The sequence below is a fragment of the Moorena sp. SIO3B2 genome, from assembly GCF_010692525.1.
GTDB classification, from domain to species: domain Bacteria; phylum Cyanobacteriota; class Cyanobacteriia; order Cyanobacteriales; family Coleofasciculaceae; genus Moorena; species Moorena producens.
Map to the genome: position 1 here is coordinate 1 of NZ_JAAHHE010000019.1, position 57671 is coordinate 57671.

43 protein-coding genes, 4 tRNA genes, 4 pseudogenes and 1 other annotated feature (1 of these 52 running past the window's edge) are annotated in these 57671 nt (G+C 44.5%); of the genes and pseudogenes, 18 read left to right on the forward strand and 33 right to left on the reverse strand.

Annotated features, from left to right (window positions below):
* From F6K38_RS06600 to F6K38_RS06625, 6 genes are all read left to right on the forward strand, one after another.
* Nucleotides 1–1005: Rieske 2Fe-2S domain-containing protein (locus tag F6K38_RS06600; protein WP_287356323.1), on the forward strand; the 1005-nt coding region annotated here is incomplete at its 5' end.
* Entirely contained in the window at nt 1002–1562 is a 561-nt protein-coding gene (locus F6K38_RS06605) for a 2Fe-2S iron-sulfur cluster-binding protein (RefSeq protein WP_287248092.1), read from the forward strand. The genes F6K38_RS06600 and F6K38_RS06605, both read left to right, overlap by 4 nt.
* Nucleotides 1563–1567: 5 nt before the next feature.
* Nucleotides 1568–2563: an FAD binding domain-containing protein gene (locus F6K38_RS06610; RefSeq protein WP_287356325.1), complete on the forward strand. Its 996-nt coding sequence runs from the start codon at nt 1568–1570 to the stop codon at nt 2561–2563.
* Nucleotides 2560–4689 (forward strand): xanthine dehydrogenase family protein molybdopterin-binding subunit, encoded by a 2130-nt coding sequence (locus F6K38_RS06615; RefSeq protein WP_287356327.1) that lies wholly within the window; start codon nt 2560–2562, stop codon nt 4687–4689. Before F6K38_RS06610 ends, F6K38_RS06615 begins: the two co-directional genes overlap by 4 nt.
* Nucleotides 4690–4872: 183 nt before the next feature.
* Nucleotides 4873–7161 carry an NERD domain-containing protein gene (locus F6K38_RS06620; RefSeq protein ID WP_008184837.1) on the forward strand — a complete coding sequence of 763 codons (2289 nt, stop codon included), beginning with the start codon at nt 4873–4875 and terminating at the stop codon, nt 7159–7161.
* Nucleotides 7162–8071: 910 nt separating this feature from the next.
* Nucleotides 8072–8953, forward strand: coding sequence for a mechanosensitive ion channel family protein (locus F6K38_RS06625; protein WP_287311770.1), 882 nt, complete (start codon nt 8072–8074; stop codon nt 8951–8953).
* Between the two features lie 156 nt (nt 8954–9109).
* On the opposite strand, the gene F6K38_RS06630 is transcribed toward F6K38_RS06625, so the two are convergent.
* The 15 genes and pseudogenes from F6K38_RS06630 to F6K38_RS06700 all read right to left on the reverse strand — a co-directional run bounded on the left by F6K38_RS06630 (nt 9110) and on the right by F6K38_RS06700 (nt 22352).
* The gene (locus tag F6K38_RS06630; RefSeq protein WP_008185910.1) at nt 9110–10810 is read right to left on the reverse strand and encodes a nucleoside recognition domain-containing protein; all 1701 of its coding nucleotides are present in this window, start codon (nt 10808–10810) and stop codon (nt 9110–9112) included.
* The gene (locus tag F6K38_RS06635; protein ID WP_044493687.1) at nt 10773–11921 is read right to left on the reverse strand and encodes an NAD(P)/FAD-dependent oxidoreductase; all 1149 of its coding nucleotides are present in this window, start codon (nt 11919–11921) and stop codon (nt 10773–10775) included. Before F6K38_RS06635 ends, F6K38_RS06630 begins: the two co-directional genes overlap by 38 nt.
* A 433-nt stretch (nt 11922–12354) precedes the next feature.
* Nucleotides 12355–13215, reverse strand: a complete 861-nt coding sequence (locus tag F6K38_RS06640) for a Uma2 family endonuclease (RefSeq protein WP_008185905.1) — start codon at nt 13213–13215, stop codon at nt 12355–12357.
* Between the two features lie 224 nt (nt 13216–13439).
* Entirely contained in the window at nt 13440–14687 is a 1248-nt protein-coding gene (locus F6K38_RS06645; protein WP_287356329.1) for an NAD-dependent epimerase/dehydratase family protein, read from the reverse strand.
* Nucleotides 14688–14878: 191 nt separating this feature from the next.
* Entirely contained in the window at nt 14879–15214 is a 336-nt protein-coding gene (locus F6K38_RS06650; RefSeq protein ID WP_008185901.1) for a hypothetical protein, read from the reverse strand.
* 177 nt (nt 15215–15391) lie between these two features.
* Nucleotides 15392–16147: a phosphoadenylyl-sulfate reductase gene (locus F6K38_RS06655; protein WP_008185900.1), complete on the reverse strand. Its 756-nt coding sequence runs from the start codon at nt 16145–16147 to the stop codon at nt 15392–15394.
* A 714-nt stretch (nt 16148–16861) separates the two neighbouring features.
* Nucleotides 16862–17131, reverse strand: a pseudogene (locus F6K38_RS06660) (squalene/phytoene synthase family protein); the annotation flags it as partial.
* Nucleotides 17127–17579, reverse strand: a pseudogene (locus F6K38_RS06665) (ThiF family adenylyltransferase); the annotation flags it as partial. The pseudogenes F6K38_RS06665 and F6K38_RS06660, both read right to left, overlap by 5 nt.
* A gap of 4 nt (nt 17580–17583) precedes the next feature.
* Nucleotides 17584–18429 (reverse strand): hypothetical protein, encoded by an 846-nt coding sequence (locus F6K38_RS06670; protein ID WP_008177519.1) that lies wholly within the window; start codon nt 18427–18429, stop codon nt 17584–17586.
* 60 nt (nt 18430–18489) lie between these two features.
* Nucleotides 18490–18572, reverse strand: a sequence feature (23S ribosomal RNA rRNA prediction is too short).
* 530 nt (nt 18573–19102) lie between these two features.
* Complete coding sequence (locus F6K38_RS06675; RefSeq protein ID WP_287356331.1) at nt 19103–20536, reverse strand: vWA domain-containing protein; 1434 nt, start codon at nt 20534–20536, stop codon at nt 19103–19105.
* Nucleotides 20537–20881: 345 nt separating this feature from the next.
* A tRNA-Arg gene (locus F6K38_RS06680) sits at nt 20882–20958 on the reverse strand.
* A 156-nt stretch (nt 20959–21114) separates the two neighbouring features.
* A tRNA-Ile gene (locus tag F6K38_RS06685) sits at nt 21115–21186 on the reverse strand.
* Between the two features lie 161 nt (nt 21187–21347).
* Nucleotides 21348–21413, reverse strand: a tRNA-OTHER gene (locus F6K38_RS06690).
* 165 nt (nt 21414–21578) lie between these two features.
* Nucleotides 21579–21650: transfer RNA gene (locus F6K38_RS06695), tRNA-Met, on the reverse strand.
* 501 nt (nt 21651–22151) lie between these two features.
* Nucleotides 22152–22352, reverse strand: a complete 201-nt coding sequence (locus F6K38_RS06700) for a hypothetical protein (protein WP_008177509.1) — start codon at nt 22350–22352, stop codon at nt 22152–22154.
* Nucleotides 22353–22683: 331 nt separating this feature from the next.
* Here F6K38_RS06700 and F6K38_RS06705 point away from each other — a divergent pair, with 331 nt between their 5' ends.
* Nucleotides 22684–23508 carry an SDR family oxidoreductase gene (locus tag F6K38_RS06705; protein WP_071104569.1) on the forward strand — a complete coding sequence of 275 codons (825 nt, stop codon included), beginning with the start codon at nt 22684–22686 and terminating at the stop codon, nt 23506–23508.
* A gap of 93 nt (nt 23509–23601) precedes the next feature.
* Here the strand turns inward: F6K38_RS06705 and F6K38_RS06710 are convergent, their stop codons facing one another.
* From F6K38_RS06710 to hslO, 10 genes and pseudogenes are all read right to left on the reverse strand, one after another.
* Nucleotides 23602–24324 carry a metallophosphoesterase family protein gene (locus tag F6K38_RS06710; RefSeq protein ID WP_071104568.1) on the reverse strand — a complete coding sequence of 241 codons (723 nt, stop codon included), beginning with the start codon at nt 24322–24324 and terminating at the stop codon, nt 23602–23604.
* A gap of 33 nt (nt 24325–24357) precedes the next feature.
* Nucleotides 24358–25173: a metallophosphoesterase family protein gene (locus F6K38_RS06715; protein ID WP_071104567.1), complete on the reverse strand. Its 816-nt coding sequence runs from the start codon at nt 25171–25173 to the stop codon at nt 24358–24360.
* Complete coding sequence (locus tag F6K38_RS06720; protein WP_008177495.1) at nt 25170–25922, reverse strand: CobW family GTP-binding protein; 753 nt, start codon at nt 25920–25922, stop codon at nt 25170–25172. The genes F6K38_RS06715 and F6K38_RS06720 overlap by 4 nt, the downstream gene beginning before the upstream one ends.
* Before the next feature lie 85 nt (nt 25923–26007).
* Nucleotides 26008–26664, reverse strand: coding sequence for a GTP cyclohydrolase I FolE (gene folE / locus F6K38_RS06725; protein WP_071104566.1), 657 nt, complete (start codon nt 26662–26664; stop codon nt 26008–26010).
* Between the two features lie 358 nt (nt 26665–27022).
* Nucleotides 27023–27785 (reverse strand): annotated as a pseudogene (locus F6K38_RS44085) (IS1634 family transposase); the annotation flags it as partial.
* Between the two features lie 191 nt (nt 27786–27976).
* Nucleotides 27977–28156 carry a hypothetical protein gene (locus F6K38_RS06745; protein WP_287356336.1) on the reverse strand — a complete coding sequence of 60 codons (180 nt, stop codon included), beginning with the start codon at nt 28154–28156 and terminating at the stop codon, nt 27977–27979.
* Nucleotides 28157–28464: 308 nt separating this feature from the next.
* On the reverse strand, nt 28465–29892 hold the full coding sequence (locus F6K38_RS06750; protein ID WP_287356338.1) for an ion transporter: 1428 nt from the start codon (nt 29890–29892) through the stop codon (nt 28465–28467).
* A gap of 230 nt (nt 29893–30122) precedes the next feature.
* Nucleotides 30123–30257 carry a hypothetical protein gene (locus F6K38_RS06755; RefSeq protein WP_267871959.1) on the reverse strand — a complete coding sequence of 45 codons (135 nt, stop codon included), beginning with the start codon at nt 30255–30257 and terminating at the stop codon, nt 30123–30125.
* A 253-nt stretch (nt 30258–30510) separates the two neighbouring features.
* On the reverse strand, nt 30511–32814 hold the full coding sequence (locus F6K38_RS06760) for an AAA family ATPase (protein WP_008177481.1): 2304 nt from the start codon (nt 32812–32814) through the stop codon (nt 30511–30513).
* Between the two features lie 224 nt (nt 32815–33038).
* Nucleotides 33039–33923 (reverse strand): Hsp33 family molecular chaperone HslO, encoded by an 885-nt coding sequence (gene hslO, locus F6K38_RS06765; protein ID WP_287248125.1) that lies wholly within the window; start codon nt 33921–33923, stop codon nt 33039–33041.
* A 182-nt stretch (nt 33924–34105) separates the two neighbouring features.
* On the opposite strand from hslO, the gene F6K38_RS06770 reads away from it, so the two are divergent.
* The gene (locus F6K38_RS06770; RefSeq protein ID WP_008177476.1) at nt 34106–34501 is read left to right on the forward strand and encodes a hypothetical protein; all 396 of its coding nucleotides are present in this window, start codon (nt 34106–34108) and stop codon (nt 34499–34501) included.
* Here F6K38_RS06770 and F6K38_RS06775 read toward each other — a convergent pair.
* Nucleotides 34498–34842: a metal-sensing transcriptional repressor gene (locus F6K38_RS06775; RefSeq protein WP_008177474.1), complete on the reverse strand. Its 345-nt coding sequence runs from the start codon at nt 34840–34842 to the stop codon at nt 34498–34500. The genes F6K38_RS06770 and F6K38_RS06775 overlap by 4 nt on opposite strands.
* Before the next feature lie 449 nt (nt 34843–35291).
* Between F6K38_RS06775 and F6K38_RS06780 the strand changes: the two genes are divergently transcribed.
* The 5 genes and pseudogenes from F6K38_RS06780 to F6K38_RS06800 form a co-directional block, all read left to right on the forward strand.
* On the forward strand, nt 35292–36500 hold the full coding sequence (locus tag F6K38_RS06780) for an HhoA/HhoB/HtrA family serine endopeptidase (RefSeq protein WP_287248130.1): 1209 nt from the start codon (nt 35292–35294) through the stop codon (nt 36498–36500).
* Nucleotides 36501–37265: 765 nt separating this feature from the next.
* Entirely contained in the window at nt 37266–38285 is a 1020-nt protein-coding gene (locus F6K38_RS06785; protein WP_287248132.1) for a LicD family protein, read from the forward strand.
* 304 nt (nt 38286–38589) lie between these two features.
* Nucleotides 38590–40281, forward strand: a complete 1692-nt coding sequence (gene aepX / locus F6K38_RS06790; RefSeq protein ID WP_287248133.1) for a phosphoenolpyruvate mutase — start codon at nt 38590–38592, stop codon at nt 40279–40281.
* Nucleotides 40282–41427, forward strand: coding sequence for a phosphonopyruvate decarboxylase (gene aepY, locus F6K38_RS06795; RefSeq protein WP_287248135.1), 1146 nt, complete (start codon nt 40282–40284; stop codon nt 41425–41427). It begins immediately after the preceding gene.
* A gap of 782 nt (nt 41428–42209) precedes the next feature.
* Nucleotides 42210–42899, forward strand: a pseudogene (locus tag F6K38_RS06800) (HAD family hydrolase); the annotation flags it as partial.
* A 45-nt stretch (nt 42900–42944) separates the two neighbouring features.
* Here the strand turns inward: F6K38_RS06800 and F6K38_RS06805 are convergent.
* From F6K38_RS06805 to F6K38_RS06825, 5 genes are all read right to left on the reverse strand, one after another.
* The gene (locus F6K38_RS06805; RefSeq protein WP_287248152.1) at nt 42945–44357 is read right to left on the reverse strand and encodes an RNA-guided endonuclease InsQ/TnpB family protein; all 1413 of its coding nucleotides are present in this window, start codon (nt 44355–44357) and stop codon (nt 42945–42947) included.
* 334 nt (nt 44358–44691) lie between these two features.
* Nucleotides 44692–45489, reverse strand: coding sequence for a tryptophan synthase subunit alpha (trpA, locus tag F6K38_RS06810; protein ID WP_008182188.1), 798 nt, complete (start codon nt 45487–45489; stop codon nt 44692–44694).
* Nucleotides 45490–45503: 14 nt separating this feature from the next.
* The gene (locus F6K38_RS06815; RefSeq protein ID WP_008182190.1) at nt 45504–45869 is read right to left on the reverse strand and encodes a DUF3007 family protein; all 366 of its coding nucleotides are present in this window, start codon (nt 45867–45869) and stop codon (nt 45504–45506) included.
* 30 nt (nt 45870–45899) lie between these two features.
* Complete coding sequence (gene ndhL, locus F6K38_RS06820) at nt 45900–46085, reverse strand: NAD(P)H-quinone oxidoreductase subunit L (RefSeq protein WP_229414425.1); 186 nt, start codon at nt 46083–46085, stop codon at nt 45900–45902.
* The gene (locus tag F6K38_RS06825; protein ID WP_229414427.1) at nt 46012–46173 is read right to left on the reverse strand and encodes a hypothetical protein; all 162 of its coding nucleotides are present in this window, start codon (nt 46171–46173) and stop codon (nt 46012–46014) included. The genes ndhL and F6K38_RS06825 overlap by 74 nt, the downstream gene beginning before the upstream one ends.
* A 1168-nt stretch (nt 46174–47341) precedes the next feature.
* Between F6K38_RS06825 and F6K38_RS06830 the strand changes: the two genes are divergently transcribed.
* Nucleotides 47342–47683 carry a DUF4351 domain-containing protein gene (locus F6K38_RS06830; protein WP_287356340.1) on the forward strand — a complete coding sequence of 114 codons (342 nt, stop codon included), beginning with the start codon at nt 47342–47344 and terminating at the stop codon, nt 47681–47683.
* Nucleotides 47684–47744: 61 nt separating this feature from the next.
* Here the strand turns inward: F6K38_RS06830 and F6K38_RS06835 are convergent, their stop codons facing one another.
* Together F6K38_RS06835 and F6K38_RS06840 are read right to left on the reverse strand one after the other, a co-directional pair.
* Nucleotides 47745–48221 (reverse strand): CYTH domain-containing protein, encoded by a 477-nt coding sequence (locus tag F6K38_RS06835; RefSeq protein WP_287356342.1) that lies wholly within the window; start codon nt 48219–48221, stop codon nt 47745–47747.
* Nucleotides 48222–49099: 878 nt separating this feature from the next.
* Nucleotides 49100–53242: a cobaltochelatase subunit CobN gene (locus F6K38_RS06840; RefSeq protein WP_287356344.1), complete on the reverse strand. Its 4143-nt coding sequence runs from the start codon at nt 53240–53242 to the stop codon at nt 49100–49102.
* A 453-nt stretch (nt 53243–53695) separates the two neighbouring features.
* Between F6K38_RS06840 and F6K38_RS06845 the strand changes: the two genes are divergently transcribed.
* The 4 genes from F6K38_RS06845 to F6K38_RS06860 all read left to right on the forward strand — a co-directional run.
* Complete coding sequence (locus tag F6K38_RS06845) at nt 53696–54373, forward strand: response regulator transcription factor (protein WP_008181320.1); 678 nt, start codon at nt 53696–53698, stop codon at nt 54371–54373.
* 588 nt (nt 54374–54961) lie between these two features.
* Nucleotides 54962–56233 carry a sensor histidine kinase gene (locus F6K38_RS06850; RefSeq protein ID WP_008181323.1) on the forward strand — a complete coding sequence of 424 codons (1272 nt, stop codon included), beginning with the start codon at nt 54962–54964 and terminating at the stop codon, nt 56231–56233.
* A 167-nt stretch (nt 56234–56400) separates the two neighbouring features.
* Complete coding sequence (locus tag F6K38_RS06855; protein WP_131826965.1) at nt 56401–56733, forward strand: hypothetical protein; 333 nt, start codon at nt 56401–56403, stop codon at nt 56731–56733.
* A gap of 290 nt (nt 56734–57023) precedes the next feature.
* On the forward strand, nt 57024–57671 hold the 5' portion of the coding sequence (locus tag F6K38_RS06860) for a fasciclin domain-containing protein (protein ID WP_008181327.1). The gene runs 72 nt beyond the window's last position; only the first 648 of its 720 coding nucleotides appear in the window; its start codon is at nt 57024–57026; its stop codon lies off the right edge, out of view.

Below are 57671 nucleotides of genomic sequence, written 5' to 3' on the forward strand. Positions count from 1 at the left end.
TATCCTGGACAAGCTGAGAATGCGGCTCAAACTAAGGTTCCCATTGTTGATGCCTTAGAAGAAGACCCGGACGGTTGGATTTGCTTGAATACGTTTCGGGATTTGCCTTATGATGCCCTAACATTGATGGAAAATGTACTCGATCCCAGTCATATTCCTTACACCCACCACCGCAGTGTCGGTAACCGCGCTAATGTATCTCCTGTGGAATTGGAGGTTGTAGAATCCGGGAAGTGGGGATTTAAAGGGGTTTGGGCAGAAGGTCCCCGTAAAGGAACCCTAGGACGACAGGATACGACCTTTATTGCTCCTGGACTGATGTGGCATGACCTCACCTCCAAGCAGTTTGGCAGGACACTAACAGTTGTGTACGCAACTCCCATTCGCAAGGGAGAGTGTCGGCTATTTGCCCGCTTTCCTTTTAAGTTTTCCTCCAAATTACTAGGGTTATTTCTGAAACTAACTCCTCGGTGGTATTCCCATATTGGGCAAAATAATGTTTTGGAAGATGATCAGATTTTCTGGCATTACCAAGAAAGATATCTCGAACAACAAGGGGGTAGTGGTAATTTTAATAAAGCGTTTTATTTGCCAACTAAAGCCGACCTATTTGTATTCCAGTTGCGTTTTTGGGTGAATCATTATAGTATCGACCCATTTCCAGGAAAAACTCTACCACCATCACTACCTAAGGAAGTTCTATTAGAAAGGTATCATTCCCACACGCAAAAATGCGCGAGTTGTCGTGGGGCTTTAGCGAACTTGCAACGGTTAAGGCTGGGATTAGCTGTAGGGACTGCACTGGTTTGGGTATTGCTTCCGTTACTGGTATTTATCCACCCTGAGGTATCTATTGTTACTGTTATTATTTTGACTGTAGCTGTTTTAATTAGTGGGGGAGTTTGGTTGGCTTTGGGTAAGTTGGAGCGGCAATTTTACAAAGGAAGGGAAATTCCACCCCGTAATTGGCCAGAGAAAGTTTACAAGGAGGCGAAGCCTAGATGAATGTGACTCTTACCATTAATGGTGAACAGCACACCCTCACCATTGAACCCCGTGTAACACTCTTAGATGCCCTACGTGAATATTTGGGATTAGTCGGGAGTAAAAAGGGGTGCGATCATGGACAATGTGGAGCTTGCACTGTTTTAATTGAGGGTCAGCGAGTTTATTCCTGTCTCGCGTTGGCTGTAATGCAGGAGGGAAAAGAAATTGTCACCATTGAAGGCTTGGCAACAGGGGATACTCTCCATCCGGTGCAGGAGGCATTTATTGACAATGATGGCTTCCAATGCGGCTATTGTACCCCAGGGCAAATTTGCGCTTCTGTGGCTCTTTTGGAGGAAGTTAAACGGGGTTGTGTTAGCGCGGTGACACCAGATTTGCATAGTCCTCCGCAACTAGCTGAACTCTCCGAGGCGGAAATTAAGGAACGACTGAGTGGGAATCTCTGCCGATGCAGTGCTTACAATGGTATTGTGGCAGCCGTACAGCAGGTAATTGGACAAAAACCACCTTCTCCTGTGGCAGCGGTTATGGTTAGTGAATCTGGGGATCAGTAAGCATCATGAATAACTTCACCTATACCCGTGCCACCTCCTGGTTAGATGCGGTAAACCAGGCAGTTGCTGACCAAAACTCCATGTTTATCGCTGGTGGAACGAATTTAGTTGACCGTCTCAAAGTATTCTTAGATCAGCCATCGCAACTGATTGATATCTCTCGGTTACAGATGCAGAACATTGAACCGATGGCTGATGGTAGTCTGCGTCTGGGAGCGCTAGTTAGTAATACTGCAGTGGCAGACAATAGTGATATTCGCCGCAACTATCCCATGTTAGCTAGGGCAATTCTATCTGGCGCATCTCAGCAAATTCGCAACATGGCTACAGTGGGGGGAAACCTGCTGCAACTTACCCGTTGTCCCTATTATTACGATACCGCCTTTCCTTGTAATAAACGGCAACCAGGGACAGGCTGCCCCGCAATCACCGGAATTAACCGTACTCATGCCATCCTTGGTGCCAGCGAGCAGTGTGTAGCAGTCCACCCGTCAGATATGTGTGTTGCCCTAGCTGCATTGGATGCGGTGGTAGAAGTAGCAAGTCCCCAAGGGCAACGGCAGATACCGTTTACAGATTTCCACCGTCTACCAGGAAATACACCCGAGCAAGACACCAATTTAGAACCAGGGGAGTTAATTACGGCTGTGATTCTGCCCAGCTTATCCTTTGGGAAATCTGGGGTTTATTTGAAAATACGCGATCGCGCTTCCTATTCCTTTGCTTTAATTTCTGTGGCGGCGGCGGTAAACTTGCAAGGGGAGCAAATCCAAGCTGCACGCTTGGCAATGGGTGGGGTAGCACACAAGCCTTGGCGAGCAACAGCAGCAGAAGAGTTTTTGATTGGTAAGTCTGCGGATGTAGCAACATTTACCGAGGCTGCAGAAATTGCCTTGAACTTAGCCAAACCTTTAACTCACAACGGTTATAAAGTCGAACTGGCAAAACGGGCGATTCGTCGCGCCCTTACGGTTTCTGCTCAAGGAGGAGGGGTAGCATGAATCAAGTAACTGGTACTAATATTAACCGCAAGGATGGACGAGCAAAGGTCACAGGGACAGCAACCTACGCTGCTGAACATCAAATTCCCGGTTTAGTTCATGGTTATCTGGTGACTGCTAATATTGCTCATGGGCAGATTAAAAGTATTGATACCCAAGCAGCAGCAACAGCACCAGGGGTAATTGCGGTTTTCACTCATAAAAACCCGCCGACCGTATCTAAACCAGCTAACGATTTTTTAACCTCAAAAATCTACGAGGCACGACTACCCTTATCAGATGACCAAATTTACTACGCAGGGCAAATTGTTGGTTTGGTAGTCGCAGATACCTTTGAACGGGCACGTCACGCTGCCCATTTAGTTAAGGTAGAATACGTCACCCAAGAACCAATTGTAGAAACCAGCAAAGCCACCTTTAACGAAGCTCCACCCATGCTTGGGCAACAGATGACGTTTGAGAAGGGGAATTTTGCTGCTGCGGACTTTGCCAGTGCTATGGCAGGTGTAGGAGCCGAGATTACAGCTACTTACACAACTTCCAGCGAACTACACGCACCGATGGAACCCCATGCTATCATTGCTCACTGGCAAGATCCAGACACCCTGACTGTCTACGAACCATCCCAGTGGGTAATCGGTAGTCAGCGTACCTATGCAGAGCTGTTTGGACTTCCCCCGGAAAAAGTCCGTATTATCACACCTTTTATTGGTGGGGGTTTTGGTTCTAAAGCCTTCCCTTGTCCCCATGCCATTATTGGTGCAGCAGCTGCCCGTCAACTGCAACGTCCCCTGAAAGTTGTTCTCAGCCGTCGGCAAATGACCGCCAACGCCGGACACCGGTCTGAAACGGAACAAACGATTCGTTTAGGGGCAAATGCTGATGGTAGCTTGATGGCGATCGACCATGGGGTTAAATCCTGTACCTCACCAGTTGAGATTTTTACTGAACCTTGTACAGGCATTACACCAGCTATGTATGCTGCACCCAATCTGCGAACCCGTCAGGAATTGGCGGTGATGAACGTTGGGACACCCACATTCATGCGTGCCCCAGGGGAAAATCCGGGGTTATGGGCACTAGAATCAGCCATGGATGAATTGGCATGGGAGTTAAAAATCGACCCAGTAGAACTGCGGTTAAAAAATGAAACTAAGGAACACCAGCGCCAGGGTTTACCTTTCTCTGCTAAGGATTTCGGGGAATGTTTGCGGCTGGGTGCAGCACAATTTGGGTGGCAAGATAGACCAAAACAGGTGCGTTCCCTCACCCGTGATGGTAAGCTGATTGGTTGGGGCATGGCGGCATCAACCTTCCCGGCTTTAAGGAGTGCAGCTACAGTCACAGTGCGGTTGTTAGCCGATGGTACTGCCCATATCCTCACTAGTGGTAATGACATGGGTACGGGTGCATATACCATTGTTGCAGGTACAGCAGCCGAGGTATTGGGGCTAGCCGTCGAACAGGTACAGGTGGAGATGGGAGACTCCTTACTGCCAAATGGTGGGATGGCGGGTGGTTCCCAAATGACAGCAACCCTTGTACCAGCAGTCATGAGGGCTTGTGAAGAGGTTTTACAGACAGCTAAAGCGAAAACAGCCCCAGAAGCCTTTGCCACCCTGCATCAGTCCGGACAAGCTGCTTTTGAAGCGACAGCCTCTTCTGCACCGGGTGAAGAGGGGAAGAAATGGGCATTCCAATCCTGGGGGGCACATTTTTGTGAAGTCAGCGTAGATGAAGACATTGCCCGCTTGCGCGTCAACCGTTGGGTGTCTGTGATGAATATTGGGCGAGTAATGAATGCCAAAACTGCAGCGTCTCAGATACGAGGTGCCGTAATTATGGGTATTGGACACGCCTTGATGGAAGCCTGTGATTTGGACCCCAATATTGGCTATCCTGTGGTTTACGACCTGGCTACCTATCATTATCCCAGTCATGCAGATATTCCCCGGATTCAGGTGACATTTGTGGGGGAACCCGACTATAACTTTAATCCCGCAGGGGTGCGGGGTGTCGGTGAAATTGGGATTACAGGAGTATCGGCTGCGATCGCTAATGCTATTTACCATGCTACAGGTAAACGTATCCGTGATTTACCAATTACACCGGATAAGTTGTTGTGACAGCAAAAGCTATCACCTTGTAGCTTGATTTTTTTTAGTAATTTCCACCACAATCGGAGGTCTTGAACAACGGATTCGGCATTAATAAATACCTCAATTATTCAGTTTTATTTTAATTACCTGAATAAAAAAAATCAAACTGTAACAAATTATAAAATCACACATTATAAAGCCAATATATTTATGGAATTTATTTCAACAAAAAACTTTGATAGTGAAGCTGAAAAAAATGTTTGGAATGCGATAAAACGACAATTCAATGAACAACCCGGTTACTGTTGGCATCGTTATCCCATTACTAGATATAGTGGTCTTCGTTTAGAACCGGATATTATTATTATTCATCCTGAATGGGGATTAATTATCATAGAAGTAAAAGGATGCTATTTAGAAAATATTGAGGCTATTGAAGGGCATACTTGGTATATGCAAGATTGGTACAAAGACGAAATAGAACCCTATGACCAAGCTGAAAAGCATATGTGGGCTATTCTTGACAGATTAAAGCAGTTTAAGCATGGATTTTTAAGAAATGAACAAGGAAATTGCAAAATAGCTGGTAAGGCTTTTGTTGCTTTACCATATGTAAGTGAACCACTATGGAAAAAGCGATTTCAAGATCATTTATCTGCACCTAAATGGGAATTAATATTTTCAGGAGATTTAGAAGATGAGCAACTATATCAAAGAATTATTAATTCACCGATTAAACAAAAATATCCTTTTCAAGAAGATTCTGAGGAATGGAAAACTGCTATAGCAGTAATTACAGGTTCACAAGGAATTCAATCTAAAAAACGCAGACCTACTAAAAAGCAAGACAGTAAAGCTGCTTTTCTAAGAAAAGTTGAGGAAAAAATAAAAACTTTTGATAGTCAACAACATAAAGTTGCCGTTCAGACTCCTGCTGGACCTCAAAGAATTAGAGGGCTTGCTGGGACAGGTAAAACAGTGGTTTTAGCTCAAAAAGCTGCATATATGCACGTTCAAAATCCCGATTGGTCAATTGTTTATACATTTTATTCTCGCTCTCTATACGAACAAATTATTAATTATATCACTCGTTTTGTTCAAGAATTTTCAAGAGGAGAATTAGAACAACCAAATTGGGATAAAATTCATATACTTCACGCATGGGGAGGGTCAGAACAATCTGGGCTATATCAGCAAGTTACAGCTATAGTAAATACCGATTTTAGAAACTTTAAGAACGCTAAAAGCTACTTTGGTACATCTAGTGGAAGATTTGCTTTTAATGGATGCTGTGGCGAATTATTAGAGCATGAAAACGAAATTCCAGAAATTTTTGATGCAATTCTTATTGATGAAGCTCAAGATTTTGGTGAAAATTATTTCCGACTATGTTATGAGTTACTGAAACAACCCAAAAGAATAATTTGGGGATATGATGAGGTTCAAAGTCTTGAAGAATTAGACATTCCAACCGCTGAGAGTCTTTTTGGAAAAGATATTGATGGTAATCCACTGGTTAGTCTCGATGGAGTTTATCCAGGGGAGATTGAAAAAGATATGATTTTATATCATTGTTATAGAAATCCTAGACCTGTTTTAATTGCTGCTCATGCTTTCGGTTTAGGTTTAAGACGAAGAGGAGGTGCAGTTCAATTTATTAATACAGTGGGTGGATGGCAAGATATAGGATATGAAGTGGAACAGGTAAATAGTAATGAATTAATTACAGGTCAAGAAATTACTCTTTATCGCCCTAAGTCTAATTCTCCTCATTTACTGGAAGAATTAGTAGGGTATCATAATTTGATACAATATCAAAATTTTGAGAATAGACAGCAAGAACTTAAATGGATAATCAACGACATCGAAAAAAATATTAAAGAAGAAGAATTAAAACCTGATGAAATTGCAATTATTGCCTTAGATAGTAGAAAAAAAATTGCAGAACAAGAATATGAGTATTTGTATAAAGGTTTAGAAAATAAAAAAATACAATCTGTCAGAATAGGAACTGATACTTCTGCTGATATATTTCGTTCACAGGGATGTGTAACTATAACAAGTGTTTTTCGTGCTAAAGGCAATGAAGCATCTGTTGTATATGTTTACGGTTTTGAAAATATTGCAAAATCAAGTGATATTGTCAAACAACGAAATATTGCTTTTACTGCAATGACAAGAACTAAAGGTTGGTTAACTATTACAGGTGTTGGAGAAGAAAGTAAGTTATTATTTAGAGAAATACAAGGTATTTTAGAAGAAATTGGTCGTGTTAAATTCATTGTTCCCGACATGAATAAAATTCAACGTAATCTTGAAACTTATGAAAATCAGCGTAGGAGAAAACGTACACACAAAGCACAAAAATCTCTTGTGCAATTGTTAAAAGATAGAGCAGATGTCAATCCAGAAGATTTACCATTAGACCAACGCAAAAAACTTCTCAAATGGTTACTTAGCAATAATAAAGATATTGATGATTTACTCTCTGATAAATAAAAAATTACTGTTTTTATTTTGGTTATAGGGAGTTAGAAGGGCGATCTATCTTGGAGGTATAGAGAAGTTGAGATGAGATCGCTTTTTGGTAATCTGGGAAAGATGATGGTGTGATCGCTTCTGACTGAAGTTCTCCCTGCTAAAAATCACGAAATCCTTTGCTGAAAGTGGTTTCAGGGATTTTTAAATTGTCCTTACTGGTTACATTTGTGTGCAACGAGTTATATCTAAATTATTTGTAAGCATTCAGGTGGTGGGGTTGACAAAAGGGGAAAGATGATTAGTATTTTAGAACCATGGAAATTAAACCGTCAGCTATCCCAAATAGGTTTGAAGCTCTGGAACTGCTGCCCCAATCAGTTCTGGTGGAGCTGGTGCTGCAACTGCCAACTAGGGAATTGAACAACTGATTGCGGAGGTGGAACGGCTCAAAAGTCTGTGGTCGAAANGATCAGCAATTAGCTATCAGCAATTAGCTATCAGCAATTAGTAATCAGCTATCAGCAATTAGTAATCAGCTATAGCAGTCGCCAGGGCAGTTAGGACATGACAAAAGTCTCACACCCTTTGTAAGCGCAAGAGTTTGACTTCTGACAAATGACTTCTGACAAATGACTTCTGCTATATCAGCTATCAGCCATTGGCCATTGGTCACGCTACTTGAGGTACTTTTGAATAAAATAAGCTGACGGCTGACGGCTGTTCGCCCAGCGTGAGCTAAAAGCTGACGGCTGACGGCTGACGGCTGACTGCTTACGAAAATAGTCAGCCAATTACTAATTACCAATTACTAATTACCAACTACCAATTAACTGTCTTAAGTAATGCTACCTTGGCTAGAAACTTAACACTAAAGTACAGTTAACACTAGGCTGCTCTGATACTCCTAGCCAAGGTAGTAAAAAAAGTTTTGCGATCGCGGATTCTTCGCCTCACCAATCTCAGCCGCCCTGCGCAGGAGACTATTGCCCTGATTATCCATTATGCCATACTCTTTATCGGTGTTATTGTCCTATTGCAGTTGTGGGGAATCGACTTTAGTTCTCTAGCTGTATTTGTCGGAGTCTTGGGTGTGGGCATTGGCTTGGGAATCCAGGGAATTGCTAAAGAATGTGTCAGCGGTTTGGTACTCATTTTTGAGCGTCCGATCCAAGTAGGGGACTTTGTGAATGTTGGGGAACTGATGGGAACAGTAGAAAATATCGGTATTCGGAGTACAGAAATCCTGACGTTGGATCAAGTCTCAATCATTATCCCCAATTCTCGCTTTCTTGAAGCTGAAGTGGTCAACTGGACTCACAATAATCCAGTATCCCGGTTAAAATTACCCGTAGGGGTCGCCTATGGTTCAGATCCAATTAAAGTACGTAGTGCTCTGATTGAGGCAGCTTCTCAACATCCAGAAATCTTAGATCAACCAGCCCCTAATGTATTTTTTACTGGATTTGGAGAAAATGCCCTCAAGTTTGAGTTGTTGGTTTGGATTGAAGACCCTCCCAAGCAGTTCCAAATCAAAAGTGAGCTTTACTTTCTGATTGAAGAAATACTACGTCATTACCATGTTGATATTCCCTTTCCTAAGCTAGATTTGCACGTCCGTTCTGGTAATTTTCCTGTAGACGTTTCACACCAATTAATTGAGTCCCTAACTCAGCTATCTCAGGAATTGACTAAGTGGATGGCTAGACAATCCTATGGTAATAGTCACAATGGTACTAGCCACAATGGTACTAGCCACAATGGTACTAGTCACAGGAATGTTCAAATAAACAATACTTCAGATAATAATTGATAGTTAAGGGAATAGCGAACTTGATATCAGGCCAATGACTAATACCAAATCCGCTTGCCATACCCCCTTTACAAAAAATAAACCAAATCCTTATTATTCGATGAATCTATAGCTGTTTGAATAAGGGGGGTATGGGACAGGATTTAGTATTAATTATTACTTGATTAATAATCCTCCCCAAGCAAGTAATAGAGAAAAAAATATCGCAGCGATCGCCTGTCTACTTAACAGCAATAAGGCAAATCGAAGAGACTGTTCTCGCGTAATAGTTAACAGAGTAACTAAACAAGGTAGCAATACTCCTGCTAGATACACCCCAGTCAAAACCTGCAATGGAGTTAACATAGCCAAGGTTTCTGGTTCGGCAAATAATAGCAGTCCATCTTTGCGAATAGAAGCTAAAACAATAGGCAATGAGGCTTCAGGGGGTAAATTAAACCATCCCATCAAAGGGTTAATAATATTGGCTAAAACTGCGATTGTTCCTAACCAATTCAACACAGAAGCAATAACGGTAATAACTAAAAATATGGGAATTGCATTGAACAAAAATTGATTAATAGTTGACTTAGCTTCGCGCCAAATTACTGACGAATGAGGAAATTCTAAAAATGCTCTTCCTTCGATTACTAGGGGATTCTGATTCGATTTAGCTGTAGGGGAAGAAATGATGTAGGTATATATCAAGGTGGTTGCGGTTAGATACAGCAGGTAAGGAATTATCAAGTAAGGTAACTTAGCAGCACTAAACACCCCTAAAGTTGCGCCAAACTGATAAGAACAAGCCGAACCAAAAGCGATCGCGGAAATACAAGTTCCCCTAGAACAACTAGAACAGGCACGGGTACTAATCACCGCAGGAACATTACACCCCATACCCATAATTACTCGTACTAAATCCCGTCCCGATAACCCAAACGGACGGAGTAAAGGATTGAGAGCAATGGTAATTCGTTCTATTAACCCACTAGCTTTATATGCGCCCAAGAATAGGGCATAGAGAATTACTGTGGGCATCGCCCAAATAAACAGCAACGGACTCATAGTTATCAGTCCATACTGACCTATCAGTATTTCTCTTAACCAGATTGGGAGTTGGGATAAAGGTTTAATAACAGGAGCGATCGCACTTTGGACTATAGGATCTGCTAAAGTCGCAAAGGAGTTAGCACCCCAGACAGCAATAATGGCAGGAATAAGTAATAAAGCGATCGCCAATAAACTGCCCAGTCGAGGATGTTCTAACAGTGTTGGGTGGGGTTCTATATACCAGCCAGCCCTTGTAGGAATCCATTGGGCGGGAAAAGGATTAGGTTCTTGCAGAGAAGCCAAAATATGGTCTTTTTGTTCTGTAGTAATGTGGCGGGCATCTACAGTGACAATGCTCAGGTTAGAAGTTTCCGTCCATTCCCTAATCACTTGTTGAGGAGGACACGGGGTCTGGGGTTGCCCCAGACCCGTGAGATGTCCGTTATGAACCGTCGAGAATACCTTATCCCAGAAAGTAATCACCACAATGCCCCTTTTATCTGCTACTAAAGGTAGTAGATCTGCTAAATCTCGATCTACGTCGGTTGCCTTGACTACCAATAGCACGGTGTCATTTTCTTGTAGCTGTCTTAAAGCTTTCTTAGTAGTTACACTATCGGAACGATAGAGAATTCCAGGGGTATCGATAAAGGTATAGGCTTCAGATTGATAAGTGTCACAAGTCACTGTAGAACCGCGAAAATTGGCACTATAGGGAGTCTGTCCTGTAAGAGCCGCAATTAGTTGGGACTTGCCCGTACTCTCTTTACCAATAACCACCGCTGACTTTTTAACAAACACAATCGTTATTACAGCAAGAAAGGTCATCTAAGAACAAACCTTCTCGGCGATAGGCTTCCAATGGAGTTGGATCGATTCCCAGACGTTGAGCGATCGCATTACCGACTACAGCAAATCGCTGCCGAAATTTGTAAATAAAGCAAAAAATTATATCGCCGTGACGCACCGAAGGACCGACGACAAATAATCCTGGAGTTAGGGTAGACTCATCTTCTTGAGTCAGGGCTGCATAGCCATTTGACCAGTCAAATAGAGGTGCGATTTGTTTTAAACTGCTATCAAACCCCGTACAGAGAATTGGCGGTGTAGAACTAAACCACTGTTCGTACTCGCTCTCCACCACATATCCTTTTTTTACTGCTTTGACTGCTTCAATGTGCTGTTCTCCAATTAGTTCGACCCGACCCATAGAATAAGCTATTTCTAAACGTTTTAGACTATAAGGAGACAGAGAAACACTAGGATCTGAGTCTAAGTTTGACCAGCTACTCTGGCGATCGATTAACTTTACTTTTTTCCCTAATTCTGCCAAATTTGACGCTGCATCTACACCGCTTTCATAGCCTCCCACAACTACAAATTCTTTCCCCTTAAGCTCTGTCCAAGAACGTATTTGGGAATTATGTATACATAATTCCGCCCCTGGAAAAGGATTAAGATTGGGATATTGAAACTCTCCTGCTGCCCAAATCACAAACTGCGATCTCAGCGAAGCTGAGGCACTGCGTGAACGCAACTCGCCTTTAGAAGTTTCCAAGACAAAGCCTTTGCCTTGAGGTAAAGCTGCCATAGTTTTCACATTTGTCTCGGTTTTTATAGGTAGTTGAAAATGCTCTGCTACAGTCTCTAGATATAGAGCGTATTCTTTCCCCGAAAGATGTTCCTTTCTGAAACTGAGGGCAGGAGAAGTATTTAAAACTACTGCGTTGAGATCCAGCAATCCAAAACCATGACTGGGAAACGACGGCGTAATGAATCGCATTTCTTCAGCCCAACGCCTAAAAGAAGCCCCTACTTGATGTCGTTCTACAATGACAAAGTTTTCAATTCCTAAATCTTTTAAGACTACTCCACAGCCAATTCCAGCAGCCCCAGCCCCCACAATTACAACTTCAAAACGATCGTTAGTTTTGTTCACCAGCAGACAATCTCGAATAGATACTTTATGACAATTATAATCATTATATAAAAAAAAAGCTAGCTTTCTAACAAACAATATTAGTGAGGCAGTGGTAAACCATGATTGACATCCTCCCACCGCTAAACTCCTTACGTCGCTATAGGGCGTTGCGAGAGCAAATGGACAAAAAACAACGCTGGACGTATAATTAGAATATTTAAACTAAATACTCCAGAACTGAACTAAGCGTATAAGTGGACTTATATCAAATCCGTTTGTCAAAACCCTTTTATAAAAATCGACCAAATCTTTGTATGCCACGAATCTATGGCTATGCAGATAAGGGGGGTTTGGGAACAGGATTTGGTATGAGACGGCTATTGCTATATGCACCTCAAGTAGCGGATCGTACCGAGCATCGGCTTTTCTATTCTGCTGCCAACGGCACCTTTTACACCTCTCCTGGGTCAATCCCCAGCTGTCGCAGACGTTCTGCTAATCTCGCTGCCTGCTGTTGAGCCAATTCCTTTTCCTGGCGTTCGAGTTGAGCTTCTTGTTCAGCCTCCTGCAACTGCTGCTGAACCAACTCCTTTTGTTGCTGAGCTTGCTGCAACTGTTGCTGAGTCTGCTGCAACTGATCCTGAGCCTGTTGAGCCTGTTCAGAGCCTGTGGGAATCCAGTTCCCTAATTCATCATACCAGCGTAACCATCGACCATTAACCTCTTGGTATGACCCAGACCATACTCCTAGGCCAAGTCCTAATTCTGGCAGCCAAAATCTTTCGTTTTCCAATCTTACCTGTTCATAGTTTAAGCCTTTCAACTCAAAAATTCTTAACTCATTGGTATATCGGCTAAACACCACATAATAAGGAATACGAAGTATACGTTCATAAACCTCCCACTTACTTGGAGGTTGATCGATATCCCGTAGGGTTTGCCCTAAATCTTCTGATTCCGTCGTTGGAGAGAGCAACTCCACTACGATAAATGGACTGACCCCTTCCTGCCACATCACATAACTCAACCGTAAGTCTCGCTGTTCATAAAACCGAGACACCCCAACTACTCCAAACCAATCCGGTCGCTTGTACCATTGAGGATGACGAACATCATAGTACAGATTCAAGTCAGTCCCCACAAAGATCTGATCCCTTGGGTAACTCGGTGGGCAGAAAGTCTCCCGTAATAGCTGAGGTTGAAAATCGTGAAACTCGTCTGGCAAACCTGGTTCCTCTGGATCTTCACTAGGGAGATCATACATCGTCGGTAGGGTTTCCTTGGCCGGACGAGGGGGGTCAGTTTGATACATAACAGAGAATGGGATCAACTAGTTTTAGGGTAGCAACACCTTTGACTACTGATGAACTTATTAAAATTGCCAGAGTTTCAGATACGTTGAGCAGTCAGTAATGGTGCTACGCCCATGCTGTCCTTGTCATCAGCTATTAGTTACAAGGCCAACAGAACCAGACTGACCATAAAAAGCTGACCGCTCAAGGTAAGATGTGCTCCCACTTACGCGCTACCTAATTCTTAACTGGCACCTACACCCACCGCCGTTTTGTCGGATGTGGTTTGAGCAGGAGTTTCGTCAGCCATACTCACCCCATTGCCCTTCTGCCGCCACAGTGATGTACAGATAATCTTCGAGCGATCGCAACGATCGACATATTTAGAGGCAATCTCGATAACCTCTTGCATCAGACCCTTAACCAAGGTGGTTGGTTTCAGACCCATTTCCAAGAAGCATTTATTCTCCACAGCCAGTTCATTTTCCGCTGATTCGTTTCTCGGGTTCTCTAGATAGGCAATTTCCGCCCCAGTGATATCAGACACAATCTGTGCCAAATCCCGGACCCGATGGGTTTCGGTCATCTGATTCAAGATTTTCACCCTGTCCCCAGAAGCCGGAGGATTTGCGATCGCTAACTCTATACACCGCACCGTATCTTGAATATGGATAAATGCCCTGGTTTGACCCCCTGTTCCATGTACCGTCAACGGATGACCAATCGCTGACTGCATCAGGAACCGATTTAGGACTGTGCCATAGTCTCCATCGTAATCAAAGCGATTAATTAGCCGTTCATCCAGCTTTGTCTGCTTGGTCTGAGTTCCCCAAACAATCCCCTGATGCAGGTCAGTGATGCGGACCCCATCATTCTTGTTGTAGTAATAGAAAAACAGCTGGTCCTGAGTTTTGGTCATGTGATAGATACTGCCCGGATTGGCTGGGTACAAGATTTGCTGCTGTACCATTTTCCCCTCATCCGTAGTCACCTGGATATCTAAATACCCTTCCGGAATCTTCATCCCAGCAGTACCATAACCATAGACTCCCATGGTTCCTAAATGAACCACATGTATATCCAAACCCGACTCCACAATCGCAGCTAGCAGATTATTGGTCGCATTCAAGTTATTATCTACCGTGTAACGCTTATGGCTAGATGACTTCATCGAATAAGGTGCAGCCCGCTGTTCGGCAAAATGAATCACCACATCCGGTTGATAGGTTAGGAATAGATTCAGTAAGCGATCATAGTCTTTCGCTACATTGAAGTTATAGAACTGGATTTGTTTGCCAGAAACCTCAAGCCATGTCTTCAGACGAGTGGACATCGGCTGGTAAGGAGTTAAAGAAGTCACTTCCAACTCATTATCAATGTTGCGTCGTGACAAGTTATCAACAATTACAATGTCATGACCAGTATCAGATAGATGGAGAGCTGTGGGCCAACCACAAAATCCGTCACCGCCTAAAACTACAACTTTTTTCATGATCAATCTCCTGGTTGTTTCCTTACATGGTCTTTTTTGGTTGAATTGTCAGCGAGCTGCGACTATAGCATGGCGCTTTGGTAATTAACCGAGAACCAATCGAGAACCGATATATTTCCATCACCGGACTTCGTCGAGCTACGCTAACATCACCTGATCACCCCAGTGTTACGATTACAGCAATCAGTTTTTTAGATGAAATCTAGTTCAGGGTATCGATCCATGATCTCCGATACCTCCTCCCTTTCAGAAGTCTTCTGATTCAAGATTTCTTTGAAGAAACGAACATAAGTGCTATAGACTTGGGTGGAACCGTCATCATGATCAACAATGAAGAAAGGGGCTGCTTCTACCCCGTGCTTTACAGCTAGATCTAGTCCCTCGCTAGATTGCTTACGCTCATCAGCAACCACAATTTGGTCTATTCGATCCATCAGTCCTTTTTTTTCAAGTTTTTCTACCACATTGACGCACTTGCGACAGAAATTACCGTCCTTGTTGATTTTTTTTACTAACGTGATTTTCATTCTGTAGTATTCAATACTGAATTGTTTTTCAAAAGCGTAATTAAGAAATTATCACAACCCACTCCCCACTCCTACCTAAAAATTAGGATTTCAAACGCAACTTATTGATTGTGCCGCAACGATTAAGTACCTAGACAGAAATTCTTTACCTAGTCTGTTAATTTCCGTGAGGGTTGCTCAAACCCTTACTGTTTGGTGTTCCTTGTTGTTCATTACCTGCTCTGTAGTGTTGTGTAAGCCACACTCTTTTTCTTTCTGCCCTTCCCACCACCAGCGACCTTCCCGTTCATGCTGATTGGGGAGAGTTGGGCGGGTACAGGGTTCGCAGCCAATGCTAACGAAACCTTTAGCGTGCAATTGATTGTAAGGCACATCATTAGTGCGGATATATTTCCACACCTGTTCAGAACTCCAGTTAGCTAGGGGGTTAAATTTAATCAGGGTTCGTTCTTGGGTCGAGAACGCCTGGTCTACCTGGACAACAGGGATATTAGCACGAGTACTAGGACTCTGATCCTTGCGCTGACCGGTAATCCAAGCATCCAGCTTAGCCAGTTGGCGACGCAAGGGAGCCACTTTGCGAATACCACAGCACTCTTTGTGACCATCCTGGTAGAAACTGAACAACCCCTTTTGTTTAACCAGTGCTTCCACTGCATCCGCTTCCGGTAAAATCACCTCCAGTGGAATTCCATAGTGCTGTCTGACTTTCTCAAGTAGTTGGTAAGTCTCGCAGTGCAAGCGACCCGTGTCGAGGGAGAACACTTTCACATCTGGCTTAATCTTGGATGCCATATCCACAAGAACCACATCCTCGGCACCACTGAAAGAGATAGCGATGTTGTCAAATTTGTCAAGAGCCAGTTTCAGGATTTCCTGAGGACTCTTGTGGGCGTATTCGGATTCCAAATAAACAACATCCAGTTCAAACATTAACATCTCCTTACTATATGACAAAAGTGGTTGGACTTGCTGATTATACGACGTATCGATACCGTTATCCATCGTCAGCCTTCAGCTTTGAGCTTATGTCATCCAACCCAAGGGAAGTTCCACGATAGTTCATTCAGAAATTATATATAGCCTATATGTAGCGCTTCCATGACTGAAGGAGATCCGTTGTAAAGAGACTTATAGCGCTTTGCCACCCGCGCTAATTATAAATCGCGATAAATGTCTGCTGTAAATAGAAAGAGTGTGGGGAAAGGTTAAAGGGTAATACATATATTCCTTTCCCCCTTTCCCTTTGAGGTTGTTTCTTTCCCCTTCTGCTTTTCCAATCCCAACCATTTGTACCACAATTAAATATAATTGATAGGTATTTTCCTTTTGTATGTAAGCATTCAGCCGTCAGCTATCAGCTAATGCGCGTAGCGCAATCGGTGCTATAAACTATCAACTAGCAGGCCCTTTCACTGCACGGGGTCAGATTAGCAAAACGAGCAGGAATTTTAAACCAGCGGTACCAGCCCATAACCTTGTTTACTAGCTGCCGTTGATTAGCTGACAGCTGACCACTGATAGCTGAATGCTTACTTTTGTATCCCAGCCTTGTGCTGCCCTTGGTCAAGGGTAAAAAAAACCCATCGATATGTAAGATGGGGATTTCTTGACAGATTGGCCATGAAGGATTTGCCATGACGCATGCTATAGAACTTGTGCCCTCAGCCAGGCTATCGGCAAGGATAACATCTTACGGAGTTTGGGGACATAGGCTCTTTGGCTAAATACATCGTAATGGTTGTGTTCAATCACATTGAGAATTTTCTGATAGAGCATCAATGCAGACCAAACCGGCCAACGGGCGTCACGGCTTAGGGCTCTAATACCTCTTTCTGCTTTGGTATAGTAATCCCTTGCCCGTTGAATTTGGAAACGCATCAGTTCCTGCCAACGGTCATCAACCACACNTCCAAATTATCTCACTGTAGTCTTCTGCTAACCCAACATGAAGACAAGGAGTTTGGGAACTATCACAGTAATCTTTTACGGCTTGACGAGCGACACTGTTATCAAAGGTGTCAATGACTAAAGTAGAATTAGTCAGTAATTGTTTGGTATTAGCTGTGGTTAATTCCTTGACCTTAGCCTCCAATTTTACCCCAACCGCTTGGTAGAGAGAATGGGCGAGGATTTTGGCTTTATGGGCACCAATATCAGAGCGGTAGTAGGGTTGGGTAGAAAGATTGCGCTCTTCAATGCGATCGCAATCAATAACCTTGAGCTTTCCAAAGCCTGAACGAGCCAAATTTTCGGTAATATTAGCTCCAAGTGCTCCGGCACCACACACGGTCACGGGGTAGTCACGTAACTGGGCCATGACTTGGGAGGTACGGTAGAGTTGTTCGTGGTAAAAAATTGACATCATCCTAATCCCAATATCGTGCCTCAATCACCCCAACCAAGGACTGTAAATCAAAATCGCGATCGCGTCCACTTAGACAAATCCCGGAACTGATTACAGTTAGATCCTGTTTAGATATCGCTGATATATGGTGTTTACCGTCAGCAGTGCTCCAGCGCACCTGCCAGAATTCTCCCCGGTCATGGAACTGTTGCAGTGCTCCCCCACCCATTTCCAAAGCTTGCTCCAGCCGTTTGTGATCCCGTTGATGCTGCCTTTTATCTTTAAACTCTTTAGTCTGTTGTCTTACCAAGTCATAAACTATTCTCATTTCTGGGGTCACCCCCTTTAAATCCAGTTCTTCAGGTGGTGTTACTTGCTTTAACTGCTCTGTGAGTTGTTCTGCTAGTAAAGGATCTCCCTTACGGTCAAGCTGCTGAAACCACCAAGCCTTACCATCCCCACGAGCTACCACTTGTTCAAAGGCTACCCCGCCCTCTACCAGATGGACAGCAATAGGTTTAACCGTGCCAAAGCGCTGACGAGCATCGGATTCATTGACTGGATACCCTAGCCAGGTCTTTCCCGACAATTGATAAGCTAGTCGTAAACGCAACGGTTGGAGCAGTTGCCAATAGTCCTCAAGTTGAAACACATCTGGCTCTTCTATCACAGTTGCGACTTGATCGCTGACTGGCTGAAAAATACCCCATCCTTCAAACTTACGAGGCTTAGGGGAGAAGGTATAAATCATTCCAGCAACACGAGTTCTTACCCTTCCCCCACGTACACAGGGAGCGAGGAATTGATTTTCACTCAGTTGCGTTTCCTTTGCAGCAATTTGATTGATGAGGTCGAGGATATTTGCCATGATCCTGCTCGATTGTATTAATAATGTGCAAGTCGCCAGAGCAAAAGCGTTCGTCACTTAGAAGGAACTCCGCCGGTGAGTTACTACACACTCTTTAAATGATGGCTACTTCTAAGCCCACATTCCGGGTTCTTCGCGCCTTCCTCGCTTCACGCCCGTTACGTTAGAGTAACGGTACTATTCCTCTCGTACTATGTATGTAAGCTCTGGCTGTTAGGGCACACAAGTCGGTGAAATTTATAGAGGTGCGGATTCCAAACTTATAAGCCAAGTTTGATCCCAAGATTAGACTGGGTGACTGGATATACTGCTTCATCAGGAGTTATCAAGTCAGTCCAATTCTTAGAGGTGCAACTACTTATAGCTATCTAAACCTTGTCAAACATTATCCATTGTTTTATAATTAACTAAGTTAGTAACTTGTTTAACTTCGGAACACTACCGCCCAACGAAGAACTAAAAGCGAAGGCAGCTGGTCGTAAGTTAAGCGACGTAAAATAATGGACTGAGTGAAGTTACAGTGCGGTTTGAGAGTAGGCAGCAGAGCCTCCATTAATAAAATTAGCGCAATGCTTTTGGCATTGCTTTGTCGGCAACAACCATTAGTTTTCACGCTTTGCTATACCATCGTCTTATCTGCTTGTGAGTAGGTTTGTACAGGTTAAATGTTGCACTACTTATCATTTCGCACCGGTAGCGGTGTATCCAGAATCTCCATCAATAAGTCTAGCCGTGATGGACGAGTCATCAGTGGAACCAGGTTTGGTAGAGAATAGTAATCTCCAGCAAAGGTAAAGGTTTCTACTGGCACCTGTTGCTCCTTGAGTTTACTTTCCACCCAGTCGTAGGAGTAACCAACTCGGACAATAATCACATTGGGCATCAATCCCAATTCACGAGAGTAGGTCTTGTAAACCTTACCAAAGTAAGGTGCTGTGTTTTCACCTTCATCGGTAACCAAGATAATCTGGTCAACCGCCTGCTTCCGAGAACGCATTACTTCTAAAGCACAACCAATGCTAGTCCCACCCCCTGCCTTGATGTGCCTGAAGGCACGTTCCCAGTCACTCAACTTTTTTCCTTGAGCCTTAACTGGGTAAGGCATGGTATCGAAGGCATAGACAAACAGCTCAGCTTCAGTAATACCAGAGATTAGGGCTGCCAGCCGCTTACCAACTTCAATGGCTTTGTCCATTGAACCGGACTTGTCCACTAGTAGAGCAGTGGGCTTGGTAATGGTACCTTTGCGCTTTACTTGCTCATTGGTAACTTGTTTTAACTTAGCAAGAGTTTGAGTATCTAACTGAGCAGCCTCAGCGGCAACTTGTGCCTTGAATGCAGAAACGCGATCGCTTGTCTGTGCCTGTTCTAGCTTTGCCTCAATCAACTCCTTGACCTGTGGGTGTTCCATCGCACCCCGCCCTTGGAGGGATTTGAGATTATTAATTACCTCTTGGGGTGTCATAGCATTGATTAGTGCTACCAACACCGTAGGAGTGACAGAGCGCACAGCACCAATGGCGATGGTATAGGGAATCTTATGTTCAACAATCAATTGCGCCTGTTCAGCAGCAGTTTCAGTTTTCGCTAACTGCTTGAGTATCCAAGCTAAGGAACCTTCTGGAGGATTGTCCTTAAATAATACAGCATCTGCTCTAGAGCTAGGCTTAATATGTAAACTAGCATAGAGATGCTTCATCGCCTTTCGACCCCGCAATGCTGCTCGGTCAAACAAGGCTGGAGTTTTTTCCCGTGTCTTAAGGTAGCGCCGCACTGCTGTCCGAGCCGAACGAGGCACCTTATTGCGCTGCTGCTTCATAAAATCCACTACTCGTGCCACCTGGTAGGGTGGGAATTTTTGCAGCATTACAAAGCCAGCATCTCGGTGTTCGGTCAAATTGCTAGTCAACATATGACCTAGAAACACTTCTTTGTGGTCCCGGACATCCCCGTGATTTTCGTACCAAACGGCTAAGTGACCGTAAAAAATTGGGTCAAGTTCTACCATCAGTTGGTGCAATTCTGTCACTTGCTCCAGCTTACGATGGGGTGTAGTTAATAAACTGTTTAGTAATTCTAAACGCAGGTCACGCTCTTCAGTTTTCATAGGATTAACCTCCTATGCTCCTATGTAATTTCTGGACAAATCTATAAGTTATTTGGTTGTTTGGTTGTTAGCTTATTGGGTTGTTTAGTTAAAGGTTGAAGGTTTAATAATTAATAAAAATTTACCTAAAATACATCAACTAAGCCACGATTTATTAGCAGTGTTTTGAATTACCTTGTCTTGATGCAGTCGCTCATGGGGGGAACCCCCAAGACCGCGCTGCATCGCTTAATTTTTAAATGCTTTGGTTATAGCAGTGAAAACCACTAGAATTAGGGTGCCCGCGCAAGTTAGTAAAGCTTTTGAAAACATGATGCTCTATCCATTTGAGCTACAGCGGCAAATAGCGCCACTGATAGGATTCGAACCTATAACCTTCCGATTCGTAGTCGGTAGTATGTAAGCTTCAGCAGTTAGGGCGCGGGGGTAAATTTGTAACACTTGCTTCTGTGCAAGTTAATAAAAGATTGATAGGAACTTATAACATTCCTTTAACCAGTACTTTGATCACTCTGTAGCATGATTTGTAAATTATTTATAGAAGGTTGAATCAATCGCGCAAGTTCAGAAAGCCGTTGTTTCACACACGGGATTTGAACCCGCATATTCTCGATGATAAGTCAAGTGCCTTTCCATTTGGCTAGTATGAAAGCTTTCCGGGTCAGGGCGCGAAGGTGACTCAGTGAATTTTAAATTCTTTGGTTATGCCAGTAAAACCACTCTAATTGCACTAGAATTGGGGTGCCCGCGCAAGTCAATAAAGCTTTTAATAAAATGATGCTCTATCCATTTGAGCTACAGCGGCAAATAGCGCCGCTGATAGGATTCGAACCTATAACCTTCCGATTCGTAGTCGGTAGTATGTAAGCTTCAGCGGTTAGGGCGCGGGGGTAAATTTGTAACACTTGCTTCTGTGCAAGTTAATACAAAATTGATAGGAACTTATAATAGTTTTTTAACCAGTACTTTTATCACTCTGTAGCATAATTTGGAAATTATTCCTAGAAGGTTGAATCAATCGCGCAAGTTCAGAAAGCCGTTGTTTCACACACGGGATTTGAACCCGCATATTCTCGATGATGAGTCAAGTGCCTTACCATTTGGCTAGTATGAAAGCTTTCCGGGTCAGGGCGCGAAGGTGACTCAGTTATTTTTTAAATTGTTTAGTTATGCCAGTAAAACCACTCTAATTGCACTAGAATTGGGGTGCCCGCGCAAGTCAGTAAAGCTTTTAATAAAATGATGCTCTATCCATTTGAGCTACAGCGGCAAATAGCGCCGCTGATAGGATTCGAACCTATAACCTTCCGATTAGTAGATCGGTAGTATGTAAGCTTCAGCAGTTAGGGCGCGGGGGGAAATTCCGAACAATTGCTCCTGTGCAAGTTAACAAAAGCTTTATAGCAACTTACGACCGTCCTCACCAAGCATGGCTTAGCAGTGGACACGCACGCCAAATCTCTGTAAGACAATGGCTTAGTGCTCGCGCTCCTCGGTTACCCGAGTTCGCTACCTTAGGATCGTTATCTGTGTGTAGGCTTCTTGAGATTAGGGCACAGGACAAAAGGTTTAACCTTTTAACACCTTTTTACCATAAACCTTTTAACCACAAACCTTAACCATAAACCGCTTCAGGTCTTATAATCAGATTGCGGTTGGTACTGCGGTCGATGACATAAGAGGTCAAGCGCTCTGGGGCTACATCAAAGTACTTCGCGAGTTGCTGTTTAACAGCGGTATCGTTCATACTTTTGGCTATACCCAGCTGACCTTCAGCAATGTCGTAGGAACGACCTTCAAACCGAACATGAATCATTGGGCATCCCTCCTTGTAGCGCGATGTTTTCTCTTTAACCTTACTTTTATACTACATGTATATTACAAATGTGTCAAGTCCTTGGCAAAAAATTTTTTAGGATTTAGGGATAACTGAGGTATTTGACTTATTTAACCCTTAAAAGCAGGCAGATTCATTAGACCTTATACTAGCGACGGTAACTTGGGGCTGATATCGTGAGATTTTTCGCGACCCGATTAAAGCTCAACTAGCCGAGTGTTTATCTCAAGATGCCAAATTTTACAGTAAAATTTCATTATTTAATACAATCGAGCTCACAATATTGAAATTAACTTTAAGCAAGCAATAGATGAGCAACTTTAAGGATCAAGTGGCACTAATCACAGGAGCTTCCTCTGGCATTGGAGCAGCTCTTGCTCATGAATTAGCCCGTGAAGGAGCCAATGTGGTACTCCTAGCTAGGCGAGCAGAACGATTAGAAACCATAGCTTCACAAATTGATCCTAATGGTCAACGTGTACTTGCTATGCCCTGTGATGTGACGAAGGATGGTGAGCTTGATCAAGCGGCAAGCTTTGCCCGTAGTAAGTTCGGCAAAATTGATATCGTGGTTGCTAATGCTGGCTGGTCTTTGAAGGGTAATGTCGAAAACCTCAGGGTGAATGACTATCGACGTCTGTGGGAAACCAATGTTTTTGGGGTACTGAGTACCATCTACGCGACCTTAGATGACCTCAAGAAAACTAAAGGAAGACTGGTCATCATTAGTAGCGTAAAAAGTTACGTTGCCTTGAGTGGCGATTCTCCCTATAGTATGAGCAAATTTGCGATGCGGGCTTTGTGTGAGTCGTTGTCTCAAGAGTTGGCTCCCGATGGGGTGTCGGTCACACACATTTGTCCAGGGTACGTTGCTACTGAAATTCGTCAGCTAGACAATCAGGGAATTTGGCATTCAGACTGGGAGGATCCTATTTCCCCCAGGCTTCTGATTTCTGCTGATCAAACTGCCAAACAAATTGTTCAAGCTATTTACCGACGACAACGGGAACAGGTAATAACAAACTACGGCAAGCTGATTGTCCTGATCAAACGTCACATGCCTTGGTTGCTCTCATTGCTGATTTCAACACTTAAAATCAAGGTAGCTTCTAAGCCGTCACCAATTAAGCAATGATATTTTTTACTATAGCAATTATCATCTCATTTTCCAGAAAGTTGTCTCCGACTACCTGTTTTTGCACTTAGCCATACCTTTAGTAACCTGAAACTAATTACCAGATCCCTTTTTATTGCCATAAAAAACTGTTTTAAACTCCAGAAAATCGCTCTTTGGACTATAAAGCGTATAAGTAGCCTTTCCTGGTTCTTTGCCTACATTTCCTACACCAACAACTCTTCTTTTGGGTGCAGTAATAGTTTGCACGGGTTGCTGGCGATCTAAAGTCATCACCGAACTATTTACCGAACCTCCTTGTAGTTGATATTCAAATACTTGACCCGAACGACCACAAAAGAGATGATTTGCCTGGACTCTTTGCAAGCGGTCTAGCATTTGCCAGGGTAAGGTTTCGGGGGTTAACTCATCGCTGACGCTAACAGTGCTACCGTGAATTAACAAACAATCTAATTCAAAGAAGCCAAAATGACAGTTGCGTAACCACTGTACGGTTTCGCGAGATACCGAATCCCAAAGAAGTTTAGCGGTTTCTTTACCAAAGCGCTCGATTAATTCTGTCGGTTCTGCTGTCGAACCCAAACCGTGTAAAGCAAAGCATTGTTCTTCCCACCAGCCGAAGCATACTTGGGGTTCTAATTCTCCAGGTAAAGGATTCTGAATTCGTTTAATTACTTGTTCGCTATCTTGGTTAGCTGCTACGATATCGCCCAGAATATACAATGCTTCCACCTTAACGCGCTGGCGTTTGATATCTGCCAACACTGCTTCGTAAGCTGCGATATTTCCTTCAATTCCGCTTAAAATTGCCCACATTGATTTTCAATTTAAATATTTAAGTAATTTAATTTACCTCTCACACACATGAGTAGGATCGTCGGCTTTTTCGGCAAATTCCAAACCTCTAGCCAAACGCCAAGCGAAAATCGGTGGTAAACCAGCATCTAAGATGGCAGCGCAGGTTGTTTGATAGTCATACTCCACTTCCCGCAAGTTTACTGCTTGTGTTTCCGTGTCATAGATAACATAGGTAGCATTGGGACGACCATGACGGGGTTCGCCTACCGAACCGACATTGATAATTCGCTTCAGGGGAGTATTAAAACTTATGGTTGGTTGTTCGTTTCCACTGGGTTGACGAACTTTAACCTGTAATTGTCCAGAATCTAGGGTGCGGACATAGGGAAAGTGGGTATGTCCGCAAAATAATATATCTGCATCGCTGGAGAGAACTCTTTCTAAAGCAGTGAAAGCATCCATTTCGGGTAACAAATATTCGTGGTTGCTATTAGGACTACCATGTACGAAACAGAGATTATCTTCTTTGTAGGTATGGGGTAGTTGGGCTAAATATTCCCTAACTTCGGCATTGACGTGCTTATTTGTCCATTCGTGGGCAATTTTACCTCTTTTTTCCGCCAACAGGGAAGGATAACTACATTCACAAGCATTTAGTCCTTCTACAATATCTTCATCCCAACAACCCTGTACAGTGGGAATATCTAAAGAACGAATTTGTTCCACCACTGCATTAGGATAGGGACCATAACCCACTAAATCCCCCAGACAATAAATCTTTTCTGCTTTTTGTTCGTCAATATCCAGTAAAACTGCATCTAAAGCTGCATAATTACCATGGATACAAGATATCACTGCTATTTTCATACCACTTCTACCTCTGGTTCACTTTCTAAAGACTCTTTTACTTGTTGTTGGTAATAATTAATTGCCGATTCGGGAAGACAGCAATCTCGGACAGTTTGAACAATTTCAGCTTTATCTAAATTACTACCTACTATTTCAAAACCACTAAAACGATCTGGTTTACCATTTAACCAACGGGGTAATTTTAAAGGTTTAAATGCTAATTCCGATTCCCCTAGTATGAAGTCACCATAATAAATTTGTCCATCCACTAGGTCGAAAATTCCTTTTACCCGAGCTACCTCACCGTAAGCACCTTGAGTAAGTTCCAGCCAAAAAGTAGCTAAACTATCAAAATCTACAATTTCCCCCGTCAAAACCCCCCGATGAATCTGCAAAGCTGTGGTTGGCTTACTGATGTTATTTCCTGGAATAACTTCATCCGCCCAAGTATTTAACTCTGTACTATCTGTATCGCCGGGGATTATGGCTACTCGATGGGGGTTCAAAGTTTGCAGTAAAGGTTCAATTCCGGCTAAATCCAAATACCAGGGAATCTCTAGATAAGTTATGGTTTTGTCTAATTCCGCTTCTTCCCCTGTCTGATAAAGTTTTAGTTGAGGGTATTCACTTTGGAGATATATTGCATCAATGGGTACGGAATCAGTTTGAGGACTGAAATAACCTACAGGTTTATTGGTTTGGGCTATTTGTTGACCAATCCAGTGGGTTTTACCGCCACCGGTCGGACTGGCGACAGCAATAATCATAAGCAGTTTTGTTGATAACGATAATTATTGTATCAAAAAAAGAGATGAGCTTTATACCCATCTCTCATGCTGTCACGCGAATTAATTAATGCATTGAACGGTTGTAGTGAATTAAACTCATAAACTCCTGACGGGTTTTTGGATCATCTGCAAATACGCCTCTAACCGCACTAGTGGCAGTCCAAGAACCAGGTTTTTGGACTCCTCGCATTACCATACACATATGGCTTGCTTCCACTACTACCGCCACCCCTTTTGGTTTTAATAATCCTTGAAGGGCATCGGCAATTTGGGCAGTTAATCTTTCCTGTACCTGCAAACGTCGTCCGTACATTTCACAAATACGAGCAATTTTTGACAGTCCGATTACCTTACCGTCGGGAATATAAGCGACGTGAGCGTGACCGAGAATAGGTAAGATATGGTGTTCGCAGGAGCTAAATAGGTCAATGTCCCGAACTAAGACCATTTCATTGGTATTTTCGTGAAATACTGCCCCGTTGAGGAGTTCGTCTAAAGATTGATGATAGCCAGAAGTCAGAAATTTTAAGGCTTTGACCACTCTTTTAGGAGTATCTTTCAAGCCTTCGCGGTCTGGGTCTTCTCCCAATCCTAACAGTAAAGTCCGTACCGCTTGGCGCATCTCTTCTTCAGAAACGAGAGGTTGGTGGGTGGTATTTAGTTTTGGTAATTTGCGATTAATTTTATCAATCTGGTTCGGTTCGGACTTACCTAAGGTCATGAATTTGAATTAGATGAAATTAAACAGTAACAGAAGTAGCCAAGCAGTTATTTAACTTTTGGCGAAGTTTATCGGTATCTATAATGATAACCGATAAAGACTAGCTGATTCGTAAATTCGCACTAAACCTTGTAGGATAAGGCTTGCGCTACAATAGCAAAACTGAACTATTTAATAACCAAAAGACAATCATACCAAGGCTTTCAGACTTTTTGAGATTTACGTTACGAATCAGCTGTTAATTGCGATGCGGCTTTGCCGACGCTACGGGAACGCAACGACTTCTGTTTCTTTTGCTCAAAGCCAGCTAAAATATCGCAATCAATAGGACTAATGTACCCCACATTCCGCAGGTGGGTCAGATCAACAAATAATATTTTTGGCAGGGAGCACCGAGAAACTGTAGAATCCCTTGATGCTCTTGGGTTAAGTTGATAATCTGTTGAACTCCATCAACAAGACCTATGTGAATCGACTGAAAACACTGAAACACCCAACGCATTGTTGGGGTAGCCGTCGGCTTACCTAATTGATTGTCAATGGTTTGTTTGGTTCTGCTGAGAGCTTGGCGTAAGGCTCTGTGAGCCAGAGTATAAACCAACAAACACAGACCCATCACCATGTGCGTTGGCGGCTACCCGTTTAGGAGTTTTGAGAAAGACACTGTAGGCATACGAACATCGGGTCTTTGAGAAAACGGAAACCCCTCTCAGTGCATTGTTGCCCTTTGTACTCACAGAGGAGATCCTCTGGGCTAAGTTGTTTCGACTCCAAGACATTGGTGGCTTGAACGAACCGTCCCGCCCTTCTTCGAGCCAGGGCAACCACCTCTTGTTTAACTTTCAAAGTCCCTTGGAGACGATAGTGATAGCCGTCTGGAGGTTGTCCTATTCGCGGTCGTCCCGGTTTGTGGTAGTAAGGATGTGGCACGACTTCGAGCTGAGACAAGCGCATGATAACGCAACTGTTGATTCAACTTTTCCCCTGCCCTGAAGGCATCAGCAGCACAGGCGAAGTCCTGTTGCCCTAACTGCAACAGTAGCTTTTGAGCCGACTGCTGATGCTGTTGGATTTTCTTGTTCTTGCTGCTTGAGGTCAGCTTCTTTTCTAGCTTGACTCTCCCGCTTCCGGAGTGTACTCGAAAAAGCAAGCGAGCGAAGCTGAATAATCATTAGTTACCATGTTCAGTAACACTCGGCGGATTGTGCTGTATGATGGCAGTCGGTTGACTTGAAACAATTGGCTCAACTCCTCACGATTGTTTCAATCCAATCAGCGTACGCTAAAAATCTTTTATTCCCTGCAGCTACTGCTAGGGTAAAGATAGCCAGACATATAGCCACGCTCGTGTCAACATCCGCTGCCCTAATCGAGCATCTGGTAAATCAGAAAAGGCTTCTAAAATAGCAATTTGACCCATTGATGTTGATTCTCTTGTGCCCTTGTGCCGGGAGCAGGTCTTGCGTTGCAGAATAAATGAACTATGTACCATCACAGCAAGCTTAAACCCATGAGGGGGCATAAGATTTAGTACAAATGTTCGGCATTTGTGACATGCTCCCTGTTGTGCCAAAGCATCTTATCTTACCATCTAGAATGAAATAGCCCTGTACCAATTACGGAGAGGAGGTTTAATTTTGAAGTGCCAGGGAAGTAAGTTTTAAAAAATTGTAACTGCCCAGATAGGGTATCTAGATAAAGACAAGCGGAATGTGGGTTTAAAACGTCGGAATCATGGTAAACTGAAGGGGGATATGAACTTGCGATCGCACCATAAAAACCTGCCGACAAGTTGAGACTTCACCGGACTGGAACCCCAATTTTCGGCAAACTACGAGCAATAATCACTAAGTGATCGCCAGACAGTAGTGTTTGATCTTTAGGGGGATTAATTAGGGTTTCCCGATTTCCATTGCTATGGCGCTCTATTGCGATCAACGTTGTATCAAACTCCTCTTTCAACCGCCGAGCAGCTTCCCAGAAGGAAATGTCAACCCACCTCTGTGGTAAAACAATTTTGTAGAATTGGTTTCCCACTTGCACAGTTAGCAACTCTGCCAGCACATCTACAGCCCCTAGGTTCCGAGCTGAGGTAGCAATTAAGTGACTGGCTAATTCATCAACAACAATAACATCTTCAACTCCCGCTACTCGCAGTTGGACATTGTTTTTCCGGTCAAGGAGTTGAGCACAAGTGTAGATTCCGGGTTGGAGTTTTTCAATGGTCAAGGCAGCTAGGACTGTCCGTGCATCCCGGTCTTGGTCACTTCGAGGACGGGTAGAATCAGCAAGGAGGATTGCCCGTGAGGCATGATAGATCCCCACACTTTCGAGGACATCAATAGTAGTGTAATCACCAATATAGAAATATATTTGGGAACGGTTAACTCCCTTGAGTTCCGACTCTGGTGTGTCGGTAAACTCTGCCACAACCACCATTGGATAGTGCTTGAGCTCAGAGTCTGCCTGGAGTTCCTCAATGAGTAGGTGACCACCTCGGTTCCAGCCGCAGATAACAATGTGATTGCGCAGTTCATCCAGTTCCAAGTATTTCACCTCCATAACTGTTCTAAGTCGTTGCACCATTACTGCTGAAACTACACCGGTGAAGACGGCAAACATAGTTAACCCGCCAATGACTACCATGAGGGTAATCAGACGCCCAGCATCAGTCTGGGGTTCACCACCAATGGGTTCTCCTGATATTAGGGTAAAAAAACTCCACCATAAAGAGTCTCTTAGGGAAGCAAATGACTCATTCTGTCCTCCCTCCAGCAGATAAATCCCTAAAGCACCGACTAATGTAATTAAGCCGATAATCAGAAAAACTCCAATCTGAGCACTAATACTGGCAGCGAGTGAGGAAGAGATACGGTTGAGGTTACGGTTTACCAAAATTCCGACTCTGAGCAGCCTTAACATCCGTAAAACTCGCAATAAGCGGAATGCCCGGAACAAAGGCAGCACAGCAACAATATCCAGCCAGTAGTGACGCAAGAACCGACGTTTGTTTCTTGCCACTAGGTAGCGGATTGTTAGTTCTACGATAAATATGCCCGTCAGTAGCTCTTCGCTTACATAGACCAGTCCATATATGAAACCTGCACCCTCTAGACTTGCTTCAACAACCACTAGAACTACCGAAAGTAGAATTAGCAGAATGAGGGTGAATTCAGTTTGGGGAGCATGAATGAACTGGTCAAGACGGGACTTGATGGTTGATGACAAGTTAAAGTCTTCTATATTAAATGGAATTCACTCCATTTAATATTAAGAATTTTTAATTCTGAATGCTTCCCCCACCTGAGTTTTCATGGTGTGGGTATCCGTCTTAATTACAAGGTTTTATCCCTCGCGACAGGCGGCATTCTCGCGCCTGTTGCCAGGACTTTTGCTGGACTATTCCCCCAAGTCGTTGTCTTGATGCAATAGCGAGTGGGGGAAACCACGGCAGTCGCTCATGGGGGGAACCCCCAAGACCGCGCTGCCTCCCCAAGACCGTAATGGTGCGCTTTCCGTAGGCGAATTAAATTCGCCACGGGTCGCACCTCTGCATCGCTTCCGCTGTGGGGCTTATGCTTAGAAACTTTCACCTAGAGTCTGACGTTTATAAACCGACAGAGCGAGGAAAAACAGGTTTAATTTCCCTATCGTGAGAGGTCGTGCCTCCAGTTTGCTCAGAATCTCGTTCTGCCCTTTGCCGTACCACTCAAGATAATTCAATTATATCACAATTTGCCGCTCCTTGACCCCCACCTGCGTTCTCGTGGTGGGGGAATGCGTCGCTCATTTTTGTTCAATTTCCACAGGTTTGCTCCTAGCCGGTTGTACTACCCTCGGAAACTCTTAAGAGTCAGCATCAATCAACTCAATCTTCCTACCAGCGGGGGGATTAAACCTGGGCGGCTCTAACTGAGTCGGTGGTTTGACGATACCCGATGGTGAGGTCACTTCCGGTGGTGGAACCACAATTGGGAAGGAGCGAACCGGTGATGGCGGTTTGACCACTGATGATGGTTTTACCACTGATGGTGGGGAGGGAGCTGGTTTCGGGATCACCACTTGTGGGGGAGATGGAGGCGGAACCGGTCTTGGTCGTCTTACGGGCACAGGAGGTGGGGGAGGTGGGGCTAAAATCTTGCGCCATGATTGAATTTGCCGTTGGGCTTCCTGGTAAGGGCGAGTACCAGACGGAACTATGTTTGCGATCGCAATGGATTCAGACAGGTTATAGGCAGAACGACTTCTGGCTATGGATAGGATTTTGTAACTCCAGCGATTGACTACTGTTCTCGCCTCGCTACGGGATTTGGTTGAGGTTGGCACTTGCCTAGCTACTCGAATCGCTTTTCTTAGGGCTTGTGGAGTTCCAGCCTCAGCAATTTGGTAAGCTTCCCGTAAACGCTGCTGACCCTCTAGTTCTAACTTCCAGCTTCTGACTTTGCTTTGGGCTTCATTGTACAGAGCCCGACCTGCCTTAATTTGTTGGGCAGTTGCCACGGCTGCATATAGATCACCCCGGATTGCCAGAGTGCGTGCTTGGTCTAAATAAGGTTGGTCTTCTTGCTGCTGGATACTTCTAGACCACTGATTAATTTTACTTTGAGCTTCCTGGTAAAGACTACGACCTCGGGAAATTTTACGGGCTTCTTGAACAGCAGCTTGCAAAGAATCAATGCTGCCATAACTAGCCAGTTGTGCTGCCCGTTCCAGGAATGGCCTGTCTTCGATCAGCTGAATTTGACGAGTCCAATCTCGAATTTCGCCCCGTGCTTCCTCATAGCGGGGATTACCACGAGGGATCTGTTCCACTTCAGCTACTGCCAGTCTTAAGTCACTAGGTAAACCCGAGGTAGCATAGGTTCTGGCTCGCTCAAGTCGCGCCACATCTTCTACTTCTCGTTGCCAACGGCTAATTAATTGCTGCCCTTTCTTATATAGGGGACGTTCTGATCCCAGCTTTTGGGCAGATGCGATCGCTTCTTCTAAATCCCAGGTTGTACCAGACTCAGCACGAGATAGGGCATGAGCTAGGTCAATTAAATCCGATTTGAGTTCAGGTACTTTAATCGTTTCGGGAAGTTTATAGGCAATGTCAAGAACTTCGGACCACTTACCTTGCTCTAGCTTGTTCTGAGCAATCTCCACCAGCTTGTTGCCAGAGTCTTTAATTAAATCCTGAGCTTCTTTGTAAGCATAACTTTGCTCTGTGATTTCCTTAGCTTTTTCAATAGCTGCCAGGATCTTCTCTATATTGCCACTTCTACTCAGCTCATAAGCCTTATCCAGCTTAGCCGAGTCTTCCCGTCCCATCTTAATCTTATCCGTTAGCTGGTTATACTTAGCCGTAGCCCAGTAGTCATTGTCCACATAGGTCAATCGTACTGCTTCGCGAAATGCTAAGTTCCAGTTTGATAACCTCAACTGTTTTTCCGCTTGCTCATAAACTCCCTCTGCCCTCGACCAGATTTTCTGCCAACGTTTTACCCGCTTTTCTACTATCGCGCCAGCTACGGATTTTGAAGGAATACGTTTAGCAATCTTAAGAGCTTCACTGAGCTGACCAGCTTGAAACTTAGCTTCCCCAATCTCTAGGATTACCTGTGACCACTCTTCGATATGTTGGTTAACTTGTGGGCGTAACGGGTGATCTTCGGGCAGGGCATCCACTAATGCGATCGCTTTTAGCAACTGGGGGACAGTTTGCTGATTTGCTGCCACCTGAGCACAAGATAGGCGCATCGATGCTGAAGCCGTTGGCCAAAACACAGCACGGCAGTTTGGTACAGCTGGCAACCTTAACAACATCATTGCTGAAGCAAATCCAGCACTACCGAAAAGCAACACAACTAAAGCTGACCAAAACTGCCAACTGCGAGGCAAGAGGTTTTTTACTCCAGTCGTTTTTCCTGAGGGAGCTTGTCTACCGGTAGTTTGTGCTGTGTTTAATCGAGAGTTAGCTACTGGTTGACCAACCCCAAATTTTTCTGATTGCTGGGGGGGCTGTGTCGATGGGTTTCCTCGGTCAGGATAGTTTACGTTCGGTTGAGTAACCGGCTGGCTCTGGTTAGGTTGCCAGCCATTAAACTTACCTGAACTTGAACCATTTGAGGTTGGCCAACGGTCTGGAAATTCTCTATTTCTGGTCATAATTCACTTCCACACTCCCTACACCGGAAGACAGCAGGTTGTTTACAGCAACCTCAGTTGTTGAGATTTTACCCACCTTACACATATAGAGTCTACACCCTATCTTATAGTAGTGTTCTTATAATTCTGGTTGAGTTTATATGCTGATCCATATTTCTTGCAATCCTTTACAAGTCAGGATTCTAATCTTCCAGTTACAGTAGGAAGTCCAGTAGCTACTGAGTTTACAATTCTTTTATCAATTGAGATAGTTGATCGGGATTGGCATGATAGACCTCTGAGCAAAAATGACAAGTTGCCTCAGCGCCACCGTCTTTTTCTATCATATCCTGAAGTTCCTCTTTTCCCAGCATTTTCAGAGCCCCCAACATCCGGTCAAAGGAGCAACCACAGTTAAAATGCAGCATCTGGGTTTCTGGAAAAATCTCTAGCTCCATATCCCCCAGCAACTGTTCAAAAATCTCTGGTAAGGTCTGGTTAGCTTGGAGCAGTGGTGTAAAACCTGATAGTTTGGTAATGCGAGATTCCAAAGTTTGAACTAATGCCTCATCCGTTGCTGCCTTAGGCATAACTTGGATTAAAATACCCCCAGCCGCAGTGACCCCTTGAGCACCTACGAATACACCAACCACCAGCGCTGATGGGGTTTGTTCCGAATTTAGCAGATAGTGAGCGATGTCATCACCTATTTCACCAGAAACCAACTCTACTGTACTCGAATAGGGATAGCCATAACCCACATCCCTAACCACGTATAGGAAACCATCCTTACCAACAGCACCACCCACATCTAATTTGCCCTTCTTATTTGGTGGCAGTTCCACCTCTGGGTTGTCTACATAACCTCGAACTTTACCATCTAATCCTGCATCCACCATAATTCCACCCAGTGGACCATTGCCATTGATCCGAATATTGACCCTCGACTCTGCTCGCTTCATACTAGAAGCCAGCAGAAGACCTGCAGACATGGTACGACCTAGGGCAGCCGTTGCCACATAAGAGAGTTGGTGACGTTGTCTAGCTTCTTCCGTCAGGCGTGTAGTAATCACACCAACTGCGCGAATACCCCCTGAAGCTGCTGTGGCGCGAATTAACTGGTCAGCCATAGAAAACTCTTACACTTCTTAATATAATTAATGTTTATTTTACAAAGTATTGAGAAAGTATCGAGTCCCTTGCTTGCCCTCTCCTTTTAGCCGAGGCATTAAAACAACAGACGGGATTTATCCCATTGGTTCATTCACAATAATTACAAATATTTCCTACGAGTAAGGACGATCTAACCAAAATGCTAGGAATCTTTCAAAAAAGTCATCTGAGGATTGAAGTCGAAGCACCACAAAATGTTATCCGGGATAGTCTGCTCTATACCGCGCAACTGCACCAGTGGTTGTGGCCGGAGAATTTATCTTCCGAGTTACCCGAACAGCTAGATTTAGGATTGACCTTTACTTCTTCCATCGGGCCAGTAGCAGTACAACACAAAGTTGAGCTTGTTCAGCCGAACTGTTTAAGACTGCTCTTGAGCCAGGGAATTGATGGTTATCATGAATGGTATTGGGGAGATGGTTGGGTACAATCTCGCCTAGAAGGGGTGTCTTTGTTACCATTAAATTGGGGTCAAACCTTAAGTTTGCTGAGGCTACGTCAGTTTGTAGAGCAGCATAGAGCCTCTGAGGGCTAACGTAAAAATTGATCTAAAGCCGCTTTCAACTCCTCAATTTCTACCTCAATGTTGCCCTGCTCAGCGGCACGACCGATACACTCGCTTAAATGTTCATCCAGGATAATTCGTGCTACTTTATCCAAAGCTCCTCTAACTGCAGCAATCTGTACCAAAACATCAGGACAGGGGCGACTTTCTTGCACCATAGTCTTAATCCCTCGAATATGCCCCTCGATTCGAGACAGGCGATTGATAATTCGCCTCAGAGATTCTTCATCATGGACGTGACCATGGGTATGTTCACTATGGTTGTGATTCAGTTCTTGAGTCAGGGCATATTCTCTATCTTTCGAGATCATAGCGGTTTTATTAGTTTTATTAGTCCAAGGTTAACCAACTTCCTGGGTATATCATTATTGATAATTATTAAGCTTAACTTCTTCGGGTCTCAAGGGCTGATCACCCCTTGAGGTCAACCTCTCTCACTCTCGGTGCGCGCCTCCTAGGGTCGCACCGTCTGGAACTCGCCCAGGTACTACTAACGTCATAGTAATAACTCTCAAAATAGCGATTAGATGCTTGTAGCAACTAATCCACAATCCTACAAATCTGCCTCGAAACCCACTCCTGGCTCTGGGTGGGAGGAATATCAGGGAAGGTAAACTTGAGTTAGGGGTTAACACTAAGGGTCAGCAACAACTGACTACTAACCACTAGCCAAAGCCAAGTAAATCCCATGGGTTTTAGGTCGTGGGATTGGCTTAGCAATAGTATTCCCCAAAATTAACCAGAAGAATACGATAATACTATGTCATCAACTAAATTTTCGATTTGGCTTCGCTCAATTAGTAACTATCTCTTGGCTATTTTACTTGGAGTCTTATTGACAGTTGGCGTTTATCGTGTATCTCCCTCCAAGGCTGCTCCTGTACCCAGCACAGACTCAGTAACTCCGCCACTGATCGCCCAACAACTGCTAAGTCCACAGCAAGCTAGTAATAGCAGTTTTGTAACAGCAGCGGTGAATCGGGTTGGAGCAGCAGTGGTGCGTATTGACACCGAGCGCACAGTTTCCAGGCGCGTCGATCCCTTGTTTGATGACCCCTTCTTCCGGCGCTTTTTCGGTGATGACTTTTCAGCCCAAATTCCCCAAGAAAGACGTTTACAAGGTCAAGGCTCTGGCTTTATCATTGACAACAGTGGCATCCTACTGACTAATGCCCATGTTGTGGAAGGTGCAGATAAAGTAACCGTTACCCTCAAGGATGGGCGCAAGTTTAATGGTCAAGTCAAGGGTGTTGATGAATTCACTGACTTAGCTGTTGTCAAAATTAACGGTACTTCCTTACCGATTGTCTCTCTAGGGGATTCGAGTCAAGTTCAGGTTGGAGATTGGGCTATTGCTGTTGGTAACCCCCTAGGGCTAGATAATACAGTGACTTTGGGAATTGTCAGCACCATAGGACGCTCCAGCGCTCAGGCAGGTATTCCCGACAAGCGACTGGACTTTATACAAACCGATGCTGCTATTAATCCTGGAAACTCTGGTGGTCCGTTGTTGAATGCTACAGGGGAAGTTATTGGCATCAACACTGCTATTCGGGCTAATGCCATGGGAATTGGTTTTGCTATTCCCATCAACAAAGTCAAAGAGATTTCCAACAAACTAGCCCAAGGGCAAAAAGTTGTCCATCCATATATCGGTGTTCGGATGACAACCCTAACCCCGGAACTAGCACAAGAGAACAACAATGATCCCAACTCTGTTTTACTATTACCAGAAATCAATGGTGTCTTGGTAATTCAAGTAATGCCGGATACACCAGCTGCTGATGCTGGTATGCGTCGTGGGGACATAATTGTTCAAATTGATGGAACATCTGTTACTAATGCCACACAACTACAGCGCCTTGTGGAAAATAGTGGAGTAAATAAGGTTCTAGAAATAAAAGTAAGGCGCGGTAAGCAGACTACTAGCGTGTTTGTCCGCACCGATGCACTAAAAAATCCTAATTAGTGATTACCAAAAAATTTGGGTCTAAAGCCCCGTCCTTACAGGAGGGCTTTTTTTTTGTTCGCAACTGAAGGCTCCAAAGGAGCATCTTTGTATTGACAGTTTGGTAGCACCGTGTTAATATAAAGGAATAATTAATGTTCTAAATAAACATGATATTGAATAATTAGACAGTGTAAAAAACATGTTTTGAGATAATCATGTTGCACAATCAAGTCTAACGATTTGGACATCTATGAAAGTCTTTGATCAAAAAAATGTTCATCTAAATTTGTTAACTTAAACTTGTTAACTTAAACTTGTTAACTATTTTAGGTACGGTGGGGTTAGAAGTTACCGTAAAAATAGTGGAGCCTTTATAGTTAGTCGGCGCTTGTGTAAAAATTTTTAACCTTTTTGATTAAGGCTCCACTATTCTATGGTTTAGTTTCCGGCACACCGAAACCTGGATCCGCTGATCCAATACGCTTATAGATAATTGTCCTCTACCTTTTCTGGTTCAGACCTGAATAGGCAAGACAGCTCGTTGTTCGCTTAGCGTGGCCTACGGCCAAGTAAGAATCCCCTTTGTTATAGCAGGGCTGTAACATTGCTCGATGCTAAAATTCCTGGGTGAGGGGCTCAAAGCCCGTTAATGTCAAGCAAATCGCCGTTTTTTTATACTATTTTTAATAATATAAAAACAGGGGCGAAACCGCTGCCACTCGGGAGCTTTAGCGAACCGAAAAATTGACAATGAAACAGCCCTGCGTTGTTATAGGAGGGGGAGTGTCAAGAAATTCACCAGATGATCTAGTACAGGCAATCGCCAACACCCAGAAAAACATTGAGCTACAACCAGATAATCCTCAACTTTATTTAGAATTGGGAGAACTCTACTGCCAACAAGGTGAGTGGGTCGAATCAATTGCCTGTTACCTGAAAGCGATTAAGATTAAACCGGACTGCGAGGAATTTCACGAGCAGCTGTGGTACCTATTGTTGTCTGCTCAGATATCATCCCAGGGATTAGAAGAAATTGATCGCTGTGCCCGTCAAGTGATACAAGCAGCCACCATGTATCAGCAAGCCCTTGCGCTAGAGTCAGATGTGTTATCAGCGCAACCCCACGAGGCGCTGACAAAACAAGAAGGACTTGCTGAAGCGATCGCGGATTACAACTATGCCATCGAGAAGGGCATTGAGTCAAAAATGACAGGGACAATCGCAGACATGGTGGTTGCTTTGGCTGAGAAATTAAAACCAATACATTGGCAATTGCGCCAAGATTTCCAGTTCCTTGATTCCCTCCTTAGACAGCATCATATCCCTTACTGGGCTATTTCAGGAACTTTAATCGGTGCTCTGCGACACGAAGGAGTCATTCCCTGGGATGATGACATTGATATTGAGATGACAGAGGCAGATTTCCAGAAATTATTTACTTTAGAAACTCTCCTCAATGATCATGGTTTCTACTTTAGAAAGATCGAAAAAAATCTTTACAAAATAACTGACGGGATTGAAATTTATATCTATGACCAAAGGAGATTGCCCTCTGAAGGGGGACATCCTCAGTATCCAGATCTCGATGAGATCTTTCCTTTGCGAGAGTTTCAATTCTACAATTTTAAGATTTATGGACCCAACCAGGCCGAGAGGTATCTCAAAAGAGGATACGGGCAAGACGTTTTAAAGGTTTGCAGGATTTGGAATCATCGTTTGAATGTCGCACTAGGACCTGATCACGATCCGAAGCGATATTCATTGAGCACAAAAAAGGTTAAAATTATTTTAAATTTAGTTTAAAGGTTCGTTAAACGTCGTTAGATAAGGCTATTGAGCCTTTGCACTGGTTTCCCTAACTCCCCTGATTTCTTCCCCACCATGGAAGGGCTGGGAGCTAGGTAAGCTTGTCATGTCTCTAAACACTGCTAGTCAAGTAGTGCTGAAAGGCTATGAGCCGACAGCAGCATCAGGGATTAGAGAGCTAATCCTGAGTTAACTGTGTTTTGAGTGGCTCATGATCGATTGAGATCCTTAACAAAGATGAAAATCTTGCCTATCCCCTAGACCGCTTTGGTTAAACATTGTTGCAATTTTAGGATGCCACATGAAAACAACAGCACAATTTAGAAAAACGACAGAACCTAGAAAAGCAACGCAAGCTAGAAAAACAACACAACCTAGAAAAACAACACAACTTAGAACACTGCTGAACTCTAATCAGTTAGAGTTTCTGATAGAGGCCCATGATGGAATCAGCGCTAAGATTGCTGAAGAGGCAGGCTTTCAGGGCATTTGGGGCAGTGGCCTCAGCATTTCTGCCCAGTTGGGTGTGCGTGATAACAACGAAGCAAGTTGGACTCAAGTCTTGGAAGTAGTTGAGTTCATGTCCGATGCCACTTCTATCCCAATTCTGCTGGATGGGGATACGGGCTACGGAAATTTTAACAATGTGCAACGCTTGGTCAAAAAATTAGAGCAGCGTGGTGTCGCTGGTGTCTGTATTGAGGACAAACTCTTCCCCAAAACCAATAGCTTTATTAAGGGCACAGCTCAGCCCCTGGCTGACATGGACGAGTTCTGCGGCAAAATCAAGGCCGCTAAAGATGCCCAAAGTGATGATGACTTTGTCCTGATTGCCCGGGTAGAAGCGTTTATTGCCGGTTGGGGGCTCTCAGAAGCATTAAGGCGAGCCCAAGCCTATTACGATGCCGGAGCGGATGGCATTTTGATCCACAGCTCCTTGCATGTGCCTGATGAAGTGTTGGCCTTCAAACGGGAGTGGGGCGATCGCTCGCCAGTGGTGATTGTACCGACCAAGTACTACGCAACACCGACTGAAGTCTTTAGGGATGCTGGCTTCTCTATCGCCATTTGGGCGAATCACCTGCTCCGAGCTTCCGTTACCATGACCCAAAAGGTGGCTCAGAGGTTAATGCTAGAGCAGAACCTGCTGAATGTTGAAGACGAGATCGTCCCTGTGTCTGAGATCTTCCGGCTTCAAGGGGTTGCCGAACACCTGGAAGCGGAGCAGCGCTATTTACCCCAGAACGCTGCTGCTGGGATCCGCACGATTCTGCTAGCCGCCTCGCGCGGGATTGAATTGGGTGAGTTCACTAAAGATAAACCCAAGTGCATGGTAGATCTGCACGGTCAACCCCTGCTATCACGGATTGTGGAAGAGCACCACAATGTCGGTATTCAAGACATCACTGTGGTGCGTGGCTACAAAAAGGAAGTTGTCAACTTACCTGGCCTCGATTATGTAGATAACGACGACTATGACACCACAGGTGAACTCGTTTCCCTGAGTCGAGGCTTGCAGGAGTTGCCCCAGGATGGACAGGATTGGATCATTGGCTACGGTGATGTTCTGTTCAAGAAGTACATTCTGCAAATGCTGTCAGGGGTTGATCATGACTTTGTGGTCATTATAGATTCGAGTCAGCACCGCCAAGCCGAGCAGATCCGACCCGATTACGTTGCCTGTTCTCTACCCGACTCGACTCAGGCATTTTATCAACATGTTTATCTACAGCAAATCACCCCTGACCTGCCCGAGGGCGAAATCTGTGGCATATGGACCGGATTGCTGAAAGTGTCCCAACAGGGGCAGCAGAAATTACGGGATACCCTTAATACTCTGCTCCAGTCAGAGCAGGTGCGGCAACAGGGACGAATGCCAACTCTGATTAATGGGTTGATCAGCCATGGCCATCGGGTACATGTGCTTTATATCAAAGGGCATTGGCTCGATATCGATCAAGTCGAAGATCTGTTCAAGGCTGGAAGTTTCTAGATGATCAAATCCGAAGACTTTATCCGAGCGGCTCAGGCAAAGGGGTTTGGGTTATACACAGGGGTGCCCTGCTCCTACCTCAAATCTTTTATTAACACTGTGATTGACTCTGATCATCTCCGCTATGTGGGGGCTGCCAATGAAGGGGATGCCGTGGCGATCGCCTCCGGTGCCGAGTTGGCTGGAGTGCCCAGTGTGGTCATGTTTCAGAATTCGGGGTTTGGTAACGCTGTCAATCCCCTCACTTCTCTGAATCAAACCTTTAAAATTCCCATCTTGGTGATTGTGACCTGGCGAGGACAACCCGGTGGGGCACCGGACGAACCCCAGCACCAGCTGATGGGAGCCATTACTCCCCAATTGCTAGATCTAATCCAGGTGCCATGGGAACCTTTTCCCACGGAAATAGACCAGGTTGAGCCGACTCTAGACCGGGCAGTTGCCCATATGCAGGAGCATCAGACGCCCTATGCCCTGGTGATGCAAAAGGGTTCGGTAGAATCTTGCCAGTTAAGCTCTCAATTAACCGTCAAGCCCCTCTCGATCACCCCTGCTGAGGCTCTCCCCCTTCCACAGAACCCCTCCTTCACCCGTCGTGACATGCTGCAAGCCATCCAAGCTGCAACTGGGCCTGAAGACATTCTGTTGGCCACTACGGGCTACACCGGTCGGGAATTGTATGCCATTCAGGACCAAGCTAATCAACTTTACATGGTTGGTTCCATGGGATGTATCTCCAGTCTCGGCCTGGGCATGGCCCTGGCTCAGCCCCACCGTCGGGTGATTGTGGTCGATGGCGATGGTGCCGCTTTGATGCGCCTAGGAGCGTTAGCCACCGTTGGCTATGAACGTCCGCCCAACTTGCGGCATATTCTCCTAGACAATCAGCGCCATGAATCCACAGGGGGACAGTCCACGGTGTCGGCCTCCATTGATTTTGGTGCGATCGCAAAAGCCTGTGGTTACAAACAAGTTGCTGTAGCCACAACCCCTGAAGAGGTGAAAGCTTTGACCCAAGACCCATCCGAGGAATTAATGTTCATTCACGCCAAGATTAAGCCTGGTATTCCTGAAAAATTACCTCGGCCCCACATTACCCCCCTAGAAGTTGCTCAACGTTTACGGCAGTTTATCAAATCGCCGTAATCACACCTTGATTCGATCTCAATCCAGCCAAACTCTAAGCTTTACATCAACATGAACCGGACCATCTTACTCAACCCTGGCCCTGTTACCCTAAGCGAGCGGGTGCGCCGTGCCTTACTCCAGCCAGACCTGTGCCATCGTGAACCTGAGTTTGCTGAGCTGACCCTAGATATCAAAGCCCGCCTAGCCAAGGTGTATCCCGCAGCCGCTGAGGACTATGAAGCGATTTTACTTACCGGTTCCGGCACTTGTGCCGTAGAGGCAATGCTATCAACCCTTGTGCCTCAGGATGGCAAGGCTTTAGTGGTAACAAATGGGGTCTATGGTGAACGCATGGCAGCAATGATCAAGGCTCACGGTAAGTCCCTGGAGGTGATCAAGGCTCCCTGGCACGAGCCNTTTTGGAAACTTCTGACATATGTGATTGACATAGCCGTAGATAGTATTTCTACGGCTATTTTTTTTGTAAGTATATGCGCTGCACACGCTGCGCTAACAGCAATCAGCGGTCAGCTTTCAGGGTTCAGCGGTTTGCAATTGCTGTTAGGTACTTTCGTTCTTGGTTTTTAGGGAACAGGGAATCGGGAATCCCACACTCTCCCTTTGACTATAAATTTAAAAACCTACTCCCTCGGTGCGCTAATGCACGTCAACTTTTGCCTCTAGCATGCATGCCTTTTGCCTTGCGCATAGCGCTATATTGACAATATCGGTTTGCTCGGTAAAAATAGCCTTGTTTGCCAAGAAGCGGATCAGCAATTACAGCCGATAAATCTTAGGTCATGAAAAAAAGAACGTTCTTAGTTTTCCTATCGATTCTGTTATCAGTGTTTTGCCTAGGAGGCTTTCTGGGATGTCCCCCTGCTGCTGCAGACTATGACCCCTTACTGTCTTGGAATCAGGGTGCGGCTAAGCAAGGGATTTTTGACTTTGTGCAAGAGGTTACCAACCCCAACAGTGATAACTACGTTAGTCCTAGCGGACGCATCGCGGTCTTTGATAATGATGGAACCCTGTGGAATGAAAAACCCAAAAATATTTACGGGTTATTTATCAAAGATATGCTAGGGAATGCCTTTTCAAATAAAAGGAATGCCATTTTTGAAGACCTGAAACTGCAGGGATTAACACCGGAAGACTATAAACAGAAGGCGAGGTTCTTTCTGGATAATTCAAAGCATCCAGACTTTGGTATTCCATACATAAAGGTTACTTACCAGCCCATGGTTGAACTGGTCAATTATCTCAGGAGTAATGATTTCAAGGTCTATATTTGTTCTGGGGCGGGACTTGATTTCATTCGCTCCTATGCTGAAGATGCCTACGGTGTTCCCCCTGAAAATATTATTGGTACCACCGTCCAAACCAAGTTTATTACCAAAGACGATGGCTCTCATGTTTTGATTAAGACACCAATACTGGTCAAACCCATTAATAATAACGAAGGTAAAGTAGTGGACATTGACCGCTACATTGGTAAAAAACCAATTATTACCATTGGTAATTCCGATGGTGATTTAGAAATGCTTCAGTACACTGACGACCAAGACGGTCCAGCTTTGATGATGCTGGTTCACCACGATGATCCCCGGGAATATGTATACGATACAGGTGCCGAGAATGCTCTCCGGGAGGCCGACGCTCGTGGTTGGACAGTTATCAGTATGAAAGAGGATTTCTTGACACTCCCCGGTCATTAGACCCGGGGATTCTTCGCTCAACGACCCGACTTGCTGAACCTGGCCGGAACCAAGAACAGTAGAGGTCAGATCTCCCGAAGCGTTGGGATCTATGATCCAGGTTCCGGTGTGCCCCACCGTACCCAAGGCTCTCTTTAAAATATTGATCGCGGCGTTGTGGTCACGGTCTAGTTCACAGCCACATTCGCAGACGTGGGTTCTGGTTGATAGTGACTTTTTTACTACCTCGCCGCATTCTGAGCAGTTTTGGCTTGTATAAGCAGGATTCACTGCAACAGTGACTCTGCCAAACTTCTGACCAAAATGCTCCAACCATTTCCTAAATTGATACCAACCAGCGTCATTAATAGATTTAGCTAGACAGTGATTTTTGACTAGATTCTTGACTCTCAAATCTTCATAGGCGACCAGGTCGTTAGACCGGATTACGCAACGTGCCAGTCTCTTGGCATGTTCTTCACGTTGCCTACTTATTTTGAGGTGCTGCCTAGCTAATTTATTAATGGCTTTTTTTCGGTTGGATGAGCCTTTCTTTTTCCGATAAACTCGGCGTTGATAAAACTTTAAGCGCTTTTCACCGGCTCTATAAAAACGGGGATTAGGTTCGGTATTTCCTCTAGAATCGGTGTATAATTCTTTTAGCCCTACATCCAATCCCAAAGTGGCATCAGCCGGTTCTAATTGTTCTTTTACGTCAACAGAAACGCAAAACTGAATGTAGTAGCCATCAGCTCTTTTTACTATGCGAACTCGCTTGATTTGATTCTTGTCGAAGCGCCACAAATCCCATGTACCCTTGAGCTTTAGCTTTCCGATTCCTTTTTTGTCACTGAAGGTGATTCGGCAAAGCCGACGCTTCGCGAACGACTTTTTGTCAGGGGATAACTTCCATCCTGACTGCTTGTATTCAACCGATCTACAATGATTTTGGAATTTCGGAAAACCTTTCTTCCCAGGAACTTTTTTCTTGCAATTCTCAAAAAAGCGAGAAATCGATGACCATGCTCTTTCAGCCGCAGCCTGTCGAGCCGTTGAGTTTAATTCATTAGCAAAGGAAAACTCTTTAGCCAGTACTTTACTGTACTTGCTGAGGTCATATTTCCCTGTCCCTTTGTTATCAATCCACAGACGAATGCAGCTATTGCGAATAAATTTAACCGTCCGAATAGCCTCGTCAATAGCTAGATACTGATGAGGGTTACCATATGCTTTGAACTCAATAATAATCATTGACCTTCGATCACGCTACGCGAACGAATTTCGATCTCTTTTGATATATTGTTGTGCTAACACGCCTAGCATAATCTGTCAAGTCCTCACCAAGTTTTTTTTCACGGCGACTAAAGTCGCTATGAGCTTTCATCCCCGGTTTAAAAACGCGGGGCTTTCAGCTTTGGGAGTTACGTAACAGTGTTTGGAAACGAAATCCATAAATCCCAGAAAGAATTTCAATCCGAGAATGTATCTGGATATCAAACAGAATCTAAATACGAAGGATTAATCCGATCAGTAGTTTGTGATCGGTATCCTAGACAGTAAATGCCAAGCCTGAGTAACCATGGCTTCACTCTGTAATCGCTAATTTCAGGCTTTGGCAAAAGTCTCCAATGGCTGACAACCCTTCTGATGGCGTCCCATCTGCCAAACGCTTTACTATAGCGCTACCTACAATCACGGCATCTGCTCCCCAATCTTTGACCTGCTTAGCCTGTTCTGGCTCGGAGATACCAAAGCCAACCCCGATCGGCTTATCGGTTACATCACGCATCTGATTGAGTAAGTCTTTTACCCGTGATTGCAGCTGAGTTCTCATCCCGGTGACACCGGTAACACTGACTAAGTAAATAAAGCCTTGAGACTGTTTAGCGATCGCTTCAATCCGTTCTGTTGGTGAAGTTGGTGCCACTAACAATATCACTTCAATCCCAAGCTCTGCTGCGGGTTTCAGCAAAATTTCAGCTTCTTCGAGGGGTAAATCAGGCACCACTAACCCTTTCGCCCCCACTTGAGCAATCTGCTCTAAAAACGAATTAATCCCTCGGTTGAGAATGGGATTGTAGTAGGTAAATAAGACAATTGGCGCTTGTAACTCTGGGCTAACCTCCTTTACCATTGCCAGAACATCATCCAACTGCACACCTTTTTGTAATGCTCTAGTAGCAGCAGCATGGATAGTTGGACCATCGGCCAAAGGATCGGAATAGGGTACTCCCAGTTCAATGATGTCAGCACCAGATTGGTCGAGTACCCGCAAGGCTTTGGCTGTGGTTTCTAAATCGGGATCCCCAGCGGTAATAAAAGGAATCAGAGCACACTGGGAGTTAGATCTCAGGGATCCGAAGCAATCGGAAATTTTTGTCATTGGTCATTCGTCATCTAGTTTTGCCCCTGCCCCTCCTGCTTAAGAGGGGATATAGAGGAATCGCCCTCTGCCTTAGTCAAACGCTTTTCCTGTTCCACCTCTGCTTGGAGTTGGGCAAGTTCTTCTGGTGTCATTTCTTCGAGCCGCTTTTGCAGGACAGCATCTTTATACTCTTTCACCTGCTGGTTATAGGTCATGGTTTGGGTCAGGGCTCGAAACAAGTAGGTTAGCACCCACCCAAATAACCCCCCAACCAAGAGGACTTGACTCCAAATCCCGGCTTTAATTTGATCGTACCCAGCCAGCTGAAAGATCAAGTAGGCTATGCCGCCAGCAGCAAAGATACCAAGGGCAATTCCAATCGCGTCAATTCGTCGCATGAATTACTAATGATCGCTTAAGTAACTGACTTACCCTTGTGGCTGACGCCGCTTGGGGCGGAGGTTTAAGATTGGACTGAAGAGTAATAAACCTGGAAAGAATAAGAAGACCAGGAAGTACATGAAGCCTCGCTCGAAGGAGCTAACAACGTACCACCGTTTCTGTAGGTAAAGATAGATGGCGAGAGGGAATACCAATAAGTAGGCTCCTGCCAAAGACAGGTACAGTATCGCAGTAATCATAGAATTTTGGTTTAGGACACAGAAGACAAAAATGCGATCGCGTAGCGTGACCTACGGTCAATCGCTTTTAGCAGCTCCTACGGAGCATCGCGTAGCGTGACCATTCGCTTAGCGTGGCCCAAAGGCCAAGGTCAATCGCTCAACCCTACTATACTACCTTAGGTCGAACATGCTGCCCTGTGTTGCCCCAAAGCCAGAGTTTGCCCCCTCTTGAAAATTTCAACAACAGTATACTTGCATAGTAGACCCAGTTCATGTTTAAATAGAAAACAGTGAAATCACAGAGGTTGATGGGTAAAGACAAACCCACAGCTATCTAACTCAACCAGGGGGCGTGGCGGAATGGTAGACGCTACGGACTTAAGGAAATTGAGCACTGATAGAGAAATCTGTCATGTGAATGCTCTCAAATTCAGGGAAACCTAAGTCTGGTAACAGATAAGGCAATCCTGAGCCAAGCCGGGAAAACCTCTCGGAAGGTGCAGAGACTCGACGGGAGCTACCCTAACGTTAAGCCGAGGGTAAAGGGAGAGTCCAATTCTCAAGAGCCAGCTATGGCAGTAGCGAAAGCTACGGGAGAATGAAAATCCGTTGACCTTAAACGGTCGTGTGGGTTCAAGTCCCACCGCCCCCATTTTTACCTACGAAAGAGATATTTTCAGAGCAGGGAAACAGGGTTTGGTGATTAATTAGATTAATCAGCCGAACTAGAGAAAATTAATGATTAACCCAGCAGCGGACAAGACATCCTAAACTTATATCACTTCATCGACTGGTTGACACTCCCCGCCCTGGAAGGACGGGGATTCTTGCTTCCACGGGGTGACTTGTTTAACCAGGCCGGAGCCAGGATAAATAGAGGTCTCCTCTCCACAAGCGTATTTGGTCTATGACCTAGGTTTCGGTGTGCCCCACCGTACCTTGTCTTGATGCAGTCGCTCATGGTGGAGACCCCCAATACCGCGCTGCATCGCTTTCTTTATCTATTTAACTAGATACTTTTTTATCTAAATTTTTCATAGACATTTAAGTCGTTAGACCCAATTACGCAATATGTAAGCTCTACATATTTTTTACGTTGCCTACTTATGTTTAGATAGTATCTAGCTGGTACAAAAGTTTATTGCTTATACTTTTACAATAGCACACTAGCGTGCAAACTTTCAATACGAAGTCTAAAAGAAAAGCCGTCCTAGAACCACGAGGCTTTAAACCCAATAATTTTGGTAATGCACTTACCTGAAGGACTAGAACAAGCCTTTAGTGAAGAACTTAACCAGTACGAACAGGAGGTCAACATGAAGTATGTCACGAGTATCGAAAGGTTGGGAATTAAGCAAGGTCGTCAGGAAGGTATTTTAGAAGGTCGTCAAGAAGGTCGTCAGGAAGGAGCTGAGCGACTGCTACTACGATTGCTTCAAAGGCGCTTTAGAGACCTATCCCCTGAGATTCAAGCTCGTGTTAAGGGGTTGAGTGTCGAAAAGTTAGAACAGTTAATGGATGTGGCCATCGATGTAGAATCTCTTGAGCAATTAGTAGAGCATCTGCCAGCACCGGAAGCCGCTGATTAAAACAACTCCTTATAGAGAAACCCAAATTCTGTTCCATACCCCACACCCCACACCCTATAGCCTAAATTCTGTGTAACCATTGAGTATAGGGATGCTGAACTAAATTGGAGTTGAAGTATCTCGGATCATTAGATACTTCAATTCCAATCCATTCTGGTAGTTCAATGTCCTGATTTTCATCAGTTAGTTCAACTTCTGCCAAAATTAATCCTTGATTATCCCCAGCAAACTCATCCACTTCCCAAATCAAGCCAGCGTGTTCAATTTTATAACGAGTTTTCTCAATTAGGGGACCCTGACATAAAGTATCGAGCATTTCTTGAGCATCTGAGCCTGGGATAGGATACTCATACTCTTTTCTAGAAAAACCCACCTTGGGACTTTTGATAGTAAGATATCCTTGATTTCCCACCAGGCGCACCCGGACAGTAGTGCGGTTGGTTGTACGAATGTAACCTTGGCGATAAACACTACCAGTGCCTAGTTTCCGCCACTCTTCGCCTTTTACTCGAAATTTGCGTTCGATTTCCGTTGCCATAGGTACAAAGTATAGTGTGTATAGTGTGTATAGTGTGTATAGGTATTATTAGTCATTGGTTACTTTAAAATTGACCATTGTTCATTAACTATTGTTGATTGTCAATTTTAAAATCCGAGCAAGTCCGAACCATTATGCTTATTGCTATAGTAATCAAAAACTTGACAATCTTGCCTATTTAGTTAGCAATACCTTCATAGTCAACCACCAGACTTAATCCGGATTCATTTATTGTCCGACGAAATATAAAAATAATAGAGCAAATTTTATAGAGTTACTCATATATAAACTCATCCGTGCGACTCAGGTAAATAACTAATGTACATAAAATTATTAGGATAAACGTCGATTTACCAAGAATCAAAAACCCAAAATAGTGGAGCAGCAGCATTAATTGATGAAATGAAAAAATTTGCCAAATTAGCTGAAGAGTTAGAAAAGCAAACCAAAGAGTCTAGCGAACAAGGCTATTCAGGCAAAGGCCATAACATCTGGTGAACGAGTATAGTTAGGATAAAAGAACTATACTCACACTCTTATTGATTGGCTAAACTAATGTAGGGTAAACGAGTGTAGGGTGAACCAGTCAGTGAAAGATTTTCAGGTTTAGCAATCGGGATGACTACGAGCAAGATTTTCGGCGTTGCTGAATTAAGGAATGAATTCGCGTTCATCTGGTGAAAGTTAAAGCCCCCTAAATCCCCCAACTTTGCGGTGCGACCCAAGGGCGATTTACTCGCCCTAGGAGGCGCGCACCGGAAGGGACTTTGAAGGTCTTATTCCCCCCAGAATTGGGGGGTTAGGGGGGCAAAACCATACCCAGAATAAGCAACGCCAGATTTTCACCCGATTACCACACTCGCTCACCCCACACCCTCTTATCCTACAGCCGTCACGCCTTCAATCTCCTCATCGGCGAGGTCATACAACTCCCGTAACTTCTGTAAGGTTTCCTGATCCGGTTCCCAGAATCCTCGCCCATTTGCCTCTAACATCCTGCCTACAATATTCCGAAATGCCTCAGGATTTGCCTGTCGCAACCTCTTCGCCATTTCTTCATCCAAGGCATAAGTATCTGCTGCTTGGTCATACACCCAGTTATCTTGAAAATCAGCAGTACCCCCCCAACCAATCAATGCTGTCATCCGTTGGGAAATCTCATAAGCTCCCCCAGACCCCTGATTGGCCATCGCCTCAGCCCACTTCGGATTAAGTAACTTTGTCCGATACTCCAACCGCAACAAATCCTCTAGCTTCCGGGGTGTAGTATCCTTTGAGAAACTTTCCACAAAACTGGCATTAACGGTCTTACCCCCTTGCTTCTCGGCTGCTCGCTTCAAGCCTCCAGTATTGGCATAGTATTCTTGAATATCCGTCAGCCCATATTCCACTGAATCAATTTCCTGGACTATACGACTGGTACTTTTTAGCAGCTGCTCCATGACTTCAGGACGGGCTTGACCTTTATCTTGCCTTCCATAACTAAATACATTGCGGCTTTGCCATGTATTGGCTAATTCATCCCCCGATTCCCAATTACCATCGACTACTTGGTCATTGACCAGAGAACCATAATCCCCGGCTGGATTAGAAAACAACCGAGCAGAAACATTGTCTACCCCTTGCGATCGCAAAGCTAACCCATGCTTGCGGATAAAATTCTCTTCCTCCGGTTCATCTGCCTCAGTCGCCCTACGGAACAAATCATCCAGCAGCTCAACAATATTGACAAAACTATCCCGAAAAATCCCTGAGAGATTTGCCAACACATCAATTCTAGGATGACCTACCTCAGCCAAGGGCATCAAATCATACCGTACAATCCGTCCCGTTCCCTCTTTAACAGGTACTGCACCTACTAACTCCAATAAAATCCCCAAGGATTCCCCACGAGTCTTGATCGCATCCAATCCCCATAGCATTACCGCAACAGTTTCCGGATACTCCTGATGTTCCTCAAGATGCTGGGCAATAATTTTCCTGGCCACCTCCCTTCCTCGTTCATAAGCTGCCGGAGAGGGCATCCGATAAGGATCCAAAGCGTGAATATTCCGTCCTGTTGGCAAAACCCCAGGACCATCCCGCAACAAATCCCCCCCAGGAGCTGGAGGAATATACTCCCCATTCAACCCCCGCAACAAATTCGTCAACTCCTCTCCAGTCTGCATCAACAACTCACCAATCCGTAACGCCTCCTCAACCTTCTGATCCTCGACCTGTTCACGTGCTTCTGGTGTTTGGGATTCAAATTCTCCATCGACAATGGCCTTAACTATTCCTTCCGAGACATCTTCCCCAAAATAAGCCCGCAGGTAAGACTCTAACTGTTCCGAATCAGGCACTTGACCTAGAGTGTGCAGCCCAGAGGAAAACAATCGTTGTTCGACCACTAGCAGGTAGTTGTACAACTTGACAAGATAGCGATTAAATGAATCAGCACTAAACATCTGGGCATTCTCTGGACTGAAAGCAATTCCCAAGCCCTTAGCATCCTCAAAGGGACAATCCGTATCCAAGCCACTATCGACAATCTTTTTACAAATTGCTTCTTTCAAGGCATAATTCTTTTCAGGATCCTCCCGATACTCCGAGATTAAATCCCGTAGCACGACCAACTCCTTATACAAACCAGCCCGACCATAAGGGGGTACATTATGGGAAATCAACACCCCATAACCGCGACGCTTGGCCAACATTGACTCTGAAGGATTATTGGCGGCATAGATATACAGATTCGGAATATTTCCTAGCAAAATATCCGACCAAGAATACCCGGTATTCCCCAAGGGCGAACCAGGCAACCATTCCACGGTGCCATGCATGCCAAAATGCACCACCGCATGGGCATCAAAATCATTCTGTAACCACTTATAAAAGGCACTGTACTGGGGATGTGGGGTCATGTCTCGCTCAAACATCAACCGCATCGGGTCTCCAGAAATACCCAAGGGTGGTTGTACCCCAATCCAGACATTGCCTAACTCAATCCCACCAATCTCGAACTCATCCCCATTGGTTTTGATTCCTGTACCAGTCAAGGATTGCCATTGTTTTTCAATACGGGTAGTTAGCAAGTAGCCTAGCCATTCTTCTAGGGTTTTAACGTTAACTGTGGTTGGTGGTTGTTCGCCTTTGGCGTTCGAGAAGGGTAGGTTACTAGTTGAAGGTTGAAGGTTGAAGGTTGAAGGTTGCTGGTTGAAGGTTGATGGTTGGTGGTTGCTGGTTGATGGTTGGTGGTTGCTGGTTGATGGTTGGTGGTTGGTGGTTGCTGGTTGCTGGTTAGAACTTTTACCATTCAAGCCTTCGTCTGCTGCTTTCACCCAGCGGATTAGTTCTTCCCCATCTTCTGGTAATTCCCCAACAGTGTAACCTTGTTCCTTGAGAGCGTGGAGGAATTTAAGAAGCGATCGCGGTACATTCAATAAGGCTGCTGTTCCTGTTGCTCCATAGCCAGGAGGGAAACCATAGAGAATAATCGCAATTCGTCTTTGGTCTGGTGGGGTTTGCCTGAGTTGAATCCAACGCTTGACCCGTCCAGTCAGTCGTTTAACTCGTTCGGGAATCAGATAAATATTTTCTCCGACTAAACCACCTAGGGGTACAGTATCAATTGCTCCATCCAATTCCGGCAATGCATATAAAACGACACTTTGCAATCCCCCAATCCCTTGTCTTGTCCAAGAGTAAATATCTTGAATCAGTAGGGGTGCAGCAATACAATAAGGGACATTCTTAGCAGTGAGAATACGTTTAGCTACAGCCACCTGTCTTCCTGCCTCCATAGAACCAGCTGGACCCCCTACCAACGGGAAACCGATGGTAGAAACAATGGCATCAACTTCTACAGCGTCTTTAGACAGGGAAGGAGTTTCTACGTTATCCAGTTGCCGCTGTTGGGTTTCATAAGCAGATGTCATCCAATCCCGCACGGCTACATGACCTTCTACACCATTGATAAAGATGGGTAAAGGAGTTAATCCAGCTTCCTCAAAGTAGCGAATTAACTGGGGAATATAAGGTTGTTTTGTAACTACGTGTTTCCGATAAAGCAGAATCCCGACAACAGGGTTTTCTCTAGGGTTGGCAGGTTGAAGGTTAGTGGGTTGAAGGTTGGTGGGTTGAAGGTTGGTGGGTTGAAGGTTGGTGGGTTGAAGGTTGGTGGGTTGAAGGTTAGTGGGTTGAAGGTTGGTGGGTTGAAGGTTGGTGGGTTGAAGGTTAGTGGGTTGAAGGTTGGTGGGTTGAAGGTTGGTGGGTTGAGAGCGTAGCGTGGCCTTTTGGCCAAGGTTGTTTTGAGAAGCTAGCGGGCTGGTAGGGCTTTGCCCAATAACGTTTAATTGTTTAACTTTGAAGCTTTTGTACCATTCTAGGTATTGTCGTGGGGATTCAAAATACCCGTCGTAGTCCGGATGGAGTAGCCCCATGTTTGGAGTTTCCACTGGCGGCGGAATTTCTCCCACTTTCAGCTCTAAGTATTTCTCTGCCAGAGTCCAGAACATAGATGCCACATTGTCTGAGCCACCAGCATTCCAGTAACCGTAGATAATTAGCCAATTGCGCAAGTCTTGGACTTTTCTAGCAGGAATATATTTCAGCAGCTTCGGACCAATTTTCAAAAAGCTGATATAACCGGCTAAGCGGTCTTCTTCTCGTCCGTTGCTGAATTTGTCGAGGATGAATTTTACTGGCTTGGGCATCCCCTTGGGTTTATCCCCAATTTTGAACTGACCAATTTGAGTGAGGCTGATCAGTTCTAGAGCTGACTCGAATACCAAGCGGATCGGGATGTGTTGAATGCGATCGCGTAACCATAACACTTGGTCATAATCGAATAGTAGACTACCGAAGAAGACTTGGGCATCTTTGAGGGCAGCGTCTACAGTATCAGGGTTGCCAGTGATTTCGCGATCGCTAAATACTCTAATATCCAGTTCCGGACAGCGTATGGTTGCCAACTCAGCAGCTTTGCGGTACAAGTCAGCGTTGAAGGATTCAAATCCTGCTATCAGTACAATGCGTTTCATGGAACCCGCTCGAAATAATTCTTTACACTTCGATCATATTTGATCATAATCGTACTGATCGGCTAACCCTCCCAGTGCCCTTGGGTAAGTCATGCCATGATTGAGAATAATTGCTAGTTAGACTTCGGCGCAGTTGTCAGCAACTTGGGACAAGGGCATTTTGGACAAGGGAAAAATAATTGACGACAACAGTATCAAAAAGCGCTGCCAAGCTGAGCCGAAGTTTCCTATTTTTATTAGTTTTATTTCTACATTTAAACTAACAATGCTGTAGTTTCCGATTCCCCATAACCCATTCCCAAAAAGACCGGGACGATTTGGTAACTGATTAACCTGACTGAATATCAATTATCTTGCCAGTATCATGGAAAACTCCCCGATTTTTATACAGTTGTGAAAAAAATTGGTCATAATCAAAGATAAAACTCAGGTAATCATTCAGAGGTGCTGAAGATGAGGATTTTACTAGTAGAAGATGATCAGCGGATTACCGACGCCCTTGCTGAAGACCTCACCGACCAGCATTATGTCGTGGATGTTGCCCATGATGGTCAAATAGGTAAGGAACTAGTAGAGAGCTTCAGCTATGATTTAATTTTGTTAGATGTAATGCTACCAAAGATGGATGGTATTACCCTTTGCCGAAAGTTGCGCTCCCAAGGCGACCTTACTCCCATTCTAATGCTGACGGCTCGGGATACCATCAGTGATAAAATTGTCGGACTGGATGCTGGTGCAGATGATTATCTAGTCAAACCCTTTGATTTAGGGGAGTTGTCCGCTAGGATTCGGGCCTTACTGCGCCGGGGAAATACTACCTTACCACCTGTACTGGAATGGGATTCTCTCCGCCTTGACCCCAGTACCTGTGAAGTGTTCTATGAAGACCGCCTCTTGTCCCTAAGTCCAAAAGAGTATGCTCTGCTGGAATTTTTCCTGCGCCATCCTCGCCGTGTGTTTAGCCGTGCTCAAATCCTGGAAAACCTCTGGTCCTTTGAACGACTACCAGAAGAAGCAACCGTTAAAGCTCATATCCGAGGTTTACGACAGAAACTGGAGGCAGCAGGAGCTCCTTCTGATTTAATTGAGACAGTCTATGGTTTGGGTTATCGTCTGAAAGAAAAACCCTAATCTAACTATTCAGTTGTTACTGTTTAAGGTTGGCAGGTTGGCAGGTTTAAAGTTGGCAGGTTGGCAGGTTTAAAGTTGGCAGGTTGGCAGGTTTAAAGTTGGCAGGTTGGCAGGTTGACGGTATTCCTGAACTAAGGAATGATATCAAGTATAGTTGGGTCAGTTACCAATTACCAATTACCAATTACTAATTACCGATTAAGCTGTTGTGCATTTAAACTGTATATAGCGTAAAATCAAATAAAAAAGATAGATAACACTCCCCTTTTGCCTTTGGGTGCATCTCAATGCATGCAAAAACACTCAGGACAATAGAAGTATAATATCATGTTATGACATTACCCTTAATAAAAATCTCCCCCATCTCCCTATATTCCCCTCCTGGGAGGGGTTAGGGGTGGGTTCCTATCTCCCCCTCTCCCCAACCGCCCCACACTTCCCGCGCCCCCGCCCCACACTTCCTTTAGTTATAGATTTACAAGTTTAAGATGCACCCTTGCCTTTTGCCTTTTGCCTTTTGCTTTTTTCCTTGATAAAACGCACTTAAAATTCGTTTTATATTACTAATTACTAATTACTAATTACCATATGTTTAAAGGTCTGCGCTGGCGTCTTTTGTTGTATTACCTGATGGTAATGGCCGCAATTTTGAGTGTATTTGGTGCGGGTGTGTATGTTTTTTTAACACAGAGTCTGTACCAGCAACTTGACAAAAAACTACGGACTTTAGCCCAATCCGCCGCCCCCTCATTTACTGAAGTAGAAGAGAAAGGGAGTCAATACATTGAACAAGTTGATGAAGTCCCCTGGCGAGATATATTTAACCGAGATCAACAAAGCCTAGAATGGTTTGATGATAAGGGTAAACTATTGGCAAGCCGAGGTGCGATTGTGTTGAGTTTCCCGCCAAAACTGGGTTCGTGGACTCTACAACTCCCCGAGACATCAGAGCCAATTAGGACGTTTACAATTTCTGTTTTTAAGGACACCTCGAAACCAAGCCAACCATCCCTAGAGGGCTATATTCGAGCCAGTCAATCCACAGAGGATGTAGAAATTGTCCAAAGCCAACTATTTTGGGGATTAGGAATGGGAGGAATGATCGCTCTAGGGTTTGTTGGTATCGGTGGACTTTGGCTGACCCAGAAAGCTCTTGAGCCGATTGAGCAAAGTTTTAAGCAGCTTAAACAGTTTACTGCTGATGCCTCCCATGAATTGCGCAGTCCTCTGACAGCAATTAAAGCCTCTGTGGATGTGATGCGAAATCATCCTGAGCGAATTCATCCCAAGGATGCTAAGAAGTTAGTGGCTATTGCTAGCGCGACGGATCAGATGAGCAACTTAGCAGAAGACTTACTATTTTTAGCTCGCACTGATGCTGCTTTGTCAATTCCGACCCGAAAGTCAGTCCCAATTTCCCTCAACACAGTTTTGCAGAATGTGGTGGAATTGTTAGAATCATTTGCTCAAGATAAGCAGATTACCTTGGAATATCACTGCCTGACAACAGTGTCTGTCATTGGGGATGAAGGGCAACTGACCCGTTTATTTTCCAACTTGCTAGAGAATGCCCTGCAATACACACCCCCTAAAGGAAAAGTGGTTCTTACTGTTGCCAAACAGAATCGCTGTGCCCTGGTCATGATTGAGGACACTGGCATTGGTATTGCCCCTGAACATCAGCCTTTTGTGTTTGATCGCTTCTGGCGTGCGGATAAAGCTCGTTCTCGCCGAGAGAGGGGTACGGGCTTGGGACTTGCGATCGCTCAAGCAATCACTCACAATCATGGGGGAAAAATCACCCTTACGTCTGAGGTTGGGGTTGGTAGCTGCTTTGAGATACGTTTACCGCTGGTTTAGGAAAATAGCTTCTAGGTTGGGATTTTATTGTCTGATCATTATACCATTTCCCTAATCCCTACTCCCTAATTTCTATCCTTACCGAATTTTTTACTTTTGGGTAATAATCTCAAAATATGAAGCCCAGGAAATCATCAATTTAGTTGGGAGGTACTGTGGTGAATCAAATGCAGCAAATACTAAACAATAACAATAGTTCCGGGTTAGGGTGGGTATTTACAGGCTTGATTCTAGCAGGTCTAACCCCCCAACAGGCACAAGATGAAATTCAGGGTAATTTAGACTCTGGCACCCTCAAAATTTTCGGAGAACTTGCCAAAACGTCTATAGGCAGATTGTGCCTAGGAGGAAATCATCCTTCTTATACCAATACCAAATACCAATACCAATTCTCTAAATACCTGCAACAGATAAACTCCCCCTTTTGGGAATGGGGAATGGGGAATGGTCGGAAAATTTGGTTAATTAATCATCAGGCTTCTAGACTTGATCTAAATTAGCTTTCCAATCAGTGAGAATGTTAAGTATTCAGCCGTCAGCCGTGAGCTTTGAGCTCACGCTACGCAAACAGCCGTCAGCTGACGTAACAGAAATTAAACCAATGCTTACTTGTTTTATTCAAAAGCACCTCAAGTAGCGTGGGTGGCACAGGCTTCGACGCTGTGATGTAGCACATAAGCTGATAGCTGAATGCTGAATGCTGAATGCTTATCTATACCTCGGTCACTATAGCTCGATAAATTAGTTGGAAAGCGTTAACCATACCTAGCATTCAGGAGAGATGATCTAAATGAAAACTCGCATTAAGTTGCTAACAGGTATTCTGGGATTAAGTGCTCTGATCAGTTTCCCGGCAATAGCGCAAGAAAAAACCGAAAACTCAGTTAAAGATGCTGTCAATGGTGCAACTGAGTCTATGGTAGAAAGCGCCCCCGATTCCTTGAGCAAACCCCTTCAAGAGGGTGAAAAGGTAGAAATGCCAGCTACCACTGAGGCTGAATCTACAGCCAGTAACCTTGTAGAGCAAGCTGCGAGCAATGATCAATTCCAAACCCTTGTTAAAGCAATTGAGGCAGCAGGCTTAACGGAAACCTTGGCTGGTGAAGGACCCTACACTGTTTTTGCTCCCACCGATGACGCTTTTGCTGCACTGCCAGCAAATACCTTAGACAGTCTACTACAACCAGAAAACAAAGAGGTACTGGTAAAGCTGCTAGAGTATCATGTTGTAAGTGGTGCAGTTCCTAGCAGTCAAATCCAGTCGGGAGAAATTATCACTATGGCTGGAAAATCGGTGGCAGTACACGTGGGTGAAGACGGTAATGTTACTGTCAACAATGCTCAGGTAACTCAAGCAGATATTGAAGCCAGTAACGGCATTATTCATGTTGTTAACCATGTAATTTTGCCCTCAAGATCTCATGCTCAATCGGAACCA

Coding starts and splice junctions, on each gene's coding strand:
- F6K38_RS06645 (WP_287356329.1), bottom strand. CDS start 14,687: ATGAAAAAAGTTGTAGTTTTAGGCGGTGACGGATTTTGTGGTTGGCCC.
- F6K38_RS06805 (WP_287248152.1), bottom strand. CDS start 44,357: ATGATTATTATTGAGTTCAAAGCATATGGTAACCCTCATCAGTATCTA.
- F6K38_RS06610 (WP_287356325.1), top strand. CDS start 1,568: ATGAATAACTTCACCTATACCCGTGCCACCTCCTGGTTAGATGCGGTA.
- F6K38_RS06845 (WP_008181320.1), top strand. CDS start 53,696: ATGAGGATTTTACTAGTAGAAGATGATCAGCGGATTACCGACGCCCTT.
- F6K38_RS06835 (WP_287356342.1), bottom strand. CDS start 48,221: ATGGCAACGGAAATCGAACGCAAATTTCGAGTAAAAGGCGAAGAGTGG.
- F6K38_RS06675 (WP_287356331.1), bottom strand. CDS start 20,536: ATGAAAACTGAAGAGCGTGACCTGCGTTTAGAATTACTAAACAGTTTA.
- F6K38_RS06700 (WP_008177509.1), bottom strand. CDS start 22,352: ATGATTCATGTTCGGTTTGAAGGTCGTTCCTACGACATTGCTGAAGGT.
- F6K38_RS06615 (WP_287356327.1), top strand. CDS start 2,560: ATGAATCAAGTAACTGGTACTAATATTAACCGCAAGGATGGACGAGCA.
- F6K38_RS06830 (WP_287356340.1), top strand. CDS start 47,342: ATGCACTTACCTGAAGGACTAGAACAAGCCTTTAGTGAAGAACTTAAC.
- F6K38_RS06760 (WP_008177481.1), bottom strand. CDS start 32,814: ATGACCAGAAATAGAGAATTTCCAGACCGTTGGCCAACCTCAAATGGT.
- F6K38_RS06630 (WP_008185910.1), bottom strand. CDS start 10,810: ATGACCTTTCTTGCTGTAATAACGATTGTGTTTGTTAAAAAGTCAGCG.
- F6K38_RS06840 (WP_287356344.1), bottom strand. CDS start 53,242: ATGAAACGCATTGTACTGATAGCAGGATTTGAATCCTTCAACGCTGAC.
- F6K38_RS06775 (WP_008177474.1), bottom strand. CDS start 34,842: ATGATCTCGAAAGATAGAGAATATGCCCTGACTCAAGAACTGAATCAC.
- F6K38_RS06745 (WP_287356336.1), bottom strand. CDS start 28,156: ATGGTACATAGTTCATTTATTCTGCAACGCAAGACCTGCTCCCGGCAC.
- folE (WP_071104566.1), bottom strand. CDS start 26,664: ATGACCTTAGGTAAGTCCGAACCGAACCAGATTGATAAAATTAATCGC.
- F6K38_RS06640 (WP_008185905.1), bottom strand. CDS start 13,215: ATGTATCAAACTGACCCCCCTCGTCCGGCCAAGGAAACCCTACCGACG.
- F6K38_RS06850 (WP_008181323.1), top strand. CDS start 54,962: ATGTTTAAAGGTCTGCGCTGGCGTCTTTTGTTGTATTACCTGATGGTA.
- F6K38_RS06710 (WP_071104568.1), bottom strand. CDS start 24,324: ATGTGGGCAATTTTAAGCGGAATTGAAGGAAATATCGCAGCTTACGAA.
- F6K38_RS06855 (WP_131826965.1), top strand. CDS start 56,401: ATGCAGCAAATACTAAACAATAACAATAGTTCCGGGTTAGGGTGGGTA.
- F6K38_RS06620 (WP_008184837.1), top strand. CDS start 4,873: ATGGAATTTATTTCAACAAAAAACTTTGATAGTGAAGCTGAAAAAAAT.
- F6K38_RS06605 (WP_287248092.1), top strand. CDS start 1,002: ATGAATGTGACTCTTACCATTAATGGTGAACAGCACACCCTCACCATT.
- trpA (WP_008182188.1), bottom strand. CDS start 45,489: ATGACAAAAATTTCCGATTGCTTCGGATCCCTGAGATCTAACTCCCAG.
- F6K38_RS06705 (WP_071104569.1), top strand. CDS start 22,684: ATGAGCAACTTTAAGGATCAAGTGGCACTAATCACAGGAGCTTCCTCT.
- F6K38_RS06715 (WP_071104567.1), bottom strand. CDS start 25,173: ATGAAAATAGCAGTGATATCTTGTATCCATGGTAATTATGCAGCTTTA.
- aepY (WP_287248135.1), top strand. CDS start 40,282: ATGATCAAATCCGAAGACTTTATCCGAGCGGCTCAGGCAAAGGGGTTT.
- F6K38_RS06815 (WP_008182190.1), bottom strand. CDS start 45,869: ATGCGACGAATTGACGCGATTGGAATTGCCCTTGGTATCTTTGCTGCT.
- aepX (WP_287248133.1), top strand. CDS start 38,590: ATGAAAACAACAGCACAATTTAGAAAAACGACAGAACCTAGAAAAGCA.
- F6K38_RS06670 (WP_008177519.1), bottom strand. CDS start 18,429: ATGGCAAATATCCTCGACCTCATCAATCAAATTGCTGCAAAGGAAACG.
- F6K38_RS06780 (WP_287248130.1), top strand. CDS start 35,292: ATGTCATCAACTAAATTTTCGATTTGGCTTCGCTCAATTAGTAACTAT.
- F6K38_RS06650 (WP_008185901.1), bottom strand. CDS start 15,214: ATGAAAATCACGTTAGTAAAAAAAATCAACAAGGACGGTAATTTCTGT.
- F6K38_RS06770 (WP_008177476.1), top strand. CDS start 34,106: ATGCTAGGAATCTTTCAAAAAAGTCATCTGAGGATTGAAGTCGAAGCA.
- hslO (WP_287248125.1), bottom strand. CDS start 33,923: ATGGCTGACCAGTTAATTCGCGCCACAGCAGCTTCAGGGGGTATTCGC.
- F6K38_RS06655 (WP_008185900.1), bottom strand. CDS start 16,147: ATGTTTGAACTGGATGTTGTTTATTTGGAATCCGAATACGCCCACAAG.
- F6K38_RS06720 (WP_008177495.1), bottom strand. CDS start 25,922: ATGATTATTGCTGTCGCCAGTCCGACCGGTGGCGGTAAAACCCACTGG.